Annotated in this window: 57 protein-coding genes (1 of these 57 running past the window's edge); 35 read left to right on the plus strand and 22 right to left on the minus strand. The window is 49.4% G+C overall.

The genetic code is table 11. The features are described from left to right. The coding region (locus tag CDA54_RS07120) for an aldo/keto reductase (RefSeq protein ID WP_143452268.1) at positions 1 to 968 on the plus strand (968 nt) is incomplete at its 5' end. A 31-nt stretch (positions 969 to 999) separates the two neighbouring features. On the opposite strand, the gene CDA54_RS07125 is transcribed toward CDA54_RS07120, so the two are convergent. From CDA54_RS07125 to CDA54_RS07140, 4 genes are all read right to left on the minus strand, one after another. Continuing rightward, positions 1000 to 1800: a hypothetical protein gene (locus tag CDA54_RS07125; protein ID WP_099034311.1), complete on the minus strand. Its 801-nt coding sequence runs from the start codon at positions 1798 to 1800 to the stop codon at positions 1000 to 1002. Between the two features lie 242 nt (positions 1801 to 2042). Continuing rightward, positions 2043 to 4130, minus strand: coding sequence for an elongation factor G (gene fusA, locus CDA54_RS07130; protein WP_099034312.1), 2088 nt, complete (start codon positions 4128 to 4130; stop codon positions 2043 to 2045). Positions 4131 to 4363: 233 nt separating this feature from the next. Then, complete coding sequence (locus CDA54_RS07135; protein WP_099034313.1) at positions 4364 to 5389, minus strand: GGDEF domain-containing protein; 1026 nt, start codon at positions 5387 to 5389, stop codon at positions 4364 to 4366. 52 nt (positions 5390 to 5441) lie between these two features. After that, positions 5442 to 7664: a GspE/PulE family protein gene (locus CDA54_RS07140; RefSeq protein ID WP_425319645.1), complete on the minus strand. Its 2223-nt coding sequence runs from the start codon at positions 7662 to 7664 to the stop codon at positions 5442 to 5444. A 329-nt stretch (positions 7665 to 7993) separates the two neighbouring features. Between CDA54_RS07140 and rpsJ the strand changes: the two genes are divergently transcribed. From rpsJ to CDA54_RS19565, 14 genes are all read left to right on the plus strand, one after another. Next, positions 7994 to 8305: a 30S ribosomal protein S10 gene (rpsJ, locus tag CDA54_RS07145; protein WP_008845776.1), complete on the plus strand. Its 312-nt coding sequence runs from the start codon at positions 7994 to 7996 to the stop codon at positions 8303 to 8305. Positions 8306 to 8323: 18 nt separating this feature from the next. Then, complete coding sequence (gene rplC / locus CDA54_RS07150) at positions 8324 to 8962, plus strand: 50S ribosomal protein L3 (protein WP_099034314.1); 639 nt, start codon at positions 8324 to 8326, stop codon at positions 8960 to 8962. A 17-nt stretch (positions 8963 to 8979) separates the two neighbouring features. Beyond that, positions 8980 to 9585, plus strand: a complete 606-nt coding sequence (rplD, locus tag CDA54_RS07155; protein WP_099034315.1) for a 50S ribosomal protein L4 — start codon at positions 8980 to 8982, stop codon at positions 9583 to 9585. Further along, positions 9582 to 9884, plus strand: coding sequence for a 50S ribosomal protein L23 (rplW, locus tag CDA54_RS07160; RefSeq protein WP_099034316.1), 303 nt, complete (start codon positions 9582 to 9584; stop codon positions 9882 to 9884). The genes rplD and rplW overlap by 4 nt, the downstream gene beginning before the upstream one ends. Before the next feature lie 15 nt (positions 9885 to 9899). Next, positions 9900 to 10724 carry a 50S ribosomal protein L2 gene (rplB, locus tag CDA54_RS07165; RefSeq protein ID WP_099034317.1) on the plus strand — a complete coding sequence of 275 codons (825 nt, stop codon included), beginning with the start codon at positions 9900 to 9902 and terminating at the stop codon, positions 10722 to 10724. A gap of 15 nt (positions 10725 to 10739) precedes the next feature. Continuing rightward, positions 10740 to 11015: a 30S ribosomal protein S19 gene (gene rpsS / locus CDA54_RS07170; RefSeq protein WP_099034318.1), complete on the plus strand. Its 276-nt coding sequence runs from the start codon at positions 10740 to 10742 to the stop codon at positions 11013 to 11015. Between the two features lie 10 nt (positions 11016 to 11025). Next, positions 11026 to 11358 (plus strand): 50S ribosomal protein L22, encoded by a 333-nt coding sequence (gene rplV, locus CDA54_RS07175; RefSeq protein WP_099034319.1) that lies wholly within the window; start codon positions 11026 to 11028, stop codon positions 11356 to 11358. Positions 11359 to 11367: 9 nt separating this feature from the next. After that, on the plus strand, positions 11368 to 12069 hold the full coding sequence (rpsC, locus tag CDA54_RS07180; protein ID WP_099034320.1) for a 30S ribosomal protein S3: 702 nt from the start codon (positions 11368 to 11370) through the stop codon (positions 12067 to 12069). A gap of 2 nt (positions 12070 to 12071) precedes the next feature. Further along, the gene (rplP, locus tag CDA54_RS07185) at positions 12072 to 12485 is read left to right on the plus strand and encodes a 50S ribosomal protein L16 (protein WP_099034321.1); all 414 of its coding nucleotides are present in this window, start codon (positions 12072 to 12074) and stop codon (positions 12483 to 12485) included. Beyond that, positions 12485 to 12676: a 50S ribosomal protein L29 gene (gene rpmC, locus CDA54_RS07190; RefSeq protein WP_062476094.1), complete on the plus strand. Its 192-nt coding sequence runs from the start codon at positions 12485 to 12487 to the stop codon at positions 12674 to 12676. The genes rplP and rpmC overlap by 1 nt, the downstream gene beginning before the upstream one ends. After that, entirely contained in the window at positions 12676 to 12936 is a 261-nt protein-coding gene (gene rpsQ, locus CDA54_RS07195; protein ID WP_099034322.1) for a 30S ribosomal protein S17, read from the plus strand. Before rpmC ends, rpsQ begins: the two co-directional genes overlap by 1 nt. Before the next feature lie 504 nt (positions 12937 to 13440). Continuing rightward, on the plus strand, positions 13441 to 13998 hold the full coding sequence (locus tag CDA54_RS07200; RefSeq protein WP_099034323.1) for a hypothetical protein: 558 nt from the start codon (positions 13441 to 13443) through the stop codon (positions 13996 to 13998). Positions 13999 to 14163: 165 nt separating this feature from the next. Continuing rightward, the gene (locus CDA54_RS07205) at positions 14164 to 14343 is read left to right on the plus strand and encodes a hypothetical protein (protein WP_099034324.1); all 180 of its coding nucleotides are present in this window, start codon (positions 14164 to 14166) and stop codon (positions 14341 to 14343) included. Positions 14344 to 14689: 346 nt separating this feature from the next. After that, positions 14690 to 14860 (plus strand): hypothetical protein, encoded by a 171-nt coding sequence (locus CDA54_RS19565; RefSeq protein ID WP_180237141.1) that lies wholly within the window; start codon positions 14690 to 14692, stop codon positions 14858 to 14860. Positions 14861 to 14896: 36 nt separating this feature from the next. On the opposite strand, the gene thiI is transcribed toward CDA54_RS19565, so the two are convergent. The 3 genes from thiI to pomA form a co-directional block, all read right to left on the minus strand. Continuing rightward, on the minus strand, positions 14897 to 16366 hold the full coding sequence (thiI, locus tag CDA54_RS07215; protein WP_099034326.1) for a tRNA uracil 4-sulfurtransferase ThiI: 1470 nt from the start codon (positions 16364 to 16366) through the stop codon (positions 14897 to 14899). A gap of 92 nt (positions 16367 to 16458) precedes the next feature. Continuing rightward, a complete protein-coding gene (locus CDA54_RS07220; protein ID WP_099034327.1) occupies positions 16459 to 17385 on the minus strand; it encodes a flagellar motor protein MotB in 927 nt (308 codons plus the stop codon). A gap of 5 nt (positions 17386 to 17390) precedes the next feature. Then, entirely contained in the window at positions 17391 to 18155 is a 765-nt protein-coding gene (gene pomA / locus CDA54_RS07225) for a flagellar motor protein PomA (RefSeq protein ID WP_099034328.1), read from the minus strand. 374 nt (positions 18156 to 18529) lie between these two features. Between pomA and xseB the strand changes: the two genes are divergently transcribed. The 3 genes from xseB to dxs are packed head-to-tail and all read left to right on the plus strand — an operon-like array spanning position 18530 to position 21551. Beyond that, positions 18530 to 18778 (plus strand): exodeoxyribonuclease VII small subunit, encoded by a 249-nt coding sequence (gene xseB, locus CDA54_RS07230; RefSeq protein WP_099034329.1) that lies wholly within the window; start codon positions 18530 to 18532, stop codon positions 18776 to 18778. Next, positions 18775 to 19671 (plus strand): (2E,6E)-farnesyl diphosphate synthase, encoded by an 897-nt coding sequence (gene ispA, locus CDA54_RS07235; RefSeq protein WP_099034330.1) that lies wholly within the window; start codon positions 18775 to 18777, stop codon positions 19669 to 19671. Before xseB ends, ispA begins: the two co-directional genes overlap by 4 nt. An 11-nt stretch (positions 19672 to 19682) precedes the next feature. Further along, a complete protein-coding gene (dxs, locus tag CDA54_RS07240) occupies positions 19683 to 21551 on the plus strand; it encodes a 1-deoxy-D-xylulose-5-phosphate synthase (protein WP_099034331.1) in 1869 nt (622 codons plus the stop codon). A 323-nt stretch (positions 21552 to 21874) separates the two neighbouring features. On the opposite strand, the gene yacG is transcribed toward dxs, so the two are convergent. The 9 genes from yacG to CDA54_RS07285 form a co-directional block, all read right to left on the minus strand. Continuing rightward, on the minus strand, positions 21875 to 22105 hold the full coding sequence (gene yacG / locus CDA54_RS07245) for a DNA gyrase inhibitor YacG (RefSeq protein ID WP_099034332.1): 231 nt from the start codon (positions 22103 to 22105) through the stop codon (positions 21875 to 21877). 25 nt (positions 22106 to 22130) lie between these two features. Continuing rightward, positions 22131 to 22883 carry a cell division protein ZapD gene (gene zapD, locus CDA54_RS07250; RefSeq protein ID WP_099034333.1) on the minus strand — a complete coding sequence of 251 codons (753 nt, stop codon included), beginning with the start codon at positions 22881 to 22883 and terminating at the stop codon, positions 22131 to 22133. 63 nt (positions 22884 to 22946) lie between these two features. Next, positions 22947 to 23561, minus strand: a complete 615-nt coding sequence (gene coaE / locus CDA54_RS07255; RefSeq protein WP_099034334.1) for a dephospho-CoA kinase — start codon at positions 23559 to 23561, stop codon at positions 22947 to 22949. After that, positions 23558 to 24430 (minus strand): prepilin peptidase, encoded by an 873-nt coding sequence (locus tag CDA54_RS07260; protein ID WP_099034335.1) that lies wholly within the window; start codon positions 24428 to 24430, stop codon positions 23558 to 23560. Before CDA54_RS07260 ends, coaE begins: the two co-directional genes overlap by 4 nt. Before the next feature lie 15 nt (positions 24431 to 24445). Next, positions 24446 to 25045, minus strand: a complete 600-nt coding sequence (locus tag CDA54_RS07265; RefSeq protein ID WP_229748112.1) for a hypothetical protein — start codon at positions 25043 to 25045, stop codon at positions 24446 to 24448. Between the two features lie 32 nt (positions 25046 to 25077). Continuing rightward, positions 25078 to 26295, minus strand: coding sequence for a type II secretion system F family protein (locus tag CDA54_RS07270; RefSeq protein WP_099034336.1), 1218 nt, complete (start codon positions 26293 to 26295; stop codon positions 25078 to 25080). Positions 26296 to 26385: 90 nt separating this feature from the next. Continuing rightward, positions 26386 to 26796 carry a pilin gene (locus CDA54_RS07275; RefSeq protein WP_099034337.1) on the minus strand — a complete coding sequence of 137 codons (411 nt, stop codon included), beginning with the start codon at positions 26794 to 26796 and terminating at the stop codon, positions 26386 to 26388. 197 nt (positions 26797 to 26993) lie between these two features. Further along, a complete protein-coding gene (nadC, locus tag CDA54_RS07280; protein ID WP_180237158.1) occupies positions 26994 to 27848 on the minus strand; it encodes a carboxylating nicotinate-nucleotide diphosphorylase in 855 nt (284 codons plus the stop codon). Positions 27849 to 28377: 529 nt separating this feature from the next. Continuing rightward, positions 28378 to 28863 (minus strand): retropepsin-like aspartic protease family protein, encoded by a 486-nt coding sequence (locus CDA54_RS07285; protein WP_099034485.1) that lies wholly within the window; start codon positions 28861 to 28863, stop codon positions 28378 to 28380. 118 nt (positions 28864 to 28981) lie between these two features. On the opposite strand from CDA54_RS07285, the gene ampD reads away from it, so the two are divergent. From ampD to lpdA, 6 genes are all read left to right on the plus strand, one after another. Further along, positions 28982 to 29533: a 1,6-anhydro-N-acetylmuramyl-L-alanine amidase AmpD gene (gene ampD, locus CDA54_RS07290; protein ID WP_099034339.1), complete on the plus strand. Its 552-nt coding sequence runs from the start codon at positions 28982 to 28984 to the stop codon at positions 29531 to 29533. Continuing rightward, on the plus strand, positions 29530 to 30348 hold the full coding sequence (ampE, locus tag CDA54_RS07295) for a beta-lactamase regulator AmpE (RefSeq protein WP_099034340.1): 819 nt from the start codon (positions 29530 to 29532) through the stop codon (positions 30346 to 30348). Before ampD ends, ampE begins: the two co-directional genes overlap by 4 nt. 274 nt (positions 30349 to 30622) lie before the next feature. Further along, the gene (locus CDA54_RS07300; protein ID WP_099034341.1) at positions 30623 to 31384 is read left to right on the plus strand and encodes a GntR family transcriptional regulator; all 762 of its coding nucleotides are present in this window, start codon (positions 30623 to 30625) and stop codon (positions 31382 to 31384) included. An 81-nt stretch (positions 31385 to 31465) separates the two neighbouring features. Continuing rightward, a complete protein-coding gene (aceE, locus tag CDA54_RS07305) occupies positions 31466 to 34138 on the plus strand; it encodes a pyruvate dehydrogenase (acetyl-transferring), homodimeric type (protein ID WP_099034342.1) in 2673 nt (890 codons plus the stop codon). A gap of 20 nt (positions 34139 to 34158) precedes the next feature. Further along, positions 34159 to 35928, plus strand: coding sequence for a dihydrolipoyllysine-residue acetyltransferase (aceF, locus tag CDA54_RS07310; protein WP_099034343.1), 1770 nt, complete (start codon positions 34159 to 34161; stop codon positions 35926 to 35928). 233 nt (positions 35929 to 36161) lie between these two features. Beyond that, the gene (gene lpdA, locus CDA54_RS07315) at positions 36162 to 37583 is read left to right on the plus strand and encodes a dihydrolipoyl dehydrogenase (RefSeq protein ID WP_099034344.1); all 1422 of its coding nucleotides are present in this window, start codon (positions 36162 to 36164) and stop codon (positions 37581 to 37583) included. A gap of 124 nt (positions 37584 to 37707) precedes the next feature. Here the strand turns inward: lpdA and CDA54_RS07320 are convergent, their stop codons facing one another. Then, positions 37708 to 38106, minus strand: coding sequence for an ExbD/TolR family protein (locus tag CDA54_RS07320; RefSeq protein ID WP_062482340.1), 399 nt, complete (start codon positions 38104 to 38106; stop codon positions 37708 to 37710). Between the two features lie 192 nt (positions 38107 to 38298). Here CDA54_RS07320 and CDA54_RS07325 point away from each other — a divergent pair, with 192 nt between their 5' ends. From CDA54_RS07325 to CDA54_RS07335, 3 genes are all read left to right on the plus strand, one after another. Next, positions 38299 to 38991: a hypothetical protein gene (locus tag CDA54_RS07325; protein ID WP_099034345.1), complete on the plus strand. Its 693-nt coding sequence runs from the start codon at positions 38299 to 38301 to the stop codon at positions 38989 to 38991. Positions 38992 to 39388: 397 nt separating this feature from the next. Then, on the plus strand, positions 39389 to 40615 hold the full coding sequence (locus CDA54_RS07330; protein ID WP_099034346.1) for an efflux RND transporter periplasmic adaptor subunit: 1227 nt from the start codon (positions 39389 to 39391) through the stop codon (positions 40613 to 40615). A 9-nt stretch (positions 40616 to 40624) separates the two neighbouring features. Further along, complete coding sequence (locus CDA54_RS07335; protein ID WP_099034347.1) at positions 40625 to 43753, plus strand: efflux RND transporter permease subunit; 3129 nt, start codon at positions 40625 to 40627, stop codon at positions 43751 to 43753. Positions 43754 to 43802: 49 nt separating this feature from the next. Here CDA54_RS07335 and CDA54_RS07340 read toward each other — a convergent pair whose 3' ends face one another. Together CDA54_RS07340 and CDA54_RS07345 are read right to left on the minus strand one after the other, a co-directional pair. Further along, positions 43803 to 44702 carry a ribose-phosphate diphosphokinase gene (locus CDA54_RS07340; protein ID WP_099034348.1) on the minus strand — a complete coding sequence of 300 codons (900 nt, stop codon included), beginning with the start codon at positions 44700 to 44702 and terminating at the stop codon, positions 43803 to 43805. Continuing rightward, positions 44702 to 46210 (minus strand): thymidine phosphorylase family protein, encoded by a 1509-nt coding sequence (locus CDA54_RS07345; RefSeq protein ID WP_099034349.1) that lies wholly within the window; start codon positions 46208 to 46210, stop codon positions 44702 to 44704. Before CDA54_RS07345 ends, CDA54_RS07340 begins: the two co-directional genes overlap by 1 nt. Positions 46211 to 46388: 178 nt before the next feature. On the opposite strand from CDA54_RS07345, the gene CDA54_RS07350 reads away from it, so the two are divergent. The 7 genes from CDA54_RS07350 to CDA54_RS07380 all read left to right on the plus strand — a co-directional run bounded on the left by CDA54_RS07350 (position 46389) and on the right by CDA54_RS07380 (position 53209). Further along, positions 46389 to 46643, plus strand: coding sequence for a DUF1289 domain-containing protein (locus tag CDA54_RS07350; RefSeq protein ID WP_099034350.1), 255 nt, complete (start codon positions 46389 to 46391; stop codon positions 46641 to 46643). Then, positions 46643 to 47479: an HDOD domain-containing protein gene (locus CDA54_RS07355; RefSeq protein ID WP_099034351.1), complete on the plus strand. Its 837-nt coding sequence runs from the start codon at positions 46643 to 46645 to the stop codon at positions 47477 to 47479. The genes CDA54_RS07350 and CDA54_RS07355 overlap by 1 nt, the downstream gene beginning before the upstream one ends. 339 nt (positions 47480 to 47818) lie before the next feature. Then, positions 47819 to 50431, plus strand: coding sequence for a bifunctional aconitate hydratase 2/2-methylisocitrate dehydratase (gene acnB, locus CDA54_RS07360; protein ID WP_099034486.1), 2613 nt, complete (start codon positions 47819 to 47821; stop codon positions 50429 to 50431). A 310-nt stretch (positions 50432 to 50741) separates the two neighbouring features. Further along, complete coding sequence (locus tag CDA54_RS07365; protein WP_099034352.1) at positions 50742 to 51923, plus strand: hydroxymethylglutaryl-CoA reductase; 1182 nt, start codon at positions 50742 to 50744, stop codon at positions 51921 to 51923. 35 nt (positions 51924 to 51958) lie between these two features. Next, positions 51959 to 52390 (plus strand): DUF192 domain-containing protein, encoded by a 432-nt coding sequence (locus tag CDA54_RS07370; protein ID WP_229748113.1) that lies wholly within the window; start codon positions 51959 to 51961, stop codon positions 52388 to 52390. 90 nt (positions 52391 to 52480) lie between these two features. Beyond that, entirely contained in the window at positions 52481 to 52831 is a 351-nt protein-coding gene (locus CDA54_RS07375; protein WP_099034353.1) for a DUF4870 domain-containing protein, read from the plus strand. Between the two features lie 9 nt (positions 52832 to 52840). Further along, on the plus strand, positions 52841 to 53209 hold the full coding sequence (locus CDA54_RS07380; protein ID WP_099034354.1) for a hypothetical protein: 369 nt from the start codon (positions 52841 to 52843) through the stop codon (positions 53207 to 53209). Between the two features lie 682 nt (positions 53210 to 53891). Here the strand turns inward: CDA54_RS07380 and CDA54_RS07390 are convergent. Both CDA54_RS07390 and CDA54_RS07395 read right to left on the minus strand, forming a co-directional pair. After that, positions 53892 to 54689, minus strand: a complete 798-nt coding sequence (locus CDA54_RS07390; protein WP_099034356.1) for a DUF748 domain-containing protein — start codon at positions 54687 to 54689, stop codon at positions 53892 to 53894. Between the two features lie 59 nt (positions 54690 to 54748). Then, a complete protein-coding gene (locus tag CDA54_RS07395) occupies positions 54749 to 55636 on the minus strand; it encodes a 1-aminocyclopropane-1-carboxylate deaminase/D-cysteine desulfhydrase (RefSeq protein WP_099034357.1) in 888 nt (295 codons plus the stop codon). A 204-nt stretch (positions 55637 to 55840) separates the two neighbouring features. On the opposite strand from CDA54_RS07395, the gene CDA54_RS07400 reads away from it, so the two are divergent. Further along, positions 55841 to 57472 carry a methyl-accepting chemotaxis protein gene (locus CDA54_RS07400; protein WP_099034358.1) on the plus strand — a complete coding sequence of 544 codons (1632 nt, stop codon included), beginning with the start codon at positions 55841 to 55843 and terminating at the stop codon, positions 57470 to 57472. Here CDA54_RS07400 and aceK read toward each other — a convergent pair. Beyond that, on the minus strand, positions 57463 to 57671 hold the end of the coding sequence (aceK, locus tag CDA54_RS07405) for a bifunctional isocitrate dehydrogenase kinase/phosphatase (protein WP_229748114.1). The gene runs 1507 nt beyond the window's last position; only the last 209 of its 1716 coding nucleotides appear in the window; its start codon lies beyond the right edge, outside the window — the gene reads right to left on this strand; it ends in the stop codon at positions 57463 to 57465. The genes CDA54_RS07400 and aceK overlap by 10 nt on opposite strands.

Consider the following 57671-nt stretch of genomic DNA (forward strand, 5'->3'; position numbering starts at 1 on the left):
AAAAGGATGCTGACACCCAGTTGGAAGTTGCCTTGTCCGGGGGAGTGAATTTTGTCGATACGGCGGAAATGTATGCTGTTCCACCCAGCGCGGAAACTTACGGTGCAACTGAGCAGATCATTGGTAATTGGCTTGCAGCGAATCCTACCAGACGAAAAGATATCGTACTGGCGTCTAAAATTTCCGGGCCGGGCTTGCCATATATTCGCGATGGAAACGAAATCACTCCACAAGGTGTTAAACAAGCTGTGGAGGATTCACTTAAGCGACTGCAAACTGATTATATTGATCTTTACCAACTGCACTGGCCCAACCGGACAAGCCCTCATTTTGGCAGGCACTGGCCTGGCAGTGTTGAGTTTCTGGAAACTGATACTACGGCTCAGTCTCAGACTATGTTGGAAATACTGGGCGCACTGAATGATTGTATAGAAGCGGGAAAGATTCGCTATTGTGGTCTGTCAAACGAAACGCCATGGGGGCTGAGTGAATACCTTCGCCTTAGTGAAAAGCATAATCTGCCCAGAGTTGTTTCAGTACAGAATGAGTTTAGCCTGCTGCATAGTAAAGATTCGCCATATTTACTCGAGCACTGCATTCGTGAAGATGTCAGCTATTTGCCCTGGTCGCCATTAGCCGGCGGAATGTTGTCGGGCAAATACCTTAATGGCGAGCGCCCTGCAGGGAGTCGATGGACATTGTTACAACGCAACGGTCTGTTCAGAGATACCGTTCAATCTCAAAAAGCCGTGGCGCAGTATGTTGAGTTAGCCACAGATATAGGAATAACGCCCTCTCAACTGGCATTAAGCTGGTGCAAACAGGTTGAAGGAGTCACATCAGTGATTATTGGAGCGACATCAGTGGCGCAATTAGAGGAAAACCTGAAAGCGTTTAGCGTTGAGCTTAGTCAAAAGACGCTGAAGCAGATAGAGCAGCTAATGCGCCATCATCCTTTACCATTTTAACCAGGTAATTCAGATGGCGTGTAACGCTATGTTACTCGCCAACCTCTATGGGCTTCTGGGTAGGCTGCAACGCAGTTGGCGCTTTAATAATGTCTTCAAGGCTGTTTACGCGCAGCCCCACATCCTGAATACTTTGCTGAACTTCTCGCAGTTTCGATCGTAACTCATCAGCCTGGCTACTCAGTTTAGGTTGCGCTGTAAGCATCTTTTCCATACTCACCTGCAGATTGTCCTGAGTATTCTGCAGCTTACTGAATTGCTCTTTGATGGCGGTGAATCGCGTGTCATTCATGGTGATATCGGAGGCCAGCAGGTTAGCTTTGTCCTGCAGCGATTGCTGTGTCTTATTCAGGTTGTCTAAAGTGTTATTTTGTGCGACCAGTTTGGCATTCAGATCCTGAATTTCTGACTGATTACGACGCCATGCTGATGCCCATAGTTTGTCCATCTGCTCCCAGAGTTCTTCGGATTTCTCTCCAAGCTCTCTGACTTTGACCTGCAGTGCCACAGTGGACTCACCAATCTCTTCTCCGGTATCCGACAGGCGTCTTTCCAATTCGTCTATGCGTTGTTGTGAAGAGAGCAACAGTTGTTGCTGCTGCTGGTTCTGATAATACAACCAGCCATTAGCGGATAATGCGCCTATTACAAGCACCAGACTGAGAACACCAATACCTTTTCCTCCGCTGCGACTGTTGTTTTCAGAGGATTTATCAGTCTCTGGCTTAACCGCCGCAGTTCTGGGCGTCTTGCTTCGTTGTTTCAGGTAAGCCTGACGGTCTTCCTGATCAAGCTGGATGGAGGGCATGTCATCTGGATTGTCTTTATTCATAAGGGCTCTTCTAGGATTTGCAGCTTCCCATAGAGTACCTAAAAAAGCAGCCTATCAAAAGCATATAGATGCATATTGCGGCGCATTCATACACTGACCATCAGGATGAACCGGAAATGCTGTCCGTTTGCGGGTTCTTCGTTACAGATGAGGGGGGATTGCGATGAAAATCAGAGGATTTTTGCGTGGATATAGAAAAGCCCCGGACTGGCGGGGCTTTTTTTGTGCTTTAACAAATATGCCTATTTTTTGGCGTTTCTTTCTTTCACTTCTTCAATAACCTTCTCAGCAACATTCTGAGGACAAGGCATGTAGTGAGAGAATTCCATCGAGAACTGACCACGACCTGAAGTCATAGTACGAAGTTGGCCGATATAACCAAACATCTCTGACAGAGGAACATCAGCTTTGATACGCACACCAGTAGCGCCGGCTTCCTGATCTTTGATCATGCCACGACGACGGTTAAGGTCACCGATAACATCACCCACATTGTCTTCAGGAGAGAACACATCGACTTTCATAATGGGTTCAATTAACTGAGGACCTGCTTTTGGAATTGACTGACGGAAAGCGCCTTTGGCGGCAATCTCGAAGGCCACTGCGGAGGAGTCAACAGCGTGGAAGCCACCATCATACAGTTCAATCTCTACGTCCAGTACAGGGAAGCCTGCCAACACGCCGGTTTCCATCATACCTTTGAAACCCTTCTCGATGGCCGGGAAGAATTCTTTAGGTACGTTACCGCCCACAACACTTGAGGTGAAATTGAAGCCTGAGCCGGGTTCACCGGGCTTGATACGATAGTCAATTTTACCGAACTGACCAGAACCACCAGATTGTTTCTTATGAGTGTAAGAATCTTCAATCTGCTGTGTAATCGTCTCACGGTAGGCTACCTGTGGCTGACCTACTTCGAGTTCTACACCATAGGTACGCTTGAGGATATCCACCTTAATGTCCAGGTGTAGCTCACCCATACCTTTAAGAATCGTCTCACCGGAGTCTTCATCAGTTTCAACCTGGAAAGAAGGATCTTCTGCGACCATCTTACCAATGGCAATTCCCATCTTCTCTGTAGACCCTTTGTCTTTTGGAGATACGGCTATAGAGATTACCGGCTCAGGGAAGATCATCGGTTCAAGAGTGCAGGGGTGTTTTGGGTTACACAGTGTATGGCCCGTTTGCACATTTTTCATGCCGACGATAGCCAGGATGTCACCAGCATGGGCAGAGTTGAGCTCTGTTCTGTCATTGGCGTGCATTTCCACCATCCGGCCAATACGTTCTGTCTTGCCAGTAGCAGAGTTGAGGATGGTATCACCCTTATTCAACGTACCCGAGTAGATGCGTATAAATGTCAGAGCGCCAAAGCGGTCATCCATGATTTTAAACGCCAGTGCACGCAGTGGCTCATCAACGGTTACTGTCGCGACTTCACCGGTCGGTTCGCCGGTTTCAGCGTCAGTCAGCTCCTGAGGATCAACCTCAGTGGGGCTGGGCAGGTAGTCAATTACTGCGTCCAGGATCAGCTGAATACCTTTGTTCTTAAAGGCAGAACCACAGAAAGTAGGGAAGAACGTCAGGTCGCGGGTACCTTTACGGATACAACGCTTCAGGTCTTCGATAGAAGGCTCTTCACCATCCATGTAGGCCATCATCAGGTCGTCATCCTGCTCAACTGCAGTCTCTACCAGAGCTTCGTGATACTCATTCACTTTGTCGACCATATCGGCCGGTACATCTTTGATTTCGTAATTTTCTGGCAGACCCGTGTCATCCCACACGTACGCTTTTTTGGTCAGGACATCGACTACACCAACGAAGTCCTCTTCGATGCCAATAGGCAGAGTCATTACCAGCGGATTAGCGGCCAGAACATTCTTAACCTGACTGACAACGCGGTAAAAGTCTGCACCCATACGGTCCAGTTTGTTAACGAAGATAATACGGGCGACTTCAGAGTCGTTAGCATAGCGCCAGTTGGTTTCTGACTGTGGCTCAACACCACCAGAACCACAGAACACACCGACACCACCGTCCAGTACTTTCAGAGAACGGTATACTTCCACAGTGAAATCAACGTGTCCGGGAGTGTCGATAACATTCAGGCGGTGATCTTTCCAGAAACACGTCGTGGCGGCTGACTGAATGGTAATACCACGCTCAGCTTCCTGTTCCATAAAATCTGTTGTTGATTCACCGTCATGTACTTCACCGGTTTTATGGATTTTACCGGTAAGTTTGAGGATACGTTCAGTCGTGGTAGTTTTACCCGCATCAACGTGGGCGAAAATACCGATATTTCTGTATTGGGATAAATCTGCCATGGTTTCCTTCACAAGTTAGGGAGAAAAAATCGCGCGCAAGTATACAGGAAATCACATTGGAAAACCTGCCTTCTTGATAAATATTGCGCAATTTTTGTCTGATTCTTCGGTTTCAGGCTGTTCTGATGCCAACATTGGGCCGCGTAAGGGGCTTGCTCAGAAACAGGTGGGGCGGAATTTAGCATATCTGCCGTTGGCTGGCTAAAGATTATGCAATTTAGTTTTATTCAGACTCAGTTCTGCATCGGCATAACCCGGTTGCGGCCAAGTCGCTTGGCTTCATAGAGGAGTTTATCCGCCTGCTCGAGTAAATCACTTTTGCGCATATCTTTTTTGTACTCTGCGACGCCGAACGAGGCGGTGATACCGTTGAGTGTTTTCCCTGTACGCCTGTCGATCACGCTGACTTTCTCCATAGTACGGCGCATACTTTCCGCCTGATGAATGGCTTGTGAGAGTTTACTGGCCGTCATTAACACTGAAAACTCTTCGCCGCCAAAACGGTAAGGCACTGCATTGTCACGGCATGTATCCTTTATTCGTTTGGCGATAGCTTTAAGTACCCGATCACCCATCTGGTGCCCGTACTGGTCATTAATAGATTTAAAATGATCGATATCAATCATAATCAGGCAGACCCCCTGTTCAGCCTCCATGGCGGCTATATCTTCATCCAGCACGCGGCGGTTGTATAGGCCAGTTAGTCCGTCATATAAGGCATCTTTCTGGCTCTCGGCCAACTGCCTCCGAAGTTGATCAATCTCTTTCTCGGCACTGGCCAGCGACGCGGTAAAATCAAGTGTTGAGCGCTTAATTTGCTGTGTTTCACGGACCATCTCCCGTACCAGCGTCATCACTTCTTCAACTGACCAACCTTCCCGTTCTACCTTTTCCAGATCGGTCAGGCAGATGTCCATAGTATTTTTAAAGCTGTGCGTGTCCGAACGCGTATCGGTCAGTGATTGGGTTAGCTCAACCAGCATGGCTTCGAGTGACTGACGAAGCTGCCAGGTGCTGACTTCTTGTTGATCGGAAAGATAATTTCGGTGCAGTTCCTGTGCTCTGGCAGAGGAAAGAGGTCTGTCGTTTTCAATCATCTTATCGAGTTCAGCATTGAGCTCGTTACACTGTCCCGTGGCGTAGGTATACCACAGTGCGTAGTTAGTGGGGATAGCAGAGATCTTGTGTTTGAGCAGCAGAGGAATGGTCTGCTTCAGGGTCTGAAACGATTTATCAATACTCTCGTCGCTGTCTGCCATACTTTAACCTTATCTGAGGAGGCGGTTACAAGTTAAACTAATCATAACTGTTTTATTCCATGCCGCTGATAATTTGTACCTGGGCAATATCGGTATCACCTTTTAGTATCTTGTAGATACCATCCTGGGTGAGGGTTCGCATGCCATCTGTCATGGCTTGTTCTTTCATCAATGCCACCGAAGATTCCTTATATACCAGCGCGCGTAAATCCGGGGTCATCGCCAAGAGTTCATGTACCCCGGTGCGGCCTTTATAACCCGTTCCACCACAGGCATCGCATCCTTTACCCCTATGTAACATCAAAGGTTCACTGAGGTCGATTTCATCCAGATATTCTTCTCCGTACTGGCGCTTTATAAACCCGATATCGGCATCAGTGGCCTGATAGCTTTCCTTGCAATTAGGGCATAAGGTTCGAATCAGACGTTGTGCCAGAATGCCCACACAGGCATCAGAGAAATTAACCGGGTCCAGCCCCAAATCCAGCAGACGGGTAATGGTCTCAGGTGCGGAGTTGGTGTGTAGAGTTGATAGCACCAGGTGACCTGTCAGAGATGCTTCAATACCTGCGTGGGCAGTCTCTTTGTCACGCATTTCGCCGATCAGGATAATATCCGGATCCGCCCGCAAAAAAGCACGCAGGGCATTGGCAAAAGTAAAACCGATTTTGGGGCTGACCTGCACCTGCTGTAAACCAGCCTGAGTGATCTCTACAGGATCCTCTGCGGTCCAGATTTTCTTTTCCGGGGTGTTCAAATCCCCAAATACCGCGTGCAGGGTTGTCGTTTTACCTGAACCGGTGGGTCCCACCACCAGAATGATGCCGTGAGGCTTTTTAATCATTTCTTTGATGGCTTTGCTGTTGCGTGGAGAAAGGTTGAGCTTCTCCATGGGCATGGCGCCGCCGGTGGCCAGAATCCGCATTACTACGCCTTCTCCGGCCACAGTGGGAATAGTCGCGACCCGCACTTCGACAATCTGGCCGGACATTTTTACTGCAAGTTTGCCATCCTGAGGTACGCGCTTCTCAGCGATATTAAGATTCGCCATTATTTTTATGCGCGCTACCACGGCATTGTGGTGTGAAGCCGGCACCTGGGTGGTATCCCGACACACGCCGTCTATTCTCATGCGCACCCGTGTTGGGCCGCTCTTTTCTGCATCGACGTGAATATCTGAAGCGTTTAGTTTTTTGGCATCATGCAAAATCCGGCTAACCAGACGCACCACTGCTGGCGCATCGTCAGACATTTCCTCCGTCTGTTCTTCAAGATCGTCACTGCTGGTGCCGATTTCATCAAGAATTTCATCCATATCTCCCGGACCGGCACCGCCACCGGCGCTTTCACCCAGGTATTGCAGTACGGTATTGGGCAATGCCACACAGATGTCATAGCTGTCGATACCGATTGCGCTCTCTATTTCCATTAACAGGGCCGCATTATTGGGCTCTGCCATCAGGATAATGGGGTTGTCTTCCACATCCGATATAACGGCTACAAAATTGCGTTTAAGGTATGAGAGGTTGAGTCTGCTGTCACTTTGATACAGCTGATACTTGTCCGGCAGGTACCCCATATAGGGCACCTGATAATGCACTGATAAAGCATGGCCCAGTTCTTCATCAGCAATCCGGTATTCTGTGGTCAGGCGTTGTGCAAGCTGGCGTGGATCACGGCTGCTCTTCAGTAACTGTTCCAGATCTGCAGAGGAAATTAGCTGCTTGTGAACCAGATATTGAAATGGCTTATTAGTGCCACCGAGTTCATAGCGGAATTTATTTCCAAGCATGGTGGAGAGTTGATTGGCCAGATCGAGGTCTTCACTGATAAAATCGCCCCGCTTTTTATTGATCACCTGCATGACGCCAAGTAATACTCCGGCATTCATTATAGGAACACAGATAATGTTGCGGGTTTTAAAGGAGCTGGACTTATCAAACTTGTCGGCGAATTTAAGGCGGGGATGAATGGCGGCAAGCTCTTCCTTATTATAAGGATCTGATATCAGCAGTGGTAGCTGGCTCAATGCCACATAGCCTGCGATCGACTGCGGTGTAATCGGCACCTTAATTTCCCGTACTTCTTTGCCGGTTTTGAAGCGGGCCACCAGATCCTGGTGTTGACGACGTCTCTGGAAAATACTCATGCGCTCAGCAGCGAACATTTCCAGAATGATGGGTTCGAGCTTTTCATAGGCATCCATCAGTTCCTGATGGTTTTCCAGCAGTTGTTCAATTTGTTCCAGTTGCTGGTCGGCTTTAGTAGTCATCATAGTATCAGTGTTCTGCTCTACGTCAGTGCGCAAGTCATTCCTGCGGTTACATAAAAAGCTATGTTAGGTGGTTTCGGCACTCAAGGCCAATAGCATTAATACATGTTGCCATAAACAAAGCGATTTTTACTAATTGTGGGTTGCATAAAAAACCGACATAGGTATAATTCGCGGCCACTTGTCCTGAAGGACATGCGTTTTTACTCTGGTAACAGGTAAGAATGAACTACAAGGCCCCGATTGGGGGTCAGCAGTTTACACCCATCCTTCCCCAATAAATATTGGTGGTGAGGGTGAATTTTTTTGTTCTTTTGATTGGAGCTTGGTCGATGCCAAATCAAAGAATTCGTATTCGTTTGAAAGCGTTTGATCACAAGTTGATCGATCAGTCTACGGCTGAAATTGTCGAGACTGCCAAACGCACTGGTGCTCAGGTTAGCGGTCCTATTCCACTGCCTACTCGCAAAGAACGCTATACGGTATTGGTTTCTCCTCACGTAAATAAAGATGCACGTGATCAATATGAAATCCGTACGCACAAGCGTCTGGTGGATATCATTGAGCCTACTGATAAAACAGTAGATGCTTTGATGAGATTGGACTTGGCTGCCGGCGTTGATGTTCAAATCAGCTTGGGCTAACAAGAGAGGGTTTAAACAATGGCGATTGGTATAGTCGGTCGTAAAGTCGGTATGACCCGTATCTTCACTGAAGATGGCGTGTCTATTCCTGTGACTGTTATCGAAGCAACGCCCAACCGTGTGACTCAGCTCCGTACTGAGGAAAATGACGGTTATAAAGCGTTGCAGGTCACTGCAGGTACCAAGAAAGCTAACCGCGTCAACAAGGCCGAAGCTGGTCAGTTCGCTAAAGCCGGTGTCGAAGCCGGGCGTGGTAAGTGGGAATTCCGCCTCAATGGTACTGAAGGTGAAGGCATTGAAGTGGGCAGTGAAATCACTGTCGAAATCTTCGCTGAGAATGCCATGGTAGATGTAACGGGTACCTCTAAAGGTAAAGGTTTTGCCGGTGCGATCAAACGTTGGAACTTCAGTTCACAGCGAATGACTCACGGTAACTCACTGTCTCACCGTGCTCCGGGCTCGATTGGTCAGAACCAATCTCCTGGTAAAGTTTTCAAAGGCAAAAAAATGGCCGGTCACATGGGCGCTGAGCGCGTGACGGTTCAGTCTTTGGAAGTGGTACGTGTGGATGCTGAGAACAACCTGCTGCTGGTCAGAGGTGCTGTTCCTGGTGCAACAGGTGGCGATGTAATCGTTAAGCCTGCGGTTAAAGCGTAACGTCTGGGAGATTAGTGATGGAATTAGTATTGAAAGACGCGAACAGCGCTCTTGAAGTATCCGAAGCTACCTTTGGACGTGAGTTTAACGAAGCTCTGGTACACCAGGTAGTTGTCGCATATGGTGCAGGTGCCCGTCAGGGAACTAAAGCACAAAAGACCCGTTCCGAAGTTCGCGGTGGTGGTAAGAAGCCATGGCGTCAGAAAGGTACAGGCCGTGCCCGTGCCGGTACAATCCGCAGCCCAATCTGGGTTGGTGGTGGCCGTGCATTTGCAGCCAAACCTCAGGATCATGGTCAGAAAGTTAATAAGAAAATGTATCGCGGTGCAATTAAAAGCATCCTGTCTGAACTTATTCGTCAGGAGCGTTTGATTGTTGTCGAGAAATTCGGTGTTGAAGCCCCTAAGACCAAAGAATTGGTTGCCAAGCTCAATGAACTGAACCTCAATGACGTATTGATCGTGACCAAGGAGCTGGATGAGAACCTGTTCTTGTCAGCCCGCAACCTGTACAAGGTTGATGTCCGTGATGTGCAGGGTGTAGACCCGGTAAGCCTGATTGCATTTGAAAAAGTGTTAATTACTGCCGACGCAGTGAAGCAATTAGAGGAGGCGTTGGCATGATTAGTGAAGAACGTCTACTGAAAGTGGTGCTTGCGCCACATGTTTCGGAAAAGTCTACATTGGCTGCCGAGAACAGCAACACTGTTGTGTTCAAGGTACTTAAAGATGCCACGAAAGCTGAAATCAAACAGGCGGTTGAAAAACTGTTCGAAGTTGAAGTTAACGGCGTCCGCACCGTGAACGTAAAGGGTAAAACCAAGCGTCATGGTATGACTTTCGGCAAGCGCAAAGACTGGAAAAAAGCTTATGTTGAGCTTAAAGAAGGTCAGGACATCGACTTTGTCGGTGGCGCTGAGTAACAGGGGGATTAAGATATGCCATTAATGAAAGCTAATCCAACTTCTCCGGGTCGTCGCCACGTCGTTAAAGTGGTTAACCCAGATTTGCACAAAGGCGCGCCTTACGCTCCTTTGTTGGAGAAGAAAAGCAAGTCTGGTGGTCGTAACAACGGCGGTAGTATTACTGTTCGTCACATCGGTGGCGGTCATAAACAACATTACCGCATGGTTGACTTCAAACGTAACAAAGATGGCGTTGCTGCCAAAATTGAACGTCTGGAATATGATCCAAATCGCAGTGCAAATATTGCTCTGGTGCTCTATGCAGACGGCGAACGTCGCTACATATTGGCACCTAAAGGCCTTAAGGCAGGTGACCCGATCCAATCTGGTTCTAATGCACCGATCAAGGCTGGTAATAGCATGCCGATGCGTAATATCCCGGTGGGTACTACAATTCACGCCGTGGAAATGAAGCCTGGAAAGGGTGCCCAGATGGCACGTTCTGCAGGATCCTACGTTCAGATTCTTGCCCGTGATGGTGCGTATGTGACACTGCGTTTGCGCAGTGGTGAAGTTCGCAAGGTATTGGCTGATTGCCGTGCCACTATCGGGGAAGTCGGTAATGCCGAACATATGCTGCGCCAGTTAGGTAAAGCAGGTGCCACACGTTGGCGCGGTGTTCGTCCTACCGTTCGTGGTGTAGCCATGAACCCGGTAGATCACCCGCACGGTGGTGGTGAAGGTCGTACCTCTGGTGGCCGTCATCCTGTTTCACCCTGGGGTAAACCTACTAAGGGCAAGAAAACCCGTAGTAACAAGCGTACCGATAAGCTTATCGTACGTCGTCGTAATAAGTAATAGCGAGGATTCACCATGCCACGTTCTCTCAAGAAAGGTCCATTCATCGACCTGCACTTGTTGAAGAAGGTAGAGACTGCGGTGGAAAAGAACGACAGAAAACCGATCAAGACCTGGTCGCGTCGTTCTATGATCATTCCCAATATGATTGGGTTGACCATTGCAGTCCATAACGGTCGTCAGCACGTACCTGTTTTAGTCAGTGACGAAATGGTCGGCCATAAGTTGGGCGAATTTGCTCCAACGCGTACTTATCGCGGCCATGTCGCAGATAAGAAAGCCAGAAGATAAGGGGGAAATAATGGAAGCATTAGCTAAACACCGTTTTGCCCGCTCTTCGGCTCAGAAAACGCGCCTGGTTGCAGATCAAATTCGCGGTATGCACGTTGAGAAAGCACTGGAATTGCTCAGTTATAGCCCTAAGAAAGCGGCTGACCTGGTCAAGAAAGTACTGGAATCTGCCATCGCCAATGCTGAGCATAACGAGGGTGCAGATATCGACGAGCTGAAAGTTGCGAAAATTTTCGTCGACGAAGGCCCGACCATGAAGCGGATTAAGCCAAGAGCTAAAGGCCGTGCGGATCGGATATTTAAGCGTAGCAGTCACATCACTGTGGTTGTGGCTGATAACTAGGAGTAGATTATGGGACAGAAGGTACATCCTACGGGTATTCGCCTGGGTATCAGCAAACCATGGACTTCTACCTGGTACGCTAATACTAAAGAATATGCAGATAACCTGTTCAATGATCATCAGGTACGTCAGTTCCTGACCAAAGAACTGAAGAATGCTTCAGTTTCCAGGATCATCATTGAGCGCCCTGCGAAAAGCATCCGTGTCACCATTCATACAGCCCGTCCGGGCGTGGTGATTGGTAAGAAAGGTGAGGACGTAGAAAAGCTGCGTAAGCACGTTTCTAATCTGGCCGGCGTACCCGCGCAAATTAACATTGCTGAAGTACGTAAGCCTGAGCTGGATGCACAATTGGTTGGCGACAGTATTGCCAGTCAGCTTGAACGTCGTGTGATGTTCCGTCGCGCTATGAAGCGTGCGGTACAAAACGCCATGCGTCTGGGTGCAAAGGGTATCAAAGTAGAAGTAAGTGGTCGTCTTGGCGGCGCTGAAATTGCTCGTTCAGAATGGTATCGTGAAGGCCGAGTGCCGCTGCACACTTTTCGTGCAGACATCGATTACGCAACATCTGAAGCCAACACTACTTACGGTATCATTGGCGTAAAAGTGTGGATCTTCAAAGGTGAAGTATTGGGCGGCTTACCCGCTGCTACAGAGCAACCCGCTCCGACACCTAAGAAGAAAGGCCGCAGCGCTAAGCAAGGGGGCTAAAGATGTTACAACCAAAACGTACGAAATTCCGTAAGCAGCATAAAGGTCGCAATCGCGGCATGGCTATTGCCGGTGGCAAGGTAAGCTTCGGTACTTTCGGTCTTAAAGCCGTTGGTCGTGGGCGTATGACAGCTCGCCAGATTGAAGCAGGCCGTCGTGCGCTAACCCGTCACGTTAAGCGTCAGGGTAAAATCTGGATTCGGGTATTTCCTGATAAGCCTATCACTGAGAAGCCTCTTGAGGTTCGTCAGGGTAAAGGTAAAGGTAATGTTGAGTATTGGGTTTGCCAAATCCAACCAGGCCGCGTGCTGTATGAAATGGAAGGTGTTCCAGAAGAACTGGCTCGCGAAGCGCTTGCTTTGGCCGCTTCCAAGTTGCCTTTCAAGACAACCTTTGTAACTCGGACGGTGATGTAATGAAAGCGACTGAACTGAAAGAAAAAAGCGTGGAAGAACTGAACGCAGAGCTGCTTAATTTGCTCCGCGAACAGTTCAACCTGCGCATGCAACACAGCACAGGTCAGCTGGAAAAAAGTCATCAGCTGAAGACCGTGCGTCGCAGCATTGCGCGTGTTAAAACCATTCTGACTGAGAAGGCAGGTGCGTAATGACTGAACAAACTATACGTACATTGCAGGGCCGTGTGATTAGTAACAAGATGGAAAAATCCATCACTGTTGCTATTGAGCGCAGAGTGAAACACCCAATCTATGGGAAATTCATTAAGCGTACCACTAAACTGCATGCTCATGACGAAGCCAACCAGTGTAACGTCGGTGACGTGGTAACGATACGCGAATGTCGTCCAATGTCTAAGACTAAAAACTGGATGTTGGTGGATGTTGTTGAGAAATCTACACAGATTTAATTAGTCTGTTGGATTAAAGCCGGGGAATGCTCCATGCAACCCCGGCATACCGTCCATCCATGGACATAAAAGCGCCGAAAGGCGCTTTTTTATTGCCTGTTGGGGCAGTTAGGAGTTAGGAGAATGATGAATGATGAATGATGAATGATGAATGATGAATGATGAATGATGAATGATGAATGATGAATGATGAATGATGAATGATGAAAAAATGTCGATATATTAGTGTGTTATGTCAAGCTTTTTCAGCACTCAGCACTCAGCACTCAGCACTCAGCACTCAGCACTCAGCACTCAGCACTCAGCACTCAGCACTCAGCACTCAGCACTAATCACTCAGCACTCAGCACTCAGCACTCAGCACTCAGCACTCAGCACTCAGCACTAATCAGACGCCTCACGCCTCACCCGAGCAATAATACTAAGGTATCAAACCCCTTACCTATTCTGAGTAAAAAATGCGCTATTCTGAATTTCTGGTCCTCACGCGCAGGTTGGTATTGTATGTTCAGGTTTGCAGTCAGTTTTTTCTTTCTGAGTCCTCTGATAGTGATGGCAAATCAGCCTGCTGCTAACGCACCATCCTCCTGGAACGGCGAGTGGAAGAGGGCACCTGTGCAGGTAAAGAAATACTCGTTTGGAGTGTCTGATTATCAGCATGAAATTAAACGTTTCAGTTTTGCCAGCCCGTTAACACAACATTTGTCATTTTCCGCTGAGGTCGTCACCAGCAGAACAGGGTTGCAGGATTGTGCTAACAGTTTTGACCAGACTACGCTGGGCTACGAGGTTCTTCCCCGTCTGCAGGTTGCGGAACAGGTGCAGCTGGGTATTGGATTTGCGCAACTCGATGGTGGTCATATAGCTTTCATAACAGGTGACAGACTGGATATGGCCGACAGCCAGAGTTTTATTGTGTCTACACAATGGCTGCAGGCAATCCCAACGGCCAGTCTTGAACTCAGATTAACGCGCACCAGTTATGATGCTCATGCCGTTTACGAACAGCAGAAGGCATTTACCGACAATAGTTTATTACTCTCCTACCAACTGCATTTCTAGGTGCTTATTGCGACTTTTGCATCGAGCATTGCTGTATAAGATTTTTATGCCAGACTTACGCTATCATGGTAATGGTCTTTTATCTCTGAGGTATGTCGTCGTTATCAGTTTGATTGTCTGAGAGAATTGCTATGGTGCATGGCATAGGCATAAGGATTGCGTATTTTGGATACATTCGATCTGATTCTACTTACCACCGGGGTTCTCCTTATCCTGGTTGGTCTGGGACTCTTCATTTTCGGCAATCGGGACGGCAATAAAAACTACCTCGAAGGCTTTGGGATCAAGCTGGATGTCAGTAACCCTTCCATCATTCTGATTGTGGCAGGGGTGGGCTACTGTTAGCACCCAGGCTACTGCCTGCGAGCAAGCCGGCTATGGGGGAAACCTCAGAACCGCTGCAAAAAGTGAGGACGATAACACCACGAGACCCGCAGCACGCCTCTGCAACGCCCGCCAGTAGCTCACAGGAAGGAAGTAATTCGTCAACCGCTCAACCACAGCAGCAGGAAAAGTATTTTATGCCACAGGGACATTGGCAGCTAAACGACTACCAGGAGTCAGGTGTAACCCTGCCTAATGTACAGGGCAATATCAGATTCAGTCCGGACTCGGGGAATAAAACAGACTGGCAGATTTTATCTTCATGGATATGTGGGGCAACAGGTCTGGTTACAGTTATCAGGGGAAGATGTGGCATGACGCAACAGGACAATATTTTATCAGCCTGATTGCCAGTAATGATCCCGGTTTCACCCCTCAGGCACAGGCTCCCCTCGAATTGATGATGGAGCAAAGTGCTTTGTTGCATATGAAATATCATTATCGGGGAGTCGAAATACTGCTGCACCTGATCCGGTAACCTGAATTTTTTACAGAGATACCACTCAGGGCGTTGTCAGTGTCTCACTGTCTTAGGACGAAAAACTTTAACATCTGTATACCCGTTTTCGTGTAGCAGAAGAGCCTGCATTCGGCTCATCACACCGCGGTCGCAGAACAGGTAATACTGCCTGTTCTGGTCCAGGTTGGGGAACTGGCTGGCAAGGCGATAAAAGGGCAGATGTTTCACCTCTTTGCCTTCTACCCGTAAAGGGGCCCGCTCTTGCTCTTCGGCACTGCGAATATCCAGTACTACGGCTTTGTCAGGCAGAGATTGTGTCGTTTCCACTTCTCTGACTTCTTCAGTCGCTTCCCTGACGATGCGGCGTATATCTTCTACATAAGCGGCCTGTACTAAACTTTCTATCAGCCCTTCGTCTATAAGAGTCTGTTGTTGCTCAATCTGCCCTAAGTCTGCTTTTACAGTGGGACGATTGGAAATAACGCCGCAGTATTCCGGGATACTTTTGCTCAGGTCTTCTGTGCCAATCTCACGGGCCAGATTAATGATCTCTGCTTTGTCCATACAGATCAGCGGCCTGAGTACCAGCTTGTCGGTTGCCCGATCAATCACTGCCAGATTTGACAGCGTCTGGCTCGACACTTGCCCCATCGCCTCACCGGTAACCAGTGTTGATACGGCGAGGTTGTCGGCCACAATACTGGCAGCCTTTAACATCAGACGTTTAAGCACCACGCCCATCAGTCCATTGTCGGTACGCTCGAGTATTTGTTCTACCACAGGCTCAAAATTAACGCTGATAAATTTGACCCTGTGAGATGCGCCGAACCGTTGCCAAAGATAGCAGGCAACTTGTTTTACGGCTATTTCATGCTCCTTGCCACCCAGATTAAAGAAACAGTAATGGGTACGGGCGCCGCGGCGGATCATCTGGTAACTGGACACACCTGAATCAAAGCCGCCGGAAATCAGTGAAATCACATCTTCCTGCGTTGGCAGGGGCATACCACCGAGGCACTTAAACCTGTTGTTGATAATCAGTAACTGATCTTTGTCCACTTCCAGTTCAATCAGCACTTGAGGATTGGTCAGGTCTACACCGGCACTATCACAGTGCTGATTGAGCCCCCCTCCCACATAGCGGGCCACATCCATGGAGGTGAAATCATGTTTACCCCGGCGACGCACTTTCACTGCAAAGCGCTTATCTGCCAGTTTGTCACCCCATACCGCTTTCACCTGCTGATAGATATCATCCAGGCTATGATATTCACTTTGTTGTACCTGCAGGCATTGTTCTATACCCGGGATGCGTTTTAGTTGATCCAGTACCTGTTCAATTTCGCTGCGGGATGTGGTTTTGGCTTCGAGGATCAACTTATCCCACCGGTTCCACAAGGCAACTTTAAATTCATAGGGCTTGAAAAGGTTGCGGATGTTGGATTCGAGTATGCGGGTAAAGCGTCGTCTGACCGAGTCACTTTTTATCGTGATCTCAGGGTGGAGTTTAAGAATGAACTTCATAACTACGTGGAGCCAATGAAAAAGTGCGCGGAGTATAGCAAAAGTTGCCGTTAACCCCAATCTGACGCTAAGTCAGGAATGGCTTTCACAAGTCAGGGTTCTACGATGGAAATCGGTCCGGCCTCCATGGCTTCCCCCTGATTTATGGTAATCTCTACTCGTCGGTTTTGTGTACGCCCTTCTGCCGTGTTGTTGTCTGCCAGAGGGGCGGTATCAGCCAGACCGACAACCGACATGCGTGATTCATCAAAGCCTTCGGCTCCACGCATGGCCTCTGCTACTGCAACGGCTCGCTGGGCTGAAAGATCCCAGTTGGAACGGTAGAGTTCATTTGAGATTTGCTGGTTATCACTATGGCCTGATACTTCAATGGTGCCGGGGATATCCACCAACAGCCGGCCTACCTTACGCAGTACCGGAATGAACTGGGGTTGTAAAAAGGCCGAGCCCGCAGAGAAAGCCCCGTTTTCTTTTATCCTGATTGTTATTTGTTGGCCCAGGGATTCCATTTCTATTGCACCATCCATGATCTGCTGTTGCAGTTCCTGAGCAATCTTTTTCATTTGTTCACTGGTTTGTTCGCTGGCAGCTTGTGCAGCTGCGCTGGGTGAGGCTTGCGCCGTTTGTTGCGATTTACCGCCGCGCTGTGTTCCCCGCTGCTTTTGTCTGCCGCCGGCCGAGTCCTCCTCACCCGCTTCAAACTCCAGCATTTGCTGCGTCATTTCGATGGTTTGTTGCTGGATGTTCTCTATCGGAGTCGGGTCGGGCTTACCCGGGCGGAATTCCATGGCAATAACACTGGTTCCCTTAGGGATGTCTTTGACTTCAATTTTATTCTGAACCCCAAAAGCAAACTTCATTGAACCGGCAATCTGCTTGAACTTAAGCACATCCATTTCGGAAAATGCCAACAGCAACACGAAAAAACACATCAGCAAACTCATCAGATCGGCAAAGGTCGCCATCCAGGCGGGGAGCCCGGGAGGTGGACATTTGGGACAATCTTGTTGATCAGCCATAGTAGTTACTCATCCGGTTCACCGGCAGCACGTTTATTGGCGGCCAAATAATTTTTCAGTAAACCTTCGATCACTCTTGGGTTCTGACCATCGGCGATACCCAGAATGCCATCCAGTACCACACTCTGGTTAAGCTTTTCCTGTTCGGCCCTGTTGATTAGCTTGTTAGCTATCGGAATGGCAATGACATTGGCGAAAAACGCGCCATAAAGTGTAGTCAACAGGGCAACGGCCATAGCCGGACCAATGGCTTTCGGATCATCCATATTTGAAAGCATCGCCACCAATCCAATCAGGGTGCCTATCATACCCATAGCGGGTGCCACATCGCCAAGTGTCTTGAAGATGGATGCGCCGAATTCATGTCGTTCTGTGGTCATCGAGATATCCTTCGCGAGAGTCCCCCGCACCACATCCACGTCATGGCCATCTACCAGCATATCGACGCCTTTTTGCATAAATTCATTATTGATTTCTGCTTCTTCAAGCGCCAGAAATCCGCCTTTACGGGCGGCATCAGCCATTTCGACTATTTTCTCAATCAACTCTTCAGGTGATTCTATCTTAAACATAAAGGCTTTAGCGGCAATCTTGCCCGCCGTGAAGAACTGACCCAGTGTATAAGATGTCATAACGACAAAAATGGAGCCGCCGAATACGATCAGTATGGATGGCACGTTTACAAACATCATGATGTCGCCACCGAGCACCATGGCCATTACGATAAAGCCCATCGCACCTAACATGCCAATCAGGGTTGCTAAATCCACACTTTTCTCCCCAAAACCCCTGGTTATTTAATCTTCCAGAACCCGTATATCATAGCCTCAGTCTACATATTGCCCTATTTCATGGTCCGGCAACAAGTCTCAAAGGGTATTATTGTATCCGTAAAAAAACAGGATAAGTGATTGAGTTATTTCACCAATTTATCGACACTCAAAGATAATCCTGAAGTCGCATTTACACCTCTGCAACTTCAAATGCCCGTAGTACTAGTTGCAACCTGCATTTTGTGGCCACCTGAGCCTGGTAGTATGACAAAGTGTTTGACCCGTTATAGGCCGTCCGGTAATGTGCCAGACACTTCCCGGCGTCGTCGGGAGGCTTCCCTTTAGCACAGTAATGACAGTAACTTCTTCCTATGACAAGCCGAAAAAAAAATGAAAACTTAAGCTTCGAAGAGGCTCTTAACGAGCTTGAACAAATTGTAGAACAGATGGAGCAGGGTGAGTTGCCGCTGGATAAGGCATTACAGCAATTCGAGCGTGGGGTTGAATTAACCCGGTTGAGCCAGAATCGTTTGCGTCAGGCTGAACAGAAAGTCCAGCAATTGCTTCAACAGCAGGGGCAGTCTGAGCTGGTTCCTTTCTCTGATGAGCCGACTCAGTGAAGCACGCAGATTGGCACAAAGAGTTCAACCTGTATCAGCAAAGGGTAAACTCTGGCCTGGAAAATCAAATAAAACAGCTTCCCGATGTAGCTCCACAGCTCAAAGAAGCGATGGCTTATGCGCTTTTAAATGGCGGTAAGCGAATTCGCCCTGCCCTGGTATATGCTTGTGGAAATATGCTTGAGCTGAGTATGGAAGAGCTGGATGCGCCCGCTATGGCTCTCGAATGTATCCATACCTACTCACTTATTCATGATGATTTGCCCGCCATGGACAATGATGAATTGCGTCGGGGAAAGCCCACCTGTCATGTGGCTTTTAGTGAAGCCTCAGCGATCCTCGCAGGCGATGCACTGCAGGCTCTGGCATTCGATATGCTCGCGACCATGCCTGTCTCTCAAAGGATGCCGGATTATCGGGTAACGATTATAGGAATGCTGGCCAGAGCGTCAGGTTACAGTGGTATGTGTGGTGGTCAGGCACTGGACCTGGCCGCCACTGATAAGAAAATTTCCCTGTCTGACCTCGAAGCGTTACATAAAAGTAAAACCGGTGCTTTGCTTCAGGCCGCGTTATTGATACCCGCTGCTATGGCTGGCCTGAAACACAATGAAGTGACGTTGCTTTCAAACTATGCTGGTGCCATGGGATTGGCGTTTCAGGTGCAGGACGATATTCTGGATATTACTGGTGATACGCAAACCCTGGGGAAACCTCAGGGATCTGATGTGTTGATGAAAAAGAGCACCTACCCCGCCTTATTGGGATTGCAGGGGGCAATATCTTTGACTGAGCAGCTTTATCAAGAAGCGCTTCAAGCCTTAGACGCTTTGCCATACAATACCTCTTCATTAGCGTCCTTTGCGGACTACATTATTCATCGAAATTATTAGAAATTAATCACATGACTCTGGATTTAGCTCACTACCCGACGTTGTCGCTGGCCGATGACCCTGTTCAGCTGCGAAAGTTGCCACAGGAAAAATTACATCAGTTTGCTACTGAGTTACGTCAGTATCTGCTCGCCAGTGTCAGCCAGAGCAGTGGGCACTTTGCTTCCGGTCTCGGCACTGTTGAGCTGACGGTGGCATTGCATTATGTGTATAACACGCCGTTTGACCGGTTAATCTGGGATGTAGGCCACCAGGCTTACCCCCATAAAATTGTTACCGGCCGCCGCGAACGGATGTCCAGTATTCGCCAGAAAGACGGTCTCCATCCTTTTCCCTGGCCATTAGAAAGTGAATATGACACTTTTGCTGTGGGCCACTCTTCGACGTCTATAAGTGCCGCGCTGGGTATGGCAGTCGCTGCGGAGAAAGAGGCCCGGAACCGCAAAGTTGTTGCTGTTATCGGTGATGGTGCACTGACTGCAGGTATGGCCTTTGAAGCCATGAATCATGCCGGAGACATGGATAAAGATTTATTGCTGGTGTTGAATGACAATGAAATGTCTATCTCCGAGAATGTCGGTGCGCTGAACAGTCATTTGGCCCGACTGCTTACCGGGCGCTTTTTCAACTCCATCCGTGACGGTGGCAAAAAGCTGCTAAGCAATGTGCCACCGATAAAAGAGTTTGCCAGCCGCGCCGAAGAGCATATCAAAGGCATGGTGGTGCCGGGCACTATTTTTGAAGAACTGGGAATTAATTATATTGGGCCCATCGACGGTCATGATGTGAATGGGCTGGTCGACACTCTGCGTAATATGCGTAAGCTCAGCGGTCCTAACCTGCTGCATATCGTGACCAGAAAGGGCAAAGGGTATGAGCGGGCAGAGCAGGATCCGATCAATTATCACGCAGTGCCGAAATTCGATCCCAGTGAGAACTTCCTGCCGAAGACCAAAGCATCGGGCCCGACGTTTTCAAAGATATTCGGCAACTGGCTGTGTGATATGGCCGAGCAGGACGAAGATCTAATGGCTATCACACCGGCCATGCGAGAAGGCTCGGGGATGGTGGAATTCTCGCAGCGTTTTCCACAGCAATATTTCGATGTGGCGATCGCAGAGCAGCATGCTCTGACCTTTGCGGCAGGGCTGGCCAAAGAGGGTCTTAAACCCGTGGTGGCAATTTATTCCACCTTCCTGCAACGGGCATATGATCAGTTAATACACGATATCGCCCTGCAGAATCTACCGGTGCTGCTGGCTATTGACAGAGCCGGTATTGTTGGAGCAGACGGGCCAACTCACCAGGGCGCTTTCGACATTCCCTACCTGCGTTGTATACCCAATATGGTCATTATGACACCCAGTGATGAGGATCAGTGCCGGCAAATGTTGTATACAGGCTATCAGCTCAGCCAACCTGCTGCGGTGCGATATCCACGGGGCCAGGGCTGTGGTGCTGAGGTTCAGGACGCGATGACGACTCTGCCATTGGGCAAAGGGGAAATTTTGCGCCAGGGTCAGCATATTGCGATTCTGAATTTTGGCACCTTATTACCTGGTGCCAGACATGCGGCAGAAGAAGTAGATGCCACTCTGGTGGATATGAAATTTGTTAAACCCCTGGATGACGTTTTGTTAAAGCAAATAGCAGCAGAGCACAATACTCTGGTGACCATAGAAGACGGTGCCATTATGGGGGGGGCAGGCAGTGCAGTGGGTGAATGCCTGCATAATAACAAGCTCGGATCTCAGTTGGTGTGTCTGGGATTACCGGATCAATTTATTATGCAAGGTACTCAGCAGCAAATGTATGCTGAGTTGAAAATAGATGGCCCGGGTATTATTGAACAGATCCGCGAGTTTGTGGAAAAAACCTGACCACCAACCACAAAAAAGAATTGTTCACCGCAGAGTCGCAGAGGGATACGGAATTGGCGCTATAGGGCCCAGTCGCCTCAATGGCTTCGCGGTAACAAATATCCGTTCCTGCCTTTGGTGGTAAAAAAGCTTCAACCACGAAAAAAGACAGAGCCTGTTTATGCTTTTCTTTGCGAGATCCCGGGCTTTTTTGTTTAATTGCTCAGAGGCCCCGAGAACTGAAAAATCAATCGTTCACAAAAAGGCACTGGATTCCCGCTAACACCATGCGGGATTGACCCTCAGCGATCTCTGCGTCTCCGTGGTGAAAAAGGCCTTGAAGTTCAGGAAGGTTTAAAGAAATCCTGTTCCTGCTCGCTCAGCATGGCCTCAATATCTTCAATATCCATCTGAGCGTTGGCCTCGTCCTGAGGGCCTTTTACAGGAATGGCTTTTTCTTCGTTGGCCCATTCACCGAGGTCAATCAACTGGCATTTTTTACTGCAAAAGGGTCGATAGGGGCTCATATTTCCCCATTCCACTTCTTTTTCGCAAGTTGGGCAGTTCACTTTCATTGGCTTTTTTCTGTGGCGGTTCAGATTAACAACTGGCGAGCCTGAAGGTGACCATTGACTCCATGGCAACCTGGCCCGCCTCTTCAGGATTAAAAAACATAAATCGAATCGCATAGCGATATTTGTTACCGCTGAGAGTCGGGAAGTAGCCCTGATCCGTCTGGCAATAGACACGAATCATCTCATTTTTATCATCGGCTACCCCCTGATAGAAACCCTTTTCAGCCTCTACCTGTTCAAAGCGGCCTCGTTCTCTCAGGAATGACAAGGTGAGTTCTATGGCTTGCTTCATCAGTGAAAACTCATCCAGCCAACCCAGCAATATTTGCTGTTTATATTGTTGAGACTGGCGTAACCAATAATGAAGGTTGGGTAAATCGAAGCTACAAGCGCCGCCCGGAATAAAGAAGCGCTGGCGGATCGACATCAGAAATTTTTCTTCTTTAAGAGCGGAACCAAACTTCTTCGCACTTTTAAGTGCATCGCGCAGCCCGGCCACATTATCTTTGGCCTGCTTTAATGCAGCCATATCGATGTTCGGATGTTGCGCCCAGTGGTCGAGATTCTTTTCGTGTAAATCGATATCTTTAAGCAGGTCATTGCGTACATCCACTCTTTCAGCTAAATCAAGCAGGGTAAAGAGTGATTCAATAAACTTAACGTACTGCCAGTCTTCCTGCGCGCTGTTGGCCTGGCTGAGCTGTTTGAATAACTGCTCAAGACGCAGATAGGTGCGAACCTTCTCGTTGAGCGGGAATTCAAAAACAGCCTGATTCATTCGGTTACCTCATTGATGGTGACAGCAGCGCTTTCGGAACTACAACGTAAAAACAGTCTTAATTCAAGCTTTTACACTGATTTTAGCCAGTTTCAGGTATTTTTCGTGTAGTTTCTGTACCTGAGGCTGTAGTTGACTGAGCTCACCATTATTGTCAATCACATCATCTGCGATAGCCAGGCGCTCCGTCCGGCTGGCCTGGTGACTGATGATGCTTTGTACGTGCTCTTCACTCACATCATCCCGGTTGATAACCCTTTTTAGCTGCTGTTGAGGTTCAGCATCGACAACCAGCGTTCTGTCCACCAGTTTATTCAGTTGGTTCTCAACCAGCAAGGGTACAGCAAGGATAGCATACTCAGAGGGGGCTTCTTTGCCTTGTTTTACTAATTCCTGCCGAATCAGAGGGTGGAGCAAATTATCCAGCCAGTGTTTTTGTTCGGGGTCAGAAAACACTTTTTCCCTTAGCTCTCGGCGATTCAGCATGCCGCTGTTATCCAGGATATGTTTCCCGAACTTTTCTTCTATTGCCCTGAGTGCCGGCATTCCGGGTGCCACCAGATCACGGGCAAGAATGTCGGCATCAATCACACTCACTCCCAGCTTGGCAAACATATCGGATACCCGAGTTTTACCGCTGCCAATTCCACCAGTCAGCCCAACCAATAAGTGACTCACGCCAGCATCCAGGACCAGTAGAGATCACTAAGATGTTCACCGTACAAGAAGGTTATCCATCCGGCTAACGCCAGGTAAGGGCCGAAGGGTATGGCCTGGCCTTTTTCTTTTCCTTGCAGGGATAACATGATGATACCCAGTATTGCACCGACAAAAGATGACAGCAAAATAATCATCGGCAGATACTGCCAGCCCATCCAGGCGCCCAGTGCAGCCAACAACTTAAAATCACCATAGCCCATGCCTTCCTTACCGGTCAGCAGTTTAAAGCCCCAGTAAACCGACCACAGGCTCAGGTATCCGGCTGCGGCACCGATAATGGCATCAACAGGAGAGACGAAAACATGCTGGGTGCTTAGCAGCAGCCCTAGCCATAACAGAGGCAGGGTCAGTTGATCTGGCAGCAACATACGATCCAGATCGATAAACGTCATCGCCACTAACAACCAACTGAGAAACAGCGCGGCCAGTAAAGGCCAGCCAAATCCAAAATGCCAGGCCAGCCAGCCGCTGATTATTCCTGTCAGTAACTCTACCAACGGATAACGAACGGAAATGGGTGTTTTACATTGGCTGCATTTACCCTTAAGCCATATCCAGCTCAGCAGCGGGATATTTTCCCAGGCACGTATTTTATGCTGACATTGCGGACACTCAGAGTCCGGTTTGATCAGGTTAAAAGGTGCCGGCTGAGTGCTTTTTTCAGGGTGAAAATAGCTTTGATACTCTTGCTTCCAGCTGCGTTCCATCATAATCGGCAATCTGTGGATCACTACATTCAGGAAGCTGCCTATCATTAATCCCAACAGCAGAGTAAAGGTGATCAGAACCGCAGGCGAATTTTCCAGTAACATCATTATTTCGTTCATGGCATCAGCCTGTTGTTATTCATAACCCCAGGGCACAGGAGGCAGCGCTACAGGTTGAGTCAGATCAAAATCCACTCTGAACTCACGGCCTTCACGGATAAGGCGATAGGTAAAACGCTCAGGGTAAATATACATTTGCCAGATATTAGTGTTGGACTGCGGGATCCCCTGACTGACAAAAAGTTCTCTGGAATACTGATCCACAGGAAATGACTGGACATTGTCCCAGCCTGCATCGGTTGTGTGGCCCCCGTACATGGTTGACGTATCATGAGAGCCATCGGCGTTGCGATGATCGTGTTTAAGGCTTATTCCTGAACCGGTTTTGGTCAGGATCCAGGTACGGGAATGATCATTACCAACATGAAAGGGGATTTGTAACTGATGCGCTTCACATTTGCGCACATGCATAATCAGGGGGCCTTCAAATCCTGGCTGAGCCGGCGTATCGACTGTGACTTTACCAGCATAGGCTTTACCGCAATGGGCTCTGAGTTTATTAAAAAAGGCATCATGGGTAGGTACAGACACCAGTGGTGCCGGTTGCACGGTATTGGCCTGCAGACCCAGGCTCGCACCGGCTAATACAAGTAACACAATAAATTTTCTTAGCATTTTTATTCTCTTTGCGATAAAACCGCGAAGAATTAAACCACATTACCCATCTGGAAGATAGGCAGGTACATGGCCACAATCAGGCCACCGATAACCACCCCGAGGACTGCCATAATCATGGGTTCAAGCAAACTGGTGAGGCCGTCTACCATATCGTCCACTTCACGCTCATAGATAGTGGCAATTTTGCTAAGCATCTCGTCGACGGCACCGGATTCTTCACCGATGGCAATCATCTGCGTCACCATGTCAGGGAATACCGCTGTGGCACGCATGGCCACATTCATCGGCATACCACCGGCCACTTCTTTGCGGATATGCAATATCGCATCTCTGAATACCGCATTACCGGCCGCACCGGCGGCGGACTCCAGCGCGCCAATCAAAGGCACACCGGCGGCAAAGGTGGTGGACAGGGTGCGGGTAAAACGGGCAATCGAGGCTTTTTTCAGGATTTCGCCTATAACCGGAACCTTAAGGATTTTCTTATCAATGCTGTCTCTCAGTGGCCGTGATTTTTTATAGGCCCTGGCAAAGAGGATGGCACCCACAAACATGGCGGCGGCAATATACAGCCCGTTATTTTGCACAAACCGTGAGATGCCCAGTACAAACTGGGTAAAGGCGGGTAACTCGGCGCCAAAGCTGCTGAAGATCTCTTCAAACTGGGGTACCACGAAAACCAATAGAATGGTGGTAACAATAAACGCCACCACAATTACCGCGATAGGGTAGAACATCGCCTTCTTGATTTTTGATTTAAGTGCCTCAGCCTTTTCTTTATAGGTGGCGATACGATCATAGATGGTTTCCAGGGCACCGGACTGCTCGCCGGTTTCCACCAGATCGCAATACAGATCTTCGAAATGGTCGGGATGTTTGCGCAGCGCCGTAGAAAGTGGGTTTCCGGCTTTAACTTCATTGCCAATATCCGTCAGCATCTTGCGCATACTGGCCTTGGCATGACCTTCGGCAATCATATCTATGGTCTGTATCAGGGTCACGCCGGCGCCCAGCATGGTAGCAATCTGCCGTGAAACAATGCAGATATCTTCGGCGTTAACTTTCGCAGAACCTCGGCCAAATAAAGGCTTAGTAAATTTTTTAACTTTGGTGGCGGAAACGCCCTGGCGTCTAAGCAGATTGCGGGCCTCGGTCATAGACCTGGCGCTGATCTCGCCTTTAACCTGCTGGCCTTTGCGGTTTTTACCCTGCCAGACAAAAATATCCAGTGACTTTGCTTTTGCCATAGTGTTTTTTCCGCTTGCTCAATCCGCTACTCAGGCTCAGACAAAAAAGCCCAGCATAGACTGGGCTTTTACTACTATGCTAATTAAGTTTTAGCATAAAGTGGCAGGGTCACAGGCAGATTCCCATGTAACTGCACCGCCGGCCAATTGTGGAGTCAGGGTAAAGGTACCTGCACCAGTAATAGATGAATCAGTGGGTTTGGTGGCCACAATCTCACCATCAGTGGTAGTTAATCCAATAATACCAGCTCCGGCTGGAACATTATCAGGAATACCGTTGGAACCGCCGTCACAATCTGCAAGTGGAGTGCCGGTTTGTGCACAAATCTCTACGGCAGTTTTCGCCGCAGCAGTAGCATTGGTAATTTCAGTAAAGCGGGCCTTCTGCGTATAATTCTGATAGGCAGGAAGGGCAATAGCGGCCAAAATACCGATAATGGCTACTACAATCATTAATTCAATCAGGGTGAAACCCTTGTTATTGGTCATCTGAGTTTTCATCGTTTATCTCCAGTGCATCATAATGAATGCGTAAAAGTTTGCTGACAGGAACCATAGTCAAGCCAGATGACAAAATGTACTGACCTGATTTGTTTCTCCAGAGTCAGTATAGGCCCCTTTTCTTTTCCGACAAGTATTGGGTTTAATACCTGAGTCTTGATTATTGTGAGAGACCCTAAACCCCCGAGACCGTGTATTCAGTTGTTATCGGTAATACGTAAGGACAAATCGATGGCGCGAATATCCTTGGTCAGTGCTCCACAAGAGATATAATTCACCCCGGTTTGCGCCAGTCCGGGCAGGGTATCCAGGGTGACATTTCCTGAAACTTCCAGTTTGGCCTGCCCTCTATTACGCTTAACCGCTTCTTTAATATCCGCCAGGCTGAAATTATCCAGCATCAGAATATCGGCACCGGCGGCAAGCCCTTGCTCCAGCTCAGCAAGATTTTCTACTTCTACTTCCACTTGCTTGTCGGGGTGCTGTTTGCGGGCAGTAGCCACAGCTTTAGTAATAGAGCCGCAGGCGAGAATATGATTCTCTTTGATCAGGAATGCGTCGAACAAACCCATACGATGATTGACCCCACCGCCACAGCGCACTGCGTATTTTTGTGCGGCGCGCATTCCGGGTAGGGTTTTACGGGTATCCAGTATTTTGGTGTTTGTACCACTTAGCACTTTGGCATAAGCAGCTACGGTGGTTGCGGTGGCTGAAAGCGTTTGCAAAAAATTCAGTGCAGTACGCTCACCTGTGAGGAGGGTTCGGGAGGGTCCACTTAGCTCAAACAGCGTGGTGTTGGCAGCGACCCTGTCACCATCTTGTACCTGCCAGCTGACCTGGACCGTAGCGCCTAACTGACGGAACACTTCATCAACCCAGGCCTGACCGGCAATCACAGCATCCTGTCGGCAGATGACTGTGGCCTTTGCCAAGTGATTTTCGGGGATCAGATTGGCGGTAATATCGCCCTGAAGGGCCGTATGGTAGCCCAGATCTTCATCCAGGGCGGCAGCGACAGCGCGTTTTATTTCTTGTTCCAGTTGCAGCATAGGTAACCCAGAGATAGTAGAAAGAAGCATCAAAGGAGGATTATACACTGGTTTTTCCTAAACAGGGTTTTACCGGGCTGTCGGGGTTGTTTTCTCTGCGCCCTCTGCGCCTTTGCGAGATCATTGGCTTTTTGTTTTTGATCTCGCTGAGGCGCTAAGTCGCTGGGGTTGTGAAAGAGGGGAACTTCCGGGCTGATCTCTGAACATCTGCAGCATCGTAAGCGTCACGCGGGAACCTGCCTTTCTGGACAGGCACTAGAGCGCCATATAGTTTGAAAAACGAACACCAGAGCTGCCTGAAAAAGCCTCAATCAAGGCGTGGTTGCGCAGGAATAGTGGTGCTCTTTCAAGCAACCAGAACGCAGAGTGAGGCTTTTTCAGGCGCTCCCGGAGGGCGAGGCCCAAAAAGCGCGCATCCGGCGGCAAATTTTCTTGATTTAGGCCCACTAAACCTTCAAAAATTTGCCTTGCCTGCGCGCTTTTTGAACTCTCGCTGGTGTTGTTTATTTAAACTATATGGCGCTCTAGCCTAATAGTTGTTAGCGGGAGTCAGATACAGCCACTCACCTGACTGGCGGAAATCCAGCTGTTTCAGTGCACTCATACCCAGCAGTATGGCATCGGACTGCATGCCGGGATTAAGGTTGGCATCCAGATCTGTTAACGTCAAATCGCCCAGCTGTAGTGTATCAATGCGGGTTTTAGCGACATTAACACTGCCATTGGCAGTCATCACCCGTTGCACGGCGCCGGGTTGCAGGTTCAGGCGCTGGGCCAGATGCATAGGCACCGAAACCTGTGTCGCGCCGGTATCCAGCAAAAACACCACAGGCTGCTGGTTGATCAAGCCGCTGGCTACGTAATGGCCCTGGCGGTTGCGTTTAAGTTTAACCTCAGTGGCCTGGCCTTGTTGATAACTGACCGGTTCGGGATTCGGGTTAAACTGTCTGGCCAACTGTTTGTCAAACAACAGGGTGAGCAGTCCCAATCCGCAAAGCCAGGCCATTACCCACATCCAGCGGCCGAGTTTCTGATGAGTTGGATCTTTTACTGGCTCTGACAAGGGATTTCCATCTGCAATAAGAGGTATACTGTTATAGTAACTGCATTCCAATAGCAAATTCATCCCTTGTATGTTTGATCATTCTGGCTGGAATAGTGCAGCCGTTAAACACCCTTCCTCTCATTGCGACTCACGCCCCGCCGGGGTCAACGTCAGTCTGCTGGTGATTCACAATATCTCCCTGCCACCGGGGAAATTTGGTGGTCCCTTTATTGATCAACTATTTACCGGCAACCTGAACTGTGACGACCACCCATACTTCAGGAAACTGGAAGGGCTGAGGGTGTCCAGCCATTTTCTGATCCACCGTGATGGCGGTCTGGTTCAGTATGTACCAACAACAATGCGGGCCTGGCATGCCGGAAAGTCCTGTTATCAGGGGCGCAGTGCCTGCAACGACTTCAGTATTGGTATTGAACTGGAAGGCACGGATACCCACCCCTACAGCACCGACCAGTACAGAACTTTACTGACATTAACCGCGAATATCATGCACACTTATCCTAAGATAACTCTGGGGCGCATTGTCGGTCATTGTGATATCGCGCCCGGCAGGAAAACCGACCCCGGTGAAGCCTTTGACTGGCCGGGTTTCAGAAGGCAATTAAGGGAAATTTTATGACACTGATCAGTTTATTGCTGGTGCTGGCGATTGAAAGAGCAACCAATAAAACCACATACTGGCAGTCTGGTTTCTACACCAGCCGCTATGCCGCATGGCTGGAGAAGCACGATATTCTCTCACCTGACACGTCACGGCAAGTACTGCTGGCCATAGTGTTGATTCCTGCGCTGGTCATCGGCCTGGTGCTTTTTCAGCTGGATGCATTTTTTATCACCTTTATCGTGAACACGGTTGTGCTGATGGTATGCATAGGTTGCCCGGACTTGCGCCAGAGTTACAGAGGGTATCTGCAAGCGGCATCCCGGGAAGATACTGAAGCATCCGTGCTATACGCAGAGCAATTAGGCTACCCCTGTGATTCAGGTAACAGCCTGGGCCAGTGTCTGGTATGGGTGAATTATCGTCATTATGCTGCAGTAGCTATCTGGTTTGTGGTGTTTGGCGCCGCAGGGGCGTTGTTTTATGTGTTATCTGCATATTTGCTCAGATACCTGACACAACATGAACATCAACAGCAATCCAACTGGATGCAGGTGATGGAATTGATTGACTGGGTTCCGGTACGACTTCATACACTCGGATTGCTGGTGGTCGGACATTTCTCCCGTGGACTGACTATCTGGCTTGAATACTTCCGTGAAACTTCAGCCCGTAAAATGGTTACCGAAGTTGCGCAAGCTGCCGAGTATGTTGAGCCTGAAGGCATTGAATGCACCGATGAGCCCTGCACTATGGTGCGACTGGTAAAACGCAACATGATGGCGTTGTTGGTATTAGTGGCGGTACTGACGCTGTCCGGCTTGATAAGTTGATCCTGTGAGCAAGCGCCAAATCTGTTCCCATGTGCCTGTTCAGCTCTGAAGCGTTTAACGATCAGACCGGGACAGTATTTTTCAGTCTTAGTGAATAAATAATCGATTTTTATGTATTTGGTCTGACCAGTACCGAAGCCGCGATGTGGCTTCGATTGCTATCCTTGCTGATGTTATTGCTGAATTCACCAGCTGAATCTTTGTTTTACCTTTGAATTATTTTGCACTAAGCTAATAGGTTAATTGGTATTACCATTTTGATTTTGGTTGAATAATGCAAAGAGTTCGCGCTAAAAAACTGTCCGATGTGATTCTGGAACAAATTGAGTCCATGATCCTCGACGGTAATTTGACTGCGGGGCAACGATTGCCTGCAGAACGCGAATTAGCAGAAAAGTTTGCGGTGTCGCGCCCTTCTTTGCGTGAAGCCATTCAGAAACTTGAAGCTAAAGGCCTGGTGTACAGGAAACAGGGCGGCGGAACCTTTGTGCAGTCGGAGCTGGCGCTTTTAGAAAATGCACCATTGCTGGAATTAATTGCCTCGCGACCTGAATCTCAGTTTGATCTGCTGGAGTTTCGCCTGGCACTGGAAGGCATGGCTGCCTATTATGCGGCGCTAAGAGGTACGGAGTCGCAGAAACAGGAAATTCAGCTAGCCTACAAAGACGTACAAAAGCTGCAGCAAAAAGAGCCGGATAATCAAACGGCACAGGCGAAAGCCTTAAGCAGTTTTTACCAGCAAATGATCCAGGCATCGCACAATATAGTAATGCTGCATATTTTCCGTGGTTTGTTACCTTTATTAGAAGATAACATTCGACGAAACCTTGAAGTCTTATGTGCTGACCCGGATGTCAGTGAGCAGATGAACAGGCAAAGGGTAAGAATACTGGATGCAATAGTGGCCAGTGATCCGGAACAGGCCAGACTGGCCAGTAACGAGCATCTGGCGTTTATTGAAGAAACCTTACTCAATATAAACCGGCAAAATAGCAATTTGCAGCGTTCGCTGCGTCGGATAGAGATGCCGGAATAACCATGATACAGAACAGCAGTGGCTCCCCTTGTCAGAGGGTATCCGCAGTCAGAATTCACTAACCAGATAAAGGAAAGCGCTATGGCAGAACAGATGAAGCCAGACGTGGATCCACAGGAAACACAAGAATGGCTCGAGTCTCTCGAGGCGGTACTGGAAACTGAAGGTACAGATCGTGCCCACTTCCTGCTTGAATCCCTGATCGAAAAGGCTCGTCGGAACGGCGGCCACTTACCTTACACGGCAACCACCGCCTATGTGAATACCATTCCTGCCGGTCAGGAGCCCACAATGCCCGGGGACCAGAGCATTGAGGCCAGAATTCGCAGTGCCATTCGCTGGAATGCCCTGATGATGGTACTCCGGGCGTCGAAAAAAGATCTTGAGCTTGGCGGCCATATTTCCAGTTTTGCTTCTTCTGCGATGCTTTACGACGTAGGATTCAATCATTTTTTCAAGGCCCCGAATGAGCAGGATGGTGGTGATTTTCTGTATATTCAGGGCCATGTGTCTCCGGGTATATACTCACGGGCTTATATTGAGGGGCGTCTGTCGGAAAATCAGCTTGATGGGTTCCGCCAGGAAGTGGATGGCAAAGGGTTGTCGTCTTATCCCCACCCTAAACTGATGCCGGATTTCTGGCAATTCCCCACTGTTTCCATGGGGCTGGGACCTATTCAGGCGATCTACACTGCGCGTTTCCTTAAGTATCTGACCGACAGAGGCATCAAGGACTGCTCTAACCAGCGAGTATGGTGTTTCCTCGGTGATGGTGAGTGCGATGAGCCTGAAAGCCTCGGAGCCATTGGGCTGGCTGCCCGTGAAGGTCTGGACAATCTGACCTTTGTGGTTAACTGTAATCTGCAACGTCTGGACGGCCCGGTACGCGGCAATGGCAAGATTATTCAGGAACTGGAAGGGAATTTCCGTGGTGCTGGCTGGGAAGTTTTCAAGGTGATTTGGGGGCGTTATTGGGATCCACTCCTTGCCCGGGATACAAAAGGCAAGCTGATTGACCTGATGAACGAAACCGTGGACGGTGAGTATCAGAACTACAAAGCCAAAGGTGGCAAATACACCCGTGACAATTTCTTTGGCAAGTATCCTGAACTCAAAGAGATGGTCGCGAATATGTCTGACGAAGACATCTGGCGTCTCAACCGCGGTGGCCACGACCCGGTTAAGGTATATGCGGCGTATAAGCGTGCCGTGGAGACTAAAGGTCGTCCACAGGTGATCCTGGCTAAGACCGTAAAAGGTTATGGTATGGGTGCTGCCGGTGAAGGCAAGAACATTGCTCACCAGGTTAAGAAGATGGATATGACAGCCGTCAAACAGTACCGTGACAGATTTAATATTCCGGTCAGTGATGACAAGTTAGAAGAGCTGCCTTATTTCCGTTTCGATAAAGACAGCGCCGAAATGAAGTACCTGCGCGAGCGTCGTGAAGCGCTTAAGGGTTATATGCCAGTGCGCCGGCCTAAGGCAACTGAGAACTTGCCTGCTCCGGCCCTGAAAGCCTTTGAGGCCATAACCAAAGGCTCCGGTGAGCGTGAGATCTCTACCACTATGGCCTTTGTCCGGGTCTTGACCGCCATGCTCAAAGACAAAGAGGTAGGGCAAAGAGTTGTACCTATTATTCCCGATGAAGCCCGTACTTTCGGTATGGAAGGCCTGTTCCGCCAGGTAGGAATTTACTCACATCACGGCCAGAAATATGAGCCACAGGACGCCGATCAGGTGGCCTATTATCGTGAAGACAAGAAGGGCCAGGTCTTGCAGGAAGGGATCAACGAGCTTGGCGCAATGGCCTCATGGCTGGCGGCGGGTACTTCTTATTCGAACAATGATCTGCCGATGATACCGGTGTACATATACTATTCCATGTTTGGCTTCCAGCGTGTAGGCGATCTGGCCTGGGCCGCCGGTGACAGCCAGTGCCGTGGCTTTTTGGTGGGCGGTACAGCAGGGCGTACGACCCTCAACGGCGAAGGTCTGCAGCATCAGGACGGTCATAGTCATACCCAGGCGGGGCTGATTCCTAATTGTGTCAGCTATGACCCTACCTATGGGTACGAGATAGCGGTAATTGTTCAGGACGGCATGCGCCGGATGTTCGAAGAGCAGGAAAACGTATTCTATTACCTCACGGTAATGAATGAGAACTATGTCCAGCCGAGAATGCCCAGTAATGCAGTGGAAGGCATTATCAAGGGAATATACAAACTGGATGAGATTAAGGCCACCAAGACCAAGCAAAGTGTCAGGCTGCTGGGTTCTGGCACTATTTTACTGCAGGTGCGTGAAGCCGCTCAGTTGCTGAAGGAAAAGTTCGGAATCAGCTCAGAAGTTTACAGTGTTACGTCATTTAATGAGCTGGCCCGGGAAGGCCTGGATTGTGAACGTCACAATATGCTTAATCCTGACAAAGAGGAACAGGTGCCGTTTATCACCCAGTTGCTCAGTGAAGGTGTGGATGGACCCACTATTGCAGCCACCGATTACATTAAGTCGTATGCCGATCAGGTGCGGGCTTTTGTTCCCGGTTCTTATCGTGTGCTGGGTACAGACGGGTTCGGTCGTTCAGACAGCCGGGCTAATCTGCGACGTCACTTTGAAGTGGATGCGGCTTATATCGTTGTAGCCAGTCTACATGAACTCGCAAAAGCAGGTTCCATCGATAAAAAACGCGTGGCCGAGGCCATTGAGATGTTTTCTATCGATGTGGATAAACTCAACCCGCTATACGCCTGATCGGTAAGGAGAGAATCAGAATGTCAAATACTAAAGATGTACTGGTCCCCGATGTTGGCGGGGAAGAAGTTGAAATCATTGAGCTCTGTGTGGAGGTCGGTGATGAAATCGAAGCTGAGCAATCGCTGATCACGGTTGAAAGCGACAAGGCGAGTATGGATATTCCCGCGCCTTTTGCCGGAAAAGTGGCTGAAATTCAGGTGAAAGTAGGTGACAAGATCGCTGAAGGTAAGCTGATCATGAAAGTTGAAGCCAGTGATGACGCCGGCAGCGAAGGTGATGACAAGGACTCTGAGGAGTCTGACAATGAAGAGCCGTCTTCTGAATCATCTTCCTCAGAAGAGAGTCAGGATAAACAGAGCGGGACAGCAGATAAGGCCGATAAAGCTGACAAGGAAGACAAGGAAGGAAAAGACGACAAACAAAAGTCTTCTGGCGGCGAAAAGACGGTCAAAGAAGTGCAGGTGCCGGATATTGGTGATGATGGTGAAGTGGATGTCATCGATGTGCTGGTGGCCGTAGGCGATGAAGTAGAAGCGGAAACCGGGCTGATCACACTGGAAACCGATAAGGCCACCATGGATGTACCGGCGCCATTTGCCGGAGTGGTGAAAGAGCTAAAAGTTTCAAACGGTGACAAGGTCAGTCAGGGCACGTTAATCGCACTGATTGAGACTCAGGAAGAGAGCAGTGATGAGGCCTCTTCTGCTGAGGAATCAGAAACAGAAAGCAAAGACACGAAAGAGACGCAGGACAAAGACAAAGATCAGAGCGATTCTGATTCGAAAAGTCAGTCTTCCGGTGCTCCCAAACCGCCTCCGGTTCCTCACCATCCTTCCGCCGGTGAAAAAGCCAGCAAGGGGACGATTCATGCTTCGCCCGCTGTGCGCAGAGTAGCGCGGGAATTTGGTGTCGATCTGAATCAGGTTAAGGGTACAGGGCGCAAAGGTCGGATCGTTAAAGAAGATGTGCAGTCTTATGTGAAATATGAGCTGTCGCGGCCGAAAATGACAGCAGGCTCATCCGTGGGCAGCGGTAGCGGTGGATTGCAGGTGCTGGCGCCACCTAAAGTAGACTTCTCAAAATTTGGTGAAGTGGAAGAGGTACCGCTGACCCGGATTCAGAAGATTTCCGGACCGAATCTGCATCGTAACTGGGTTACTATTCCTCATGTTACGCAGTTTGAAGAAGCGGATATCACCGATGTTGAAGCGTTCCGAAAGGAACAGAATCAGATCGCTGAAAAGAAAAAGTTGGGCGTTAAAATCACGCCGCTGGTATTTATTATGAAAGCCGCCGCAGATGCCCTTAAGGCCTATCCGGTATTTAATACTTCTTTGTCTGAGTCCGGCGAGAGTCTGATTCAGAAGAAGTATTACCATATCGGTATTGCTGTTGACACCCCAGGCGGTCTCGTGGTCCCGGTAGTGCGGGATGTGGATAAAAAGGGTATCCATGAGTTGTCTGAAGAATTGATGGAGATTAGCGGCAAAGCCCGGGATGGCAAGCTTAAAGCAGCCGATATGCAGGGCAGTTGTTTTACGATTTCCAGTCTTGGTGGTATCGGTGGTACTGCATTTACACCCATTGTTAATGCACCTGATGTGGCGATACTGGGCGTATCTAAAAGTGAGATGAAACCAAAGTGGAATGGTAAAGACTTTGAGCCTCGTCTAATGTTGCCTTTGTCACTGTCCTATGACCATAGGGTCATCGATGGTGCCGTTGCGGCACGCTTTGCGGTGCATCTGAGCCGCGTAATGGGCGATATCAGAGAGATGTTGCTGTAGAGAAGAGAAATAATACTGATCCCGGATTCCGCTTCGCTGCATCCGGGCTACCCCCTTAAGGGATTATGTAGCCCGTCAGGAAGTGAAGCGGATTGCGGGAAAGGATTAATCAAAGAGGCAGAGAATGACTCAGGTCGTTTTTTTGCTTCTGCCCGGCGGGCTAGGTAGAATTCGCCCGTCTGTATCCTGAACAAAAACAACGAACTTTTACCCCTGAATGATAGAGGTCACAAATGAGCGAAATTAAAACACAACTGGTGGTGCTTGGAGCCGGACCAGGTGGGTATTCCGCCGCTTTTCGTGCGGCGGATTTAGGCATTGAAACCGTGATCGTAGACGGCCGGGACACCCTTGGTGGTGTTTGTCTAAATGTCGGTTGTATACCTTCCAAGGCCTTATTACATGTGGCCAAAGTCATCGATGATGCGCGCGAAATGGGCGATCATGGGGTGAGTTTTGGTGAGCCGAAGATCGATCTGGACAAGGTTCGCAGCTGGAAAGACAGCGTCGTTGGCCAGTTGACCAAAGGCCTTGCGGGAATGGCAAAAATGCGCAAGGTTAAGCATGTACAGGGTTATGGTAAATTTACCGGTGCCAACACGCTGGAAGTTGATGGCAAAGACGGTAAGACGACCATCAAATTCGAAAATGCAATTATTGCAGCGGGTTCTGAACCCGTCTCTCTGCCCTTTATCCCCAAAGATGATGACAGAGTGATTGACTCCAGCGGTGCACTGGAAATGAAGGATATCCCGGAGAAAATGCTGGTTCTGGGCGGTGGGATTATCGGTCTGGAAATGGGCACAGTATATAAGGCTCTGGGCTCACAGATTGACGTTGTCGAATTCCTGGACCAACTGGTCCCTGCTGCTGATAAAGACGTGATCAAGATTTACCAGAAATTCGTTAAAGACAAATTTAACGTGATGCTGGAAACCAAGGTTACCAATGTCGAAGCGAAAAAAGACGGCCTGTATGTGACCTTTGAAGGCAAACAAGCCCCTGATGAACCCGTGCGCTATGACAAAGTATTGGTCGCAGTGGGTCGTAAGCCTAACGGTGGCGCTGTTGATGCGGACAAGGCCGGTGTTAAAGTAGATGACAAAGGCTTTATCAGTGTTGATAAGCAACTGAAAACCAATGTAGAGCATATTTACGCTATCGGTGATCTGGTTGGTCAGCCCATGCTGGCGCATAAGGCGGTGCATGAAGGCCATGTAGCAGCTGAAGTCATTGCTGGTCAGAAACACTACTTTGATCCCCGTGGCATTCCTTCTGTAGCTTATACGGATCCCGAAATTGCCTGGGTGGGACTGACCGAAAAAGAAGCCAAAGAAAAAGGCGTGGACGTTGAAACCGCCACCTTCCCCTGGGCAGCTTCTGGCCGTGCTATCGCCTCGAGTCGCACAGAGGGCATGACCAAAATGATCTTTGAAAAAGACACCGGTCGTGTAGTGGGCGGTGCCATTATCGGTATCAACGCCGGTGAAATGCTGGGTGAGATTGGCCTGGCGATTGAGATGGGTGCCGATGCTGAAGATGTGGCGCTGACAATTCATGCTCACCCCACGCTAAATGAGTCCATCGGCCTGGCCTCGGAAATCTACGAAGGTAGTATCACTGATATGCCGAACCCTAAGGCCAAGAAAAAGTAACTTAAACCTTCTTTTTGTCCGAAAAACGATTAATGCCAGTCAGTATTACCTGACTGGCATTTTTTATGTGCATATAAAAAAGCCCGGGCTAAACCCGGGCTTTTTCTGAATTTTTCAATCTACGCTAGTTTTTCACAACTACAGAGAGTTTGGGTACGCCCGCACGGGTAATCTGGTTGAGTACTTCAACCACCACACCATGCTTGGTTTTCTCGGCAGCCTGCACTACCGCAGAGTCAGTATTGTTTTCGGCCAGGAAGGTCTGAACGTTCGCTTCAACCCGCTTAATATCGATTTGACGATTATTCATATAAATAAAACCGTTTTCATCAATGCGAATAGAAACGTTTTTGCTGGGCTTGTTGGTTTGTTGCTGATCATCCGGGCGATTTACAATAAGCCCCTTCTCCTTCACGAAGGAGGTTGTCACGATAAAGAAGATCAACATGATAAAGACGATGTCTAACATCGGAGTCATATCAATGCTTGCGTCTTCTGACTCTGAACCGTGCTTTTTCTTCATACTTGGATTCCTTCAATAACCAGTTTAAAGCCAGCCTCTGGAATGTTTTACAGAGTGATCCTGAATAAAAAACAGGAACCGTATCGACTTTAGGTAAATTAAACGTAAAGATAATCCGGATTTATACCCTTTTAGTCCGTCATTGACAAGGGTGATCTTAAAAAACTGAGACCTGAAAGTGGATAGTAAACGATGAAGTTCTGGCGAAAGTGGCATAAATGGTTGGGGTTAGCACTGGGGGTTCAGGTATTGCTTTGGATCAGTGGTGGCGTGGTGATGAGCGTTATTCCACTGGATATGGTACGCGGTAATCATCTGGTTGAACCCCGGCAGGAAATAACGGCTGCGCAGCCAGTTGTCACCCATGTCGACTTTTCTCAGTGGCGGGCCTGGGAATGGGTTCGGCGTCCGGATCTATTGGCTCTTCAGGCGACTGACTTTCAGGGGCATCATCATTTTCTGGATCCTGTTACAGGGCATAAGCTGTCAATGATCAATGCAGGGCAGGCCAAAGGGCGTGCTCAAACCCGTTACCTGGGGCAGGGCAACGCCATTAATGCAAAGCTATTGTCGCAGTTGCCAGATGAAGTCCGGGGCCGGCAGGGGCCTCTTTACCGGGTGGACTTTGATGACTGGATAAATACCAGTTTTTATTTGCATCCCTATTCAGCAGAGATCATCAGTGTGCGTTCCGACCTGTGGCGTGTGTTCGATTTTTTCTGGATGTTGCATATACTCGACTTTGAAAATCGTACAGATTTCAATAATCCCTTGCTGATTAGCTTGGCAATTGCCGCCTGGTTGTTTACCCTGAGCGGGTTTATAATGCTTTATCACAGCCTGTTAAAACCTAACTGGCGTAAACTGAGGTACAGAGTCCGTTGAAACATGTGGTGTATTTTCTTGTTCTGATTTTCATCATGGGTGTGTTTAGCCCTGTGAGTCAGGCTGTGCCACTGGATAATCATCAGACTATGACGATGGAACATGAGTGTTGTGATCAGGGGGCTTCTGCATATGAGGAGCAAACTGGCTGCTGTGAGCAATACGGTTGCCAATGTGTTATCAGTTGTGCTGCCGCCTTACACTCAGGCATTACTGTTTTTCCATCAGCCTCTACGTTAGATTATCGTCCCTCAGGGTATCATCCCATAAGTGCCTCTCCGTCCGGACCTTTTCGTCCACCAAAATCCTGAAAGTGAATCAATACCACTGAATAACGTGTTATTCGTTGAAATGGGTCTCGCCCCTTTCACACGGTTTTATTTTTCAGGAGATCAATATGAAATTTCCGACAACAGCATTATTGTTGATGTTGCCTTTGCTGGTGTTAGCCTTGCCCGTGACCGGCTCTCAGACTGAGCACGTCGCCGGCGAGGATCCTGTAACCGGGCAGATACAATATGTGTGCCCGATGCATAGTCATATCGTTAAAGATCACCCCGGGCAATGTCCCATCTGCGGTATGGATCTGGAGCCTGTCATACGTTCAGTGGGCTCAGATGATAATCAGGGGCAGATTACAGTCAGCGGCCAGATGCAACAGGCCATGTCGCTGGTTACTGAGCCGGTGCGTCGGGATGATTTGTGGAAATATATCCAGACCCTGGGCACGGCCACCTTTGATGAGGCCGATATCAGCCATATTCACCCCCGGGTGTCCGGCTGGCTGGAATCACTGACCCCTCATGCGGTAGGTGAGCCGGTCGAAAAGGGCGAGCTGTTATTTACTTTGTACTCCCCTGAGCTGGTAGTGGCTCAGGATGATTATTTGCAGGTGCTGCAACACAACAATGGCCGGAATCAGCAGCGCATGTTGCAGCAGGGGCGATTGCGTCTAAAGCTGTTGGGTATCGATGATGAGGTGATTAAACAACTCGAAGATACCGGCCAGTCTCTTTATACCGTGCCCTTTTATGCGAAGCGCTCAGGCGTGATCACCGAGCTGAATGTGCGACATGGAATGTATGTGACCCCGGACATAGAAATGCTCGCCATTGCTGATTTGAGTAAACTGTGGGTGATTGCCGATGTTTTTGAGAACCAGTTTGACTGGCTCGAAGAGGGCCGCCCGGCCAGTATTCATTTTTCCGGAATCGGTGTGCATGATGCCGAGGCCACCATTGATTATATTTACCCTCAGTTAGACCCGGTGACCCGCAGCCTTAAAGTCAGGCTGAAGCTGGATAATCCGCTACGACGCATCAAAGCAGGGATGACAGCCAGGGTGGAGATTTTTGGCGGGCCCCTCCGCGATGTGCTGGTGGTCAGCTCGTCGGCGGTGATCCGCGGCGCGGATTCAGATCGGGTAGTAGTACAGACCGACGACAACGCGTTCGCGGTACGCAGGGTAGAAACCGGTATGCAGGCCCAGGGTAAAACCGAAATTCTGCATGGACTCTCAGAAGGTGAGCGGGTGGTGACCTCCGGGCAGTTTCTGCTGGACTCCGAAGCCAGTCTTGCTGGTGGATTGGGTCGTCTTGATGCCGATCCCCATGCAGGCCACTAAGGAGGCAATATGTTAGCCAGGCTTATTGCTTTTTGTGTTCGTCAGCGCGCACTGGTATTGCTGCTGATGGCAGCCCTTGCGGTTGCCGGTTGGCAGGCCATGCGCAGCCTGAATGTGGATGCGATTCCGGATCTGTCCGATGTGCAGGTGATCATCAAGACCCCTTATCCGGGTCAGAGCCCGCAATTAGTGGAGCAGCAGGTCACTTACCCGCTGGCCAATATTATGATGGCGGTGCCGGGGGCGAAAACCGTGCGCGGTTTTTCCTTTTACGGCGATTCTTATCTGTATCTGATCTTTGAAGACGGTACGGATATTTACTGGGCCCGCTCCCGGGTACTGGAATACCTGAATCAGGCGGCTTCTCAGCTTCCCCCATCGGTGCAGCCACAGCTTGGGCCCGATGCTTCCGGTGTGGGCTGGGTGTATCAGTATGCCCTTAAAGATAGCAGTAATAGTCTGAATCTGGCTCAACTGAAGAGCCTGCAGGACTGGTTTTTAAAACAGGAACTGCAGTCGGTGGCCGGGGTGTCAGAAGTGGCCACGGTTGGGGGCATGACTCAGACCTACCAGATAGTGCTGGATCCGCTCACACTGGCCAGCTATCAACTGTCTGTTAATGATGTGCTTGAGGCCATACGCAACAATAACGCTGAGGCCGGTGGCGCCAGTATTGAGATGGCCGAAGCCGAATATATGCTCAGGGCCAAAGGTTATCTGACCGAATTAGAGGATTTTGAAAAAATTCCTTTGGGCAAGCGAAACAGCGCCCGTATTCCGCTGCAACTCAAAGATGTGGCCGACATTCGCCTGGGGCCCTCGCTGCGCCGGGGGATTGCTGAGCTCAACGGTGAAGGTGAAGTGGTCGGCGGCATTGTGGTGATGCGCAGCGGCGAAAATGCCCGCGAGGTGATCGCCAGAGTTAAAGACAAGCTGCAACAGCTGTCCTCATCCTTGCCAGATGGCGTGGAGGTGGTGACCACCTATGATCGCTCTGATTTTATCCAGCGCTCCGTAGACAACCTGTCTGACAAGCTGATCATGGAGATGGCCATTGTATCCGTGGTGCTGCTGGTATTTTTGTGGCATCTGGGCTCGACGCTGGTGGCCATCATTGTGTTGCCACTGGCTTTGCTGATGGCGTTTTTGGTGATGAAAGTGCTGGGGATCAGCGCCAATATTATGAGCCTTGGGGGCATTGCCATCGCCATCGGTGCGCTGGTGGATGCCGCCATTGTGATGATCGAAAATCTGCATAAGACTCTGGAAAAGTTTGCCGAAAAACACGGCCGCAAACCGGATAAGTCCGAGCACTGGCAACTGGTGATTCAGGCGTCACAACAGGTAGGCCCGGCGTTGTTTCTGACCCTGTTGATTATTACCGTCAGTTTCTTTCCGGTGTTTGCGCTACAAGGTCAGGAGGGTAGGTTGTTTACGCCACTGGCACTGACCAAGTCATTCGCCATGGCCGCTTCGGCCTTGCTGGCGGTCACGCTGGTGCCTGTGCTGCTGGGATACTGGGTACGGGGTAATATCGTCCCTGAGCACCGCAATCTGCTGTCCCGCTCACTGATTGCCCTGTACCGGCCGGTTTTGCGTGCGGTGCTGGCCTTTCCTAAGTTAACCTTGTTGCTTGCTGCTCTGTTGCTGGCGTCTGGTTATTACCCGCTGACACATCTTGGTAAAGAGTTTATGCCGCAGATCGATGAGGGCGATTTACTCTATATGCCCACCACGCTGCCGGGAGTGAGTGCCGGCAAAGCCGCCCAGCTTCTGCAGCAGACAGACAGGTTGATCAAACAATTACCTGAGGTGAAAACCGTATTCGGCAAAGTGGGCAGAGCAGAGACCGCCACCGACCCGGCGCCACTGACCATGCTGGAAACCACGATTCAGCTGAAACCCAGAGATCAGTGGCGCAAGGGCATGACACTGGAAAAGCTCAAGCAGGAATTACAAAACAAGGTTCAGTTTCCGGGGCTGACTAATGCCTGGGTACAGCCGATTAAGACCCGCATCGATATGCTTTCCACCGGCATCAAGACTCCTCTGGGCCTGAAAATATCCGGCCCGGATATGGCGCAGATCGAACAGATCGGCCAGCAGGTTGAGAAGCTGCTAAACCAGTTGCCTGCCACCGCATCGGTCTATTCTGAACGGGTTGCCGGTGGCCGTTATCTGGAACTGGAGCCTGATCTGAATGCCCTGGCGGAGTACGGCATGAATGTCAGCAAACTGCATGATCTGGTGCGCTACACCATCGGCGGTATGGAAGTGGATCAGGTGGTCAAAGGTAACGAGCGCTATCCCATTAATCTGCGTTTTGCCAGGCACTGGCGTGATAATCTGGACAAGCTCAGAGAGCTTCCTGTCAGCACCGAGGAGGGCGCCTATATTCCACTGTCGAAACTCTCAGCACTGGAGATAGTGGAAGGCCCGGCGATGATCAAAAGCGAGAACGCGCGTCCGGTTGGCTGGACCTTTATTGATATTCAGGATGTTTCCATCGGCGAATACCTGCAACAGGCCAGAGCGCTGCTGGATAAAGAGTTGCAGTTACCGCCGCGCTACACGGTATCCTGGTCAGGTCAGTATGAATCACTGCAAAGGGTGGAAGCCAGTCTGGCGAAACTGATTCCGCTGACCTTGCTGATCGTTCTGATCCTGCTGTTTATCACTCTGTCGAGCTGGAAGCAGAGCCTGGTGGTGATGCTGACCTTGCCGCTGGCGCTGACCGGCAGTCTGTGGTTACTCTGGTATCTGCAGTTTAATCTCTCTGTGGCGGTGGTGGTGGGCATGATCGCCCTGGCCGGTGTGGTGGCCGAATTCGGGGTGATTATGTACCTGTATCTGAACCACGCCTGGCAGGACCAGCAACTAAAATCCTTAAGTGGTCTGTACGAGGCCATTATTGAGGGGGCGGTGCAGCGGATCCGGCCTAAGGCCATGACAGTGCTGACGGTGATCGCCAGCCTGCTGCCCATCATGCTGACCACAGGCACCGGCCATGAGGTGATGCAGCGTATCGCCGCGCCTATGCTGGGCGGCATGATACTGGCACCATTGGTGTCATTACTGGTGATCCCGGTGTTGTTTTATTTAAGCGAGCGACGGGCCGTGGTGCAGAATCAAAACTGACCTTTTGTAATCCCCGATACTGCGAAATAGGGTACCGGGGATCATCATCTCAGCCGGTCATTTTCTGCAGACACACTTGAATAGCCGGTATAAGTAAAGAGGTGATATCCACGTTATTCGATGAGTGTGGAATAGTATTACAAGTGACCAGTTGACCAATGCCGGTTTGTTTCAGCAGTTGATCGGACTGATTGGCAAAGATGCCATGCACTGCTGCGGCATCTATTTTGCTAAAACCTTGTTGTTGTAACGCTTTGACGGTTTGCACAATCGTCTGACCGCTGGAAATGACATCATCAATAATTACCGCGGTTTTGTGCCTGTGCTGTTGCAGATCCGGAAGGCTGATGGTTACATCCCTGTCACCAAAACGTTGTTTTGTACCGATCACATAAGCATGGCCACTGTCTCTGGCAATGGCCTTAACCCACTGTTCACTTTCTTCATCGGGCCCCACCAGTAATAATGACGACTTTGGCTTCAGCCAGTCAGCCAGTGCCGGAGCGCCCTGCACGACCACAGAGGGCACTGTGTAAATCTGACCCAGTGAATGGTAACGGTGCAGGTGCGGATCAACCGTGACCAACCAGTCAATATGTGTCGATAAAGCGCCTGCAAAGACTCTTGAGGTGACCGCTTCACCCTGCTGAAAACGGATATCCTGGCGCATATAACTAAGATAGGGCACTACAATCCCTACGGAACGACAGCCCAGTTCCCTTAAGGTTTCGGTCAGAAATATTAACGGCAGGTATTTATCGTTTGGTTGGCACAGGTCAATAAGCACAATGCAATCCCGTTGGCTCACCTGTGTATCAATACGCAGATAACTCTCTCCATCCGGGAATAACCGGGTATTAAGTTTGCCGGTCTCGGCATTCAGAACTTCAGGCAGAGACTCTGCCAGTGGATGTGAAGACAGGCTGAAGACAATAGGCGCTGAGGTCATTACTGAGTTTCCTTAATGCTGAAAATCTCGGCCTGTTGATAAAAGGCCATGGCATAGTCCAGTTCTCCCTGTGAATTGCTGTACAAAGTAAACAGAGGGGCGTCAGTGGTTACCATTTGTCCTACTTTCGTATGCAGGTACAACCCGGCAACCGGACTTGATGGGGCACCGGCCAGTTTTGCCAGTCTGGCCAGCTGACGGTTATCGATGGCGTTTATCATGCCATTATGTTCCGCCTTTTCTGTATGTTGGTATTTTGCAGGTGATATTTTTTTCACCTCTCCCTGCGCCTTTATGATTCGCTGAAACTGCTTCCAGGCCGCACCACTGTCGAGCAAATCTCTGGCTTTTTCCAGCCCGGATTCCAGACCGCACTGCTCAGCCAGATCAAACAGATGCGCAGACAGCAATAAGGCTCTGTTACGTAAATCTTGCGGGGCATCGGGTTGATTTTGTAATACAGCGAGCAGGTCCCGTGCTTCCAGCACCGGACCAATACCACGGCCTATGGGCTGACTGCCATCGGTGATGACACAACGCACCACCAGAGAGCAGGCTTCGCCAACCTGTTCAAACAATGATATCAGGCGTTCGGCGTCGGTATGGCTGCGTATTTTGGCTGTTTCTCCCACAGGCACATCAATCACCACATGGGTGGAACCTGCGGCTATCTTTTTAGACAATACCGAGGCGATCAACTGGCCTTCGCCATCAAGATCCAGAGCCCGTTCAATACGGATCAGCAAATCATCGGTTGGGCTTAAATTAACCGCTCCTCCCCAGGCAAGACAGGCACCGTTCTGTGCTACGACGCGGCGTATATCCGATATGGATAAGTTCACATTGGCCATAGTTTCCATGGTGTCGGCGGTACCGGCAGGAGAGGTGATGGCCCGCGAGGATGTCTTGGGAATAATCAGCCCGCCAGCGCTGGCAATGGAGACCACAATAGGGGTGGTGCGGTTACCTGGTAAGCCGCCAATACAGTGTTTATCGAATACTTTCTCATGGTCTGGCCAAGCCAGGCGTTTCCCTGAATTGACCATCGCCAGAGTCAGACCAATGATCTCATTTACATTCAGGCGGCTCCCTGCACAGACACTCAGGAAGCTGGCAATTTCTATATCGCTGTAACGGTGCCTACCGATATCCGTGATGATGCCCTGCAGATCATTGTTGGAGAGCCGGTTTCCGAAGATTTTTTTTCTTACTGCTGCTAACGACGACACCACAGGAGCCTGGCTGATATCCAGGATGCTCCCTTCTTCAGCCATTAGCCTTTGCATGGCGACTTTCGATAATCCGGCATAGCCTTTGGCTAATACCGGGTTATCAACAATGTTAAGGGTGGCGATAATGGACTGTCCGTCGCACTCAAGCAGCAGCCTGGAGTTGGCGCTGAAACCCTCCGACTGGCAGATTTCACAGTCTTCCCGCATGTAGATGACCGGTTCATGATGGGTATTGATACCCATATCTATGGCCTTGAGGGTATTACGCTTTTTCATTGGCTTTTATAATCATAAATCCATACTGTAACGAACATATTGATAACGCAGTATAGCGAATAGCATCAGTACATGGTTGATGTGGATCAACCGGTTTATTCCAATTGCCCTCACAGGGTATGTGTTATCGCTGTCAGGTCGTATAATGACATGGCTTTTGGCAATTTGATGAATCCGGATGCAGCAACTTGAGTTTTTCGATATTCCCAGCCCCTGTATTGGCGTCTGCCAGTCAGGTAAGACCGGGTATTGTCTGGGTTGCTATCGTTCCAGAGATGAACGGCTTTACTGGCATCAACTGGATGATGAGGTAAAAAGGCGTATCATCAAAGCCTGCAACAGACGTAAACGTAAAGCAGAGCTTGCTGCACAGCCTAAGAATGATCAGGCGAAAATGCGGCAGGGAACGTTGTTTTTGGGAGGTGAGGAATAATGCGCAGTGCACAAGACGTAGCCAGGTATGCGGGTCAGTCTTTCGCTTTACCACAAAGCTGCTCGAAAATACGCAGCCTGCTCGATGATCCCATTACCGATTCAGCAGACATTGCCGATGTGATTGCGCTGGATCCTTCCTTAAGCTCAAAGTTGTTAAAACTGGCCAACAGCGCGCTGTTCCGCTTCCCTGCGCAGGTTAACTCTATCACCAAGGCGGTCAATGTCATCGGCGGTGAGGCGCTGTATAACCTTGCTCTGGCCGAAACCGCCAGTTCTGCTTTCCGTCATTTTGCCAATGATGCGGTGGATGTTCGCCGCTTCTGGCAACAGAGTGTGTTTGCCGGCCTTGCTGCCAAACAACTGGCCCGGGTCAGCAAGGTCAGAGGAAGCGATGAGTATTTTGTCGCCGGTTTATTACATCAGCTCAGCGAGTTGGTGTTAGCAGCCCAGCAGCCTGAGCGTGTATCAGAATGCAGTAAATATGACGAACAGGAACTGCCCTGGCAGAGACAGCAGCGCTTGCTCGGTTTTACCTACACGCAGTGCTCGGCTTTAATTCTGCAACAGTGGCAGCTTCCCAATCAGTTCAGCTATATCATTGAGCATATGCATGATGAGGTTAAAATTGCCTGTGGCAAAGATCTGGCCATTGGTCATCTGAGCTTCAGGCTTGCACTTCATATGGTCGATGCCCGTTACAAACTGGATAACCTGCTCTCGCCAGTGGCGTTGAAGAAACTAAAGCTGGAGCCCACTGATGTGCAGGACATTATTAAATTTACCCGGATGGATGCCCATAAACTCCTCGCTGTAATGAATCCGGAACTTTTCTGACAATCCGGCAAGATTATCCCCAGCTTTGCCCTTTCCAGTGAACACAAACTCAGATCTGCCAACCGTGATCTCTATTATGCGAAACTAAACAGTTTACGAGCACAGAGTAGAGAGCGATACAAATCTTCCTCAGGCAATTGAGAATGGTTCTTATCTTATTCATAAGCTTTATCAATTTTTAAACAACATCATTGCTATTTATATTGGCTATAAGTGATCTAAAGGTCAGTTAAATTTAATTTTGTGTTTTAAACACTTATAATCCCCCGGTTTAAGTTATCTGTGCACAGATATTTCAATCCTGAGATGTCAGTTGCAGCCTATTATGAGGACCACATAGTGTTAGAAGCATATCGTCAACACGTTGCAGAACGCGCCGCTGAAGGTGTCCCCCCCAAGCCATTAAATGCCGAGCAGGTTACCAGCCTGGTTGAATTGTTGAAAAATCCCCCCAAAGGTGAAGAAGATTTTCTGTTGGAACTGATTTCCGAGCGGGTGCCGCCGGGAGTGGATGAAGCTGCCTATGTGAAAGGTGCTTTTTTGGCTGCAATCGTCCGTGGTCAGGACAGCTCTCCTCTTATAAACAAAGATGCCGCAGTGCAGCTGCTGGGAAATATGCACGGTGGTTATAATATCGAGCCGCTGGTGGAATTGCTGGATAATGATGATCTGGCAGAGCAGGCTGCAGAGGAACTCAAACATACACTGCTAATGTTTGACGCGTTTCATGATGTGGAAGAAAAAGCCAAAGCGGGTAATCAGTATGCCAGGGAAATCATTCAATCCTGGGCAGATGCCGAATGGTTTACCAGCAAGCCAGAGTTGGCTGACAAGATTACCGTTTCCATCTTTAAAGTGACCGGTGAGACCAATACTGATGATTTAAGTCCGGCTCCTGATGCCTGGTCACGCCCTGATATTCCTCTGCACGCCCGTGCCATGTACAAAATGGAGCGTGAGGGCCTGAAACCAGAACAGCAAGGTGAAATTGGACCTCTTAAGCAAATCGAAGAGATCAAAGCGAAGGGCCATCCTGTTGCCTTTATCGGTGATGTAGTGGGCACCGGTTCTTCGCGCAAATCGGCCACTAACTCGGTGCTGTGGTATTTCGGTGAAGATTTGCCAGGCGTACCCAATAAGCGCAGCGGCGGGATCTGTTTCGGCTCCAAGGTGGCACCGATTTTCTTTAATACCATGGAAGATGCCGGTGCATTGGTTTTTGAAGCCGATGTGGACAAAATGGAAATGGGCGATGTGATCGACATCTACCCCCATGAAGGTGTGATTAAAAACCATGAAACCGGTGAAGTACTGGCGGAGTATAAATACAACTCTAAAGTGATCCTGGATGAAGTGCGTGTAGGTGGTCGTATCAATATGATCATCGGCCGTGGTTTAACCGAGAAAGCCCGGGAGTCTCTGGGCTTGCCGCCAGCGGATTTCTTCCGCACGCCTGAACAGCCTGCTGATTCAGATAAAGGTTATACCCTGGCACAGAAAATGGTAGGTCGCGCCTGTGGCGTTGAGGGAATGCGTCCCGGTACCTACTGTGAGCCAAGAATGACCACCGTAGGCTCTCAGGACACCACCGGCCCCATGACCCGTGATGAGTTAAAAGACCTGGCCTGTCTGGGTTTTTCCGCGGATCTGACTATGCAGTCTTTCTGCCACACTGCTGCTTATCCCAAGCCGGTGGATATCGATACCCAGCACACGCTGCCGGATTTTATTATGAACCGTGGCGGTGTGTCTTTGCGCCCCGGCGACGGCATTATTCACAGCTGGCTGAACCGGATGCTGCTGCCTGATACGGTAGGCACAGGTGGTGATTCTCATACCCGCTTCCCGCTGGGGATTTCCTTCCCGGCCGGTTCCGGCCTGGTGGCTTTTGCCGCGGCAACCGGAGTGATGCCGCTGGATATGCCGGAGTCGATTCTGGTGCGCTTCAAAGGCAAAATGCAACCCGGTATTACGCTGAGGGATCTGGTGCATGCCATTCCTTTGTACGGCATTAAAAACGGTTTACTGACCGTAGCTAAAAAGGGTAAGAAAAATGCTTTCTCCGGGCGGGTTCTGGAAATTGAAGGCCTTGAGCATCTGACCGCGGAGCAGGCTTTTGAACTTTCTGATGCGTCAGCCGAGCGTTCTGCTGCGGGTTGTACCATTAATCTGTCAGAAGAGTCTGTGGCGGAATACCTGCGCTCCAACGTCACTATGTTGCGCTGGATGATCAATGAAGGCTACGGCGACCCACGGACGCTGGAACGTCGGGCTGAAAAGATGGAAGAATGGTTGGCCAATCCACAGCTGATGCGCGCAGATAAAGACGCTGAGTATGCTGAGGTAATTGAGATCGACTTGAATGACATCAAAGAGCCTATCGTCTGTTGCCCGAATGACCCGGATGATGCAAAAACCTTGTCTGAAGTGGCCGGTGACAATGTGGACGAGGTGTTTATCGGTTCCTGTATGACCAACATTGGTCACTTCCGTGCAGCCGGTAAGCTTCTTGAGCAGAACAAAGAGCCACTTAACACCCGGTTGTGGATGTCACCGCCCACCAAGATGGATCAGGCTCAGTTGATGGAAGAGGGGTACTACAACATATACGGTCGTGCCGGTGTTCGCACAGAAATGCCGGGTTGCTCGTTGTGTATGGGGAACCAGGCCCGGGTGGAAGCCGGAAGCACCGTATTGTCTACCTCTACGCGTAACTTCCCCAACCGTCTCGGGGATGGTGCCAACGTGTACCTTACCTCTGCTGAGCTGGCGGCAGTTGGTGCGATTATTGGACGTATTCCTACGGCTGAAGAGTACCTGCAATACGCCAGTAAGATTGACTCCATGTCTGCGGATGTCTATCGCTATCTGAACTTTGACCGTATGGATGAGTTTAAGAAAGCAGAAGCGTCGGCGAAAGAGAATATTATCCCCACGCTTAATGTGGCGTGATATAAGCGAGTCTGAGAATTAATAGAGCCGGGTCTATCCCGGCTTTTTAGTGGATACCTGCAAACGTCTGCGTCCCGCTATATCCAGTCCTGCCCCATTACCGTGCAATCGAATTTGTTGGGTTGCCCTTCTTCTGCTCTGTATTACCCCGTATCCCCGTTACTGTCATACTCTGGCTATACATTAGTGCTGCAATATCAATGGCCTGGAATATGCTTTAGTTCTCTGTCTGATGATGACAATAAATAGCTATAGGTAACTTCCAGCCAACTTGCTAAGGTAGATGCCACAACACGTAAAAGGACACACAATGAAAGTATCCCGTGCTCCGAAGATCCCAAGAGATCGAAGGAATGATTACAGTTCAGAATCCGCACAGCAACGTCGGGAGTTTCTGCAACAGCAAACCGGTGAGCCTCTCGAACAGACCGGTCAGTTCAGTATTGACCCACAGGTACTGCCCGGCAATATTGAGAACTTTATCGGTATCGTGCAGATGCCGGTGGGTATAGCCGGGCCTTTGCATATTAATGGCGAATACGCTCAGGGGGATTTTTATGTGCCACTGGCGACAACTGAAGGCACATTGGTGGCCAGCTACAGCCGTGGTATGCGGGTACTGAACGAGTGCGGCGGGGTGACCACTACTGTGGTTGAACAATTTATGCAGCGAGCCCCCGCTTTTTTGTTTGAAAATGCCCGCCAGGCCAGGGACTTTGGGCAGTGGGTCAGTGACAATTTCAGCAAGATTGCGGCTGTGGCAGAAAGCACCAGCAGCATTGCCAGACTGATGCATATCGAACAGTGGTCGGTAGCGCGGAGCCGTTATCTGCGCTTTAACTACACCACAGGTGATGCTGCCGGTCAGAATATGGTCAGTAAGGCAACCTTGATAGCCAGTGAATGGATTAAGGAAAATTCGCCCATCCCTTGTGATTATCTGCTGTCAGGTAATATGGATACGGATAAAAAACACTCTCACCTGAATATGATCCATTCCCGTGGCCGCAGAGTGATCGCCGAGGCGGTGCTTAAAAAAGATGTGGTTAAACGAATGCTGCATACGGATACAAGAATGATGGCCAGAGCTGCTGTCATGTCTAACACCGGAGCCAGGATAGCGGGCGCTGCCTATAACGGGCCCCATTCAGCTAATGGTATTGCTTCTCTTTTTATTGCCACCGGGCAGGATGAAGCCAATGTGGTTGAATCCCATGCGGGCCATCTTTCCCATGAACTACTGGATAATGATGATTTATATATGTCGGTAACTCTGCCATCATTAATCGTTGCCACCTATGGCGGTGGAACTGGTCTGCCAACCCAGAAAGAATGCCTTAATCTGATGGATTGCTATGGTAAAGGTAAAGCCAATAAACTGGCAGAAATTGTGGCTGCCACAGTATTGGCGGGCGATATCTCTCTGGCCAGTGCGGTGATCGCCGGACACTGGGTGTCCAGTCATGATCGATTGGGCAGAAACAGGCCTTAACCTAAATCGTTGTATCATCAATACGAGTGAGAGCTGTGAGAAAGATATTCAGAATCGGAGTGTTGTTATCTGCCTGTTTGGCGTTGTCATTACAGGCCAGTGAATTTGGCCAGGTTCAGATTAAGGTAGCCGGCAAGGTGCTGACACTGGAGCTGGCACAAAGTCCCGAGCAAAGGGCCAGAGGGCTGATGCACCGCGAGTCCTTATGTGATGATTGCGGGATGCTATTTGTGTACCGCGAGCCGCGGTTATTATCTATGTGGATGAAGAATACGCTGATTCCCCTGGATGTGGCTTTTGTGGATGAACAGGGTGAGATTCTGGTAATTAAGCCCATGCAGCCCCGTGACCTGACTCCTGTAGGCACAGAACAGGCCGCCAGCTATGCCTGGGAAATGAATCAGGGGTGGTTTCGCGACAATGATATTCAGGTGGGAGATCGTTTCGAAGTACTTGAAGCTCAGTAGTCAGGAAGCTGGTCTTATTAGTGTTTTATGGCAATCTCGGATAGAGTTGATGAACAGTATTTTTGATAGTAGTGATAACAAGGAGTGAATATGTCTGATTCTCTTAAAGTTGATGAAACCGGTATCAGCCAGGATTCCAAGAACCTGGCATTGTTAAATTGGATAGGGACCATTTTCTTTGGTTTTATTCCGGGGCTGGTGCTTTATTTTATAAAAAAAGAAGACGCCTACGTATTTGATCAGGCGAAGGAATCTCTGAACTGGTCGATTACTGCGGGATTGATTTATCTTGCCGCTGTGATCCTCACTTTTGTGCTGATTGGCGCGTTGTTGTTTCCCATTCTTGGTATCTGCCATCTGGTATTTTGCATTATGGGTGCGGTTGCTGTGAATGACGGAAAGTTATTCCGCGTACCCTTTGCCCTAAGGCTGATCAAGTAAGTCTAAGCAATGCTGGAACACGGCGAGTATAAGCTGGAGCTGCAAGGTCAGGTACTGCATACCTGGCCGGAGGGTAGTTTTAACCGTCCGGGCTTACTCAGATATCAGCGGGGAGTGCTGGCCGCTGCTGGGCCTGTCGAAAACTGGATCCTGTTTGAACACCCTAAAAATGTTGCGGCCGTAACCAATGAGGCGATGGACGCACTGGGTGAAACTTATAAGCTGATCAGCCAGCATGGCTGTATTGGCATTGCCTGTGAAGTTGGCCCGCTGTTTAAAGACAGAATTAATCAGGGCTTCCGGCCTCTGTTGGATATTCCGTTGCTGGCCAGTGATAACGAGCGCGAGCTGGAAGAGTTTATTGCTAAATTGTTGTGAAACCCGGTGGCGAAGGCCACCGGAATGATAATATAATATTTAGGCTTAATGCCAGTCAGTTAAGCTAACAGGCATTTTCTATACCCTTTCAAATACTCTGGCAACTCAGAGAGCTTTGCTGTCCCTGCAGGTATGACACACCGTCCGTGGTGTGCCAGTGACTTTTGCATTGGGCATCCCTGCCCAATGCCTTTCAGGCCAGCTAAAGCTGTCCAATTTGGTTCCCGACCAAATTGTCTTTGCTCGTGCAAAGAAAAGTAACCAAAAGAAAGCACGCCCCTAACGCCACACTAAGTCCGGCCATGGCTTGGTATTCAGGCGGCTTAGCCGCCTTAACCGCGAATACAGCTTCCCGTTGCAGAAGCTGGCTTACCCAACTGGCGAAAAGGGACGTTCGCCAGAGGCCGCCACCCTTACATGGATGTTACCTAAGGCCGGTGCGACAAATTCTTCGGGAAAGAATTTGAACATCGGAGGAACGACGATGGCCCGGAGGGGGAGTGCCAGGGATGGCACGAATAACAGTAAGCCTGCTTCGGAAACGGAATCAGAAGCTGTCCTGAGCGAGGGACTTTTCGGTTACCTTTGTGTCCTTACAAAGGTAACTGGCTCGAAGGGACGAGAGACATAAAAGACAGGGAGGTCGATGTCTCTTTAAACCTCAATCCCAACCATCAGGCCTTTAACTGCCCTTTTTAAACAGATCTTTTATCTTGTCTTTGGCCTTTTCTTTCAGCTCTTCCGTTTTTTCATCCACTTTTTCTTTTAGTTTTTCTTTGGCTTTAGCTTCCAGTACTTCTTTGGCTTTCTGTTTGGCCTGGCGGGTCAGATTGCTGAGCATACTGTCGAGGATGGCTTTACCTACCTGATCGGCTGGCAGGCCATCGGGTAAACCCACAGGGTCTGAACTGAACGTGGGCAAAGTCACTTCATAGCGTTTTTTATCCAACTGCAGTTCCTCAATATTCAGCCCCTGCAGATCCATAGACTCAAAATCAATGATCAGCCGGGTATCGCGAATACTGATATTCTTTACTGCAACCAAGGGTGACGGACCGGTTTCTTCGGTACTTTGCTGTTGCTCAGGCAACATAGCCTGAAGGTTATTTTTGAGTACCGTCAGGTTGGCTTTGCCTGCTGAGTCCACTTCATACAGCACCGTGGGTTTGTCCACTATCAGCGATTCCACCGTATAAGGCTCTTGTGTGGAAACCTGCAAATCCAGACTGATTTCTCCGAGGCTGAAGGCACTGTTATCTGAATAGCCCTGAGGGTTAGGAACATTAAAGCCCGCGATAGTGATACTGCCCTCACGCAGCGCTACCGCTACCGAGTCTACCGTTACCTCGGTCTGGAATGCTTTGCTGCCCTGTGTTTCCATCTGGGTGCGAATAAGCTCATCCAGATTAGAGGCCATATACACCACGCCAGCGGCGATTAATGCGATAACGATTACCATGCCGATCAGTAGCTTTTTCATATTGATTCCCTTTAATGTTGGTTGAAGTTAATGACTGTATCTTATGTTAGCCCAAATTGTCAGGTTCTGAGGCCTCCGGTATGCAGTGCCAGGATCCTGCTGCCGGGGCTAAAATAATCTCCCGCTATTAATTGCTGTAGTGCAAAAAATAGCTTGCCGCTGTATACCGGTTCAATATTGATGCCGGTTTGCCGGTTAAAGTCCTGGCAAAATGTGGTTAATTCAGCAGAGACCTTTGCATAACCGCCACAGTGAAACCGGTGCAGTATTTGCCATGGTGTGAGAATACCCCCGGGCAGTAAATCAGTAACCAGTCGCTCCAGGTAACCTTCGCCTTTCAGTACGCCAATACCAATTAGCGTGGATAAGGGCTGAGCGGTGATTAATCCGGCCAGAGTGCCGCCACTGCCCACCGGGGTGACGATGGCATCAAATTCTTCTGTCAGCTCAGTATAAATCTCACCTACACCGGCCAGTGCCTGTTTCTGGCTGCCCCCCTCCGGGATGATCAGAGCCTGTGGGTAAGCGCTTTGCCATTGCCTGATAAAATCAGGCTCTGTGCGTCTGGCATAAGTTTTCTTATCCAGAAAATGTATCTGAGTTGCCCAGCTTTGCAGATCCTTAAGTGTGGCAGTGGGGTGCTCGCTGTAATCTCCCCGAACCAGTGCGATAAGCCGAATATCCAGCTCCATGCAGGCATAACTCAGTGCGTGCAGGTGGTTGGAATGACCACCACCGAAGCTGATAATCTCTGTGACCCCGTTATCTATCGCGCCGCTCAGAGCATATTTTAGTTTGCGCCACTTGTTGCCACTGATCACCGGGTGAATCAGATCGTCACGTTTAATAAACAACCTGAGCTTTTCACTGCCGGGCCAGTTCACTTTAAGACGCTGCACTGGTGAGGGAGTAACGATATTTAGCTGTTGCTCGATAGTTGCGGTCATTCCGCCCCAATTTACCTGCCGGGATTTCAATAATACATTGTAACGGTCCCCGGTATGATACGCACCAGTACTTTTTAATCGGTAGTACAGAATACGCCCATTTGTTACAAGTCTTGCATTATTGTTAACAAGGCGTAAAAATGAATGACAGCGCTGTCAATACTATCAGCTTAAAGCGAACGTAGATCTATTTGGGGAGTGATTATGTTAAGGCAGTTGAGTCTCAGGAGCCAAACCCTGTTGTTGGGTGGGCTGGTTCTTTTCGCTTTGGCTTCCGTTGCGGTATTAAGCCTGCAAGTGATGAAAGTCAGTAGCGAGCAGGATAACAAGGATCGCATCACCCAGCTTTTTAAGAGTACCTACAACATTATAACTCAATTGGAGAGTATGAGCGCAGAGGGGGCGCTTGACCAGGATCTGGCTAAGCAGGTGGCAGCACGTTTATTGCAGGAGAATAAGTATCACGACTCTGAATATGTCTATGTGGCTGATGCTGAACTCGATTTTGTTGCTGCCCCACTTGATCCTCAGCTGCATGGGACCAGTTTCCATGAGTTTAAGGACGCTGAAGGCAATAGCGTCGGCGAAATTATTCAGAGAACGGTGTCGGCAACGCCCGAAGGAATGGCTTTTTATGATTGGACATCGGTGCGTGAAGGGGGGGTCGTCAACCTGACCTCAGTCGTACAGAAAACCCCTCGCTGGGGCTGGTACGTCGGAACCGGTATTTCACACAAAGAAACCACTGAAAGATACTGGCGTACCGCTATCTGGTTAGCGCTGATGACGGTTCTGTTGATGATGATCATTCTCAGCATCTTGTGGTGGTTCTCACGCAATCTCACCGCCAGTTTGGGGGGGGAGCCCCCACAGGCGTTATCCATAGTGCAACGTGTTTCCAGAGGCGAGCTGAGTATGGACAACCAGGTCCCTGCGGCAGACAGAAACAGCATTATCGGTTCTATGCAGTATATGCAAAAGTCTTTGTCGGATGTAGTTCTGGCAATAAAAGAAGTGAATACCGCTTTGCTGAGTGAGGCTGATTTATCTGACAGCAGAAGTCGACAACTCGGTGAGCTGGTGCAATCGCTGACTGATGATACCGCGCTTGTCGCTACTGCTATTTCCCAAATCACGGTAGCGGCCGAATCGGTGGCCCAGCATACACAAAAAGCAGCGGATACTACCGCACAGATGGACACTGATAACAGTATGGCGAATCAGAAGATTGATGAAGTCATTGAATCGATTACGGTATTAGAACGCCAGACTACTGAAGCGGGGGATAAGATTGGTTTTCTCGGCGACCAGGTTGGACGAATTGAAGGGGTACTGAATGTCATTCAGGGGATAACCGAGCAAACCAATTTACTGGCCCTGAATGCCGCTATAGAAGCCGCCAGGGCCGGGGAACACGGGCGTGGTTTTTCTGTGGTGGCCGATGAGGTGCGCCAGCTGGCTCAGCGAACGGCCTCCAGCACTCAGGAGGTGAGTGATATTATCGGCCAGTTGCAAAGCGCTAGTCAGGAAGCCGAACAAGCCGTTCAGACCAGCATAGAAACCAGTAATACTTCCGTTGAGCTCTCAACTCTGGCTTCGCAGGAGCTGGAAAAAGTCAATCAGGCAGTGAAAGCCATGGTTGAGATGAATCAGTCGATTGCCGATGCGGCAAAAGATCAGCTTAAGGCTGGTCGCAATAGTGAAGACCGCGCAAAGCATATTGTTGATCTGGCTGAAAAGACTCAGAATATGGCGAAAGACGCCAGTCAGGAGACTGATAAGGTTAAACGTCTGGCGGATCAGCTGGGCAAAGAGCTGGATAAGTTTCACTTATAGCGTTTGTTAAAGCGCTGTGACTCAGGATAGGGTAATACATCTTTAAGTTTGCCGCTGGCCACTTCTCGTTGAACTGAGCGCCAATACTCCGGTTGCATCAGTTCAGGGTGTAAGTCTTTAAGTTGTTCCTTAAGGTGTTTTTTGCCAACAATAAAGTGCTCGAATTGTTGCGGAAAAACATCATCTGGTCCCACAGACA

The organism is Lacimicrobium alkaliphilum (assembly GCF_002591895.1).
Classification (GTDB): domain Bacteria; phylum Pseudomonadota; class Gammaproteobacteria; order Enterobacterales; family Alteromonadaceae; genus Lacimicrobium; species Lacimicrobium alkaliphilum.

What these genes read in the sequence shown, in the direction of transcription:
- CDA54_RS07125 (WP_099034311.1), bottom strand. Translation starts at nt 1,800, where the DNA reads ATGAATAAAGACAATCCAGATGACATGCCCTCCATCCAGCTTGATCAG.
- fusA (WP_099034312.1), bottom strand. Translation starts at nt 4,130, where the DNA reads ATGGCAGATTTATCCCAATACAGAAATATCGGTATTTTCGCCCACGTT.
- CDA54_RS07135 (WP_099034313.1), bottom strand. Translation starts at nt 5,389, where the DNA reads ATGGCAGACAGCGACGAGAGTATTGATAAATCGTTTCAGACCCTGAAG.
- CDA54_RS07140 (WP_425319645.1), bottom strand. Translation starts at nt 7,664, where the DNA reads ATGATGACTACTAAAGCCGACCAGCAACTGGAACAAATTGAACAACTG.
- rpsJ (WP_008845776.1), top strand. Translation starts at nt 7,994, where the DNA reads ATGCCAAATCAAAGAATTCGTATTCGTTTGAAAGCGTTTGATCACAAG.
- rplC (WP_099034314.1), top strand. Translation starts at nt 8,324, where the DNA reads ATGGCGATTGGTATAGTCGGTCGTAAAGTCGGTATGACCCGTATCTTC.
- rplD (WP_099034315.1), top strand. Translation starts at nt 8,980, where the DNA reads ATGGAATTAGTATTGAAAGACGCGAACAGCGCTCTTGAAGTATCCGAA.
- rplW (WP_099034316.1), top strand. Translation starts at nt 9,582, where the DNA reads ATGATTAGTGAAGAACGTCTACTGAAAGTGGTGCTTGCGCCACATGTT.
- rplB (WP_099034317.1), top strand. Translation starts at nt 9,900, where the DNA reads ATGCCATTAATGAAAGCTAATCCAACTTCTCCGGGTCGTCGCCACGTC.
- rpsS (WP_099034318.1), top strand. Translation starts at nt 10,740, where the DNA reads ATGCCACGTTCTCTCAAGAAAGGTCCATTCATCGACCTGCACTTGTTG.
- rplV (WP_099034319.1), top strand. Translation starts at nt 11,026, where the DNA reads ATGGAAGCATTAGCTAAACACCGTTTTGCCCGCTCTTCGGCTCAGAAA.
- rpsC (WP_099034320.1), top strand. Translation starts at nt 11,368, where the DNA reads ATGGGACAGAAGGTACATCCTACGGGTATTCGCCTGGGTATCAGCAAA.
- rplP (WP_099034321.1), top strand. Translation starts at nt 12,072, where the DNA reads ATGTTACAACCAAAACGTACGAAATTCCGTAAGCAGCATAAAGGTCGC.
- rpmC (WP_062476094.1), top strand. Translation starts at nt 12,485, where the DNA reads ATGAAAGCGACTGAACTGAAAGAAAAAAGCGTGGAAGAACTGAACGCA.
- rpsQ (WP_099034322.1), top strand. Translation starts at nt 12,676, where the DNA reads ATGACTGAACAAACTATACGTACATTGCAGGGCCGTGTGATTAGTAAC.
- CDA54_RS07200 (WP_099034323.1), top strand. Translation starts at nt 13,441, where the DNA reads ATGTTCAGGTTTGCAGTCAGTTTTTTCTTTCTGAGTCCTCTGATAGTG.
- CDA54_RS19565 (WP_180237141.1), top strand. Translation starts at nt 14,690, where the DNA reads ATGTGGCATGACGCAACAGGACAATATTTTATCAGCCTGATTGCCAGT.
- thiI (WP_099034326.1), bottom strand. Translation starts at nt 16,366, where the DNA reads ATGAAGTTCATTCTTAAACTCCACCCTGAGATCACGATAAAAAGTGAC.
- CDA54_RS07220 (WP_099034327.1), bottom strand. Translation starts at nt 17,385, where the DNA reads ATGGCTGATCAACAAGATTGTCCCAAATGTCCACCTCCCGGGCTCCCC.
- xseB (WP_099034329.1), top strand. Translation starts at nt 18,530, where the DNA reads ATGACAAGCCGAAAAAAAAATGAAAACTTAAGCTTCGAAGAGGCTCTT.
- dxs (WP_099034331.1), top strand. Translation starts at nt 19,683, where the DNA reads ATGACTCTGGATTTAGCTCACTACCCGACGTTGTCGCTGGCCGATGAC.
- yacG (WP_099034332.1), bottom strand. Translation starts at nt 22,105, where the DNA reads ATGAAAGTGAACTGCCCAACTTGCGAAAAAGAAGTGGAATGGGGAAAT.
- zapD (WP_099034333.1), bottom strand. Translation starts at nt 22,883, where the DNA reads ATGAATCAGGCTGTTTTTGAATTCCCGCTCAACGAGAAGGTTCGCACC.
- CDA54_RS07260 (WP_099034335.1), bottom strand. Translation starts at nt 24,430, where the DNA reads ATGAACGAAATAATGATGTTACTGGAAAATTCGCCTGCGGTTCTGATC.
- CDA54_RS07265 (WP_229748112.1), bottom strand. Translation starts at nt 25,045, where the DNA reads ATGCTAAGAAAATTTATTGTGTTACTTGTATTAGCCGGTGCGAGCCTG.
- CDA54_RS07270 (WP_099034336.1), bottom strand. Translation starts at nt 26,295, where the DNA reads ATGGCAAAAGCAAAGTCACTGGATATTTTTGTCTGGCAGGGTAAAAAC.
- CDA54_RS07275 (WP_099034337.1), bottom strand. Translation starts at nt 26,796, where the DNA reads ATGAAAACTCAGATGACCAATAACAAGGGTTTCACCCTGATTGAATTA.
- nadC (WP_180237158.1), bottom strand. Translation starts at nt 27,848, where the DNA reads ATGCTGCAACTGGAACAAGAAATAAAACGCGCTGTCGCTGCCGCCCTG.
- CDA54_RS07285 (WP_099034485.1), bottom strand. Translation starts at nt 28,863, where the DNA reads ATGTGGGTAATGGCCTGGCTTTGCGGATTGGGACTGCTCACCCTGTTG.
- ampD (WP_099034339.1), top strand. Translation starts at nt 28,982, where the DNA reads ATGTTTGATCATTCTGGCTGGAATAGTGCAGCCGTTAAACACCCTTCC.
- ampE (WP_099034340.1), top strand. Translation starts at nt 29,530, where the DNA reads ATGACACTGATCAGTTTATTGCTGGTGCTGGCGATTGAAAGAGCAACC.
- CDA54_RS07300 (WP_099034341.1), top strand. Translation starts at nt 30,623, where the DNA reads ATGCAAAGAGTTCGCGCTAAAAAACTGTCCGATGTGATTCTGGAACAA.
- aceE (WP_099034342.1), top strand. Translation starts at nt 31,466, where the DNA reads ATGGCAGAACAGATGAAGCCAGACGTGGATCCACAGGAAACACAAGAA.
- aceF (WP_099034343.1), top strand. Translation starts at nt 34,159, where the DNA reads ATGTCAAATACTAAAGATGTACTGGTCCCCGATGTTGGCGGGGAAGAA.
- lpdA (WP_099034344.1), top strand. Translation starts at nt 36,162, where the DNA reads ATGAGCGAAATTAAAACACAACTGGTGGTGCTTGGAGCCGGACCAGGT.
- CDA54_RS07320 (WP_062482340.1), bottom strand. Translation starts at nt 38,106, where the DNA reads ATGAAGAAAAAGCACGGTTCAGAGTCAGAAGACGCAAGCATTGATATG.
- CDA54_RS07325 (WP_099034345.1), top strand. Translation starts at nt 38,299, where the DNA reads ATGAAGTTCTGGCGAAAGTGGCATAAATGGTTGGGGTTAGCACTGGGG.
- CDA54_RS07330 (WP_099034346.1), top strand. Translation starts at nt 39,389, where the DNA reads ATGAAATTTCCGACAACAGCATTATTGTTGATGTTGCCTTTGCTGGTG.
- CDA54_RS07335 (WP_099034347.1), top strand. Translation starts at nt 40,625, where the DNA reads ATGTTAGCCAGGCTTATTGCTTTTTGTGTTCGTCAGCGCGCACTGGTA.
- CDA54_RS07340 (WP_099034348.1), bottom strand. Translation starts at nt 44,702, where the DNA reads ATGACCTCAGCGCCTATTGTCTTCAGCCTGTCTTCACATCCACTGGCA.
- CDA54_RS07345 (WP_099034349.1), bottom strand. Translation starts at nt 46,210, where the DNA reads ATGAAAAAGCGTAATACCCTCAAGGCCATAGATATGGGTATCAATACC.
- CDA54_RS07350 (WP_099034350.1), top strand. Translation starts at nt 46,389, where the DNA reads ATGCAGCAACTTGAGTTTTTCGATATTCCCAGCCCCTGTATTGGCGTC.
- CDA54_RS07355 (WP_099034351.1), top strand. Translation starts at nt 46,643, where the DNA reads ATGCGCAGTGCACAAGACGTAGCCAGGTATGCGGGTCAGTCTTTCGCT.
- CDA54_RS07365 (WP_099034352.1), top strand. Translation starts at nt 50,742, where the DNA reads ATGAAAGTATCCCGTGCTCCGAAGATCCCAAGAGATCGAAGGAATGAT.
- CDA54_RS07375 (WP_099034353.1), top strand. Translation starts at nt 52,481, where the DNA reads ATGTCTGATTCTCTTAAAGTTGATGAAACCGGTATCAGCCAGGATTCC.
- CDA54_RS07380 (WP_099034354.1), top strand. Translation starts at nt 52,841, where the DNA reads ATGCTGGAACACGGCGAGTATAAGCTGGAGCTGCAAGGTCAGGTACTG.
- CDA54_RS07390 (WP_099034356.1), bottom strand. Translation starts at nt 54,689, where the DNA reads ATGAAAAAGCTACTGATCGGCATGGTAATCGTTATCGCATTAATCGCC.
- CDA54_RS07395 (WP_099034357.1), bottom strand. Translation starts at nt 55,636, where the DNA reads ATGACCGCAACTATCGAGCAACAGCTAAATATCGTTACTCCCTCACCA.
- CDA54_RS07400 (WP_099034358.1), top strand. Translation starts at nt 55,841, where the DNA reads ATGTTAAGGCAGTTGAGTCTCAGGAGCCAAACCCTGTTGTTGGGTGGG.